The organism is Pseudotamlana agarivorans (genome assembly GCF_018860245.1).
In the GTDB taxonomy this organism is placed as follows: Bacteria; Bacteroidota; Bacteroidia; order Flavobacteriales; family Flavobacteriaceae; genus Pseudotamlana; species Pseudotamlana agarivorans_A.
The window spans coordinates 1-57671 of record NZ_JAHKPD010000023.1; the positions used below are offsets into that span (position 1 = coordinate 1).

Here is a 57671-nt window from a genome sequence, read left to right on the forward strand (position 1 = left end):
ATCCAAAATCTAATCTGTTTTTTTTGCAAAGATAAGATTCTCCCCAAGTTTTATGGTTGAGCCGTTTTTTCTCTGTGTATCTCTGCGAAATCCTCTGTGGTACTCTGTGTAATAACCTACTCATAGTGAAATCTGTGTCTTAAAATTGGTTGTTGGTTGTTAGTTTTTGGTTGTTGGACTCTTACTCTTACGCATATTTTTTTCTCTGTGTATCTCTTCGAAATTCTCGGTGGAACTTTGTGTAATAACCTCCCTCCTCATTGGGAAATCTGTGTTAATCTGTGAAATCTGTGTCTTAAAATTGGTTGTTAGTTTTTGGTTGTTGGACTCTTACTCTTACGCATATTTTTTTCTCTGTGCATCTCCGTGAAATCCTTGGTGGAACTCTGTGTAATAACCTCTCTCCTCATAGTGAAATCTGTGTCTTAAAATTGGTTGTTGGTTGTTAGTTTTTGGTTGTTGGACTCTTACTCTTACTTTTTCTCTGTGTATCTCTGCGAAATTATCGGTGGAACTTTGTGTAATAACCTCCCTCCTCATTGGGAAATCTGTGTTAATCTGTGAAATCTGTGTCTTAAAATTGGTTGTTAGTTTTGAGTTGTTGGACTCTTATGTATATTTTTTCTCTGTGTATCTAAAACACTTGGTGGAACTCTGTGTAATTAAGTTAGTGTAATAATCGAATATTGTATTTATTGATGTCTGCGTAACGAACTCGAACTCACCTCTAACTTCACGATGTATTATATTAAAAAATATCTGAGCTAAAAAACTAGATTTTTCGTGTTTTCTTAACTAAATCTTCAGAAAGGTTTAATAACCATTTTACCTGTTCTGAAACCAATTGTGTCTCGTGTAGTTGTCGCCTCATTTCTTTGGTAATAGGCAATCCTTCCTCAATTTCTTTATCCCTCACCGCCTCTAATTTGTTGAAATAACTTTCATATAGATGTGTAGCTTTAGCTATTTCGTCACTTTCTAAGGTATGACCTGATTCTACATTATTCAATATTGAAACAGATTTAAGTAAATAAAAATTAATATGTTTTACATAAACTTCAAAATGATTTGTGGCCTTACTGGTTTCATTGGTTCTTATAAACATAGCTAAAGATGAAAGTGAAGAAAGGAATGTATTCAGTATAGTCGTTATTGCATAAACTGTGGAGGCGTTTTCTTGCTTAGATTTTGGTTCTTGAGCAAACCTTTGGTAGGCTGCATTTAAATTTCCTATTTGCAAAAAGGCTTCCTTTCTGGCTAGACTTAAACTGGTAGGGGCTTGCCCTTTCTTATGGTATAGTTGATCTACTTCTTTTAAGTATTGAGATAATGCCTCAATGGTATGCGTAAACACCTCTTTAATGTTTTTAGCTTCCCAAGCAGGCCATAAAATGTGATTAGCAATATAGGCTAGGCCTGCACCGATTAAAGTATCTAAAACCCTAAACTTTATGACGTCTAAAATATTCGGATTGATTAAGGCATACATGAATATGACATATAGGGTAATAAAAGCTGCGCCATTTCTATAGTTTTGCTTAACTAAGGAGAATCCTATAATTAAAGATAAACCAGCTATAATAGCATAAATAATGGTGTTCTGTGTGATGAAAACGATGCACACACCAACAATCGCGCCAATTAAAGTACCAATAACCCTATGCTTAGTTCTTTCTTTGGTTAAACTATAACTGGGCCTCATGATTACCACTATGGTTAGTAAGATCCAATAGGGTTGCTGCATTTCAATCATATTTCCTATGATAAAACCTATGAGCATTGTAACTGTTAAACGTAAGGAATGTTTAAATATGGGGGACTTAAAACTAAAATTTGCTTTTAGTTTTTTCAAATCATAATCTTGAGGTGTTATGAATTTTTCTGCATCTTTAATACCTCTTAGCTTATCATTCTTTGCGTAGTTATTTAAAATTCTAGTAATATCATTCAAATTACTTATTTGCTTTTCTTGATATGATTTAAAATTCAATAAGAAAATGGTGCCTTCGCGAGATTCAGGTAGGCCGACTTTGGTTTTATAATCCTCAATCTTGTTTTCAATATTTTTAACTAAGCTTTTGAAATTATTAACAAAAGAGAGTTTCTCTTCCTTGAGGATTACTTTCGAGATATGATTTAACTTATCTGAAATCTCAAAGATTAAATTCTGAAATTCACCAATCTTTTCTGGATGCTTTTCAAATAAAACATCAAGTTTATCATAATCAATTGTATTGGAAATAGCCAATTCGTAAATTTCCATGATTTTAGAGAAAAATAATTGCCGGCGACGTGATCTATTACTAAAACCAGAACTTCTTCTTTTTACTAAAATAAGCTCCCTTATGGTTTCATGAATCTCATTAATCTCAGTTTGCAGTTTGAATATTTGTTCCAACAGCTTAACTCTATGCTTCTTTTCAACGAGAAGTTTCCCTCTTATTTTTATGAATTCTGAGGTTTTCTCTAAGAGTTGAATAAAAATATAATCAATTTCTACTCGAGGAAAAATAATTTGACTGAGAATGGTTAGTATTAAAAACCACGTACCGCCTAAAGCGATATATAAAGAATGTTCTATTGAAGATGTTTCAGTACTGTGATGAGCAAAAGCTAATACTAATGATAATAAGCCTGATAAGGAAACTAGAGATGCTCGAAATCCAAATACTGAAATATAGGACACAGAAAAAACTAAAATGAGTAATAGCGGGATAACTATGAATAGATAGCTACTAAAACAACCTACTAAAAACGTAATGGTAAAGGTTAGAATAATCGAAACTAAGATGCCATAAAACTTATGTTTTAAGCTTCCTGGAACATCTGAAGGTGCACATAAAATGGCCCCTAACGCGATACTGAATCCTACATCCAATCTATCAAAAAAGTATATTGAAATTAATACGGGAATGGATACAGCGAATGCTACTAAAAATGCTTTTGCAAAATGTATGCTTTTAAAGTATCGTAGTAAAGTATGAAACATAGTTAGAATTATGTATCAAATTTAAGAAGGAAAATGTAGATTTCACCTTTATAGCGTATAAAATTATAAGCGTTTAGGATATGGTTATGGGCTTATTACACTTGATAAATTAAAACTTTTTAAAATATAAGGTATATCCTAAAAGTAGTCCAAGAGAACCATAAGAGGCTTTTGTAATGGTTGTAGTTCCTTTAATTAAATCATTTTCGTTAGGGTTGTTTAAACTTCCCTTTTGCTCGTAGTCATCAGTGTTTCCAGTACTAAATAAAAGGCCAAGACTTAGGTTGCTTTGATTTTTTTTAATGGTAATACCCGATGAAATATGGTAGATATCCCAGCTGCTTATTGTGGTTTTTATGCCACGGTCATCATTTAGAGATTTATCAAAATAAGACATGTCGTTTCTTGCGCTTAAAAATAGAGAAAGGCTTTCTTTTAATAAATATTCATAACCTATGGCAACATTAAAAACTGATTTTGCAGCCGCACGAACGCGCATAAAATCATCTGTTCCTAATTCGGGAGCGGTGTTAGCGGGTCTTACAAAAGTGTTAGAAGCGATGTCCATGATGTCGTATTGATCAGTACTTCCATAATATTGGCAAGAAATACCGATGTGGGATTTATCACCAAAATAATTTAAACCAGCTGAAACCGATAGCGGTGATTTAAAAGTTGTTTTTAGTTCGCTTTGTCTACCAGTTGCAACTGCAGATATACGATTATCATCAATTAATTTGAAGTTGTTTGCTTGAATGTTAGCAGCAACACTACCAATGCCCATAATGTTTATAGCAGGTGTTGTAAATGTTAAACCAGCTTTCCAACGTTCTTTTTGGTATGAAACACCCAGCTTAGCACTATAACGAACATTGTAATAATCTACATTTTCGTTTAGGTTAGCTGCAACTAATGTACGTTCTGTATCATTCATAAAAACGTAAGTAGACAGGCTTCTGCTATAGGATTGTGAGCGTACTGTGAACAGGTTGGTAAGCCCAACCGACCAATTTTCGTTCAATCGTCTGGCGGCGCCAAATGCAATTAAAATCTCATTGAGTCTATCGCTAATTGCAGATTCTGCGACGGTTTCTTCAAGTCCTGTACTTTCACTTTCATCAATAATATCAAAAAAACCTTCTTTTCTAGCAACACCTTTAAAATTGAAGCTTGTTGGTGCCATGAACCCGTAGCCTACTTTCCAGTTATTATTCTTAACCCTTATCATACCACCAGCTAAAAGTGGAACAGAGCCTAACTGCCTACTGTTAAAACTTGCTTTCTGACCGATGGCATTAGAAATTGTGATATTTTCAGCTCGGTAAGCAGTGGCGTTAACAGATATTGAAGAATTATCTAAAAAACCAAGTGCTCCTGGGTTGTAATAAAGCATCGTGTTATCATCACTACCACCAACTACAGCGCCAGACATAAGAACCGAGTTTGAACCATATTGTTGTGTCCAGTAATTGGTGTCTTGAGCCTTGACATTCAGTACAAAACAGATTGACATTAGGATTATACCATTGAATGATTGATTAAATTTCATTTTTTTAGTTTTAAGTTTTCAACTAAAGTTAAATAAATTAGCTCAACAAATGTCTTTAAAACTAATTAAAGAACTGTAATTCATGGTGTTGTGTTTTTTTTAAAGTGGTAGTAATGATTTTAAAGGTATATTCACACTACCGAAGCCTTTATAAGTAACCAATTATTTTTTAATATTAGGCTGTTGTTTTAGACTTGTTATCACCTAAAACATTACGCGTAATATATCTAGTAAGTGCTTCACATGCTACCATAGTCATGATAACAACAATGAATGCGAAAATACCATGATGTGCGCCATGAAATTGTATTTTATCACTGAATAAATACTCCAACACCCAAAGGATAATGAATTTGGATACGAATAGTATTGCCCAAGCTGAAAGTATACGTAGCACTTTTCTCCCTTTCTTTTTAAGATGTGTACCTATGCCGTGTTCTACTTTAAATGTAAGTTGAAGCATTAACTGCAAAACGATTGCTGCCAGAAGTGAAATTGTAAAAGAATTCACTTCAACTTTTGCCCAATATTCATCAAAAAGGTTTAAAACCGTGAGGTCTATTAAAATGAATGAGAAATAGCGAATAAATAGTATTTGACGTTGTAATATAGATTCCATTTTTATTGAGTTGGTTAAATTTAAAATATGAAAACGGAGTTAACTTGCAATAATTATATCTTCTTTACTGGTTATCCAGGCCATATACAAGCGGTGTAAAACAGATAACAATACAGTTCCGATAAAAATTCCGATAATACCATGTAGAAGCATACCACCAAGAGCCCCCAGAATAATTAAAATCATTGGTGTTTCCAGACCTTTTGATAAGAGAATAGGTTTTAAAAAATTATCTAATAACGAAATGATGATGATATAAACTGTAAATAGCGTTGCGGCCAATTGACTGTCTGAAGTGGAATAAGCAATTAATATGGTTGGGATAACGACAAGGGTAACAGGTAATTGTACAATAGCAGCTAACATCACTATAAAAGCAAAAATGGCAGGTGCAGGAATACCCATGAGTTTAAATCCTATAAAGCATAGAAAAGCTTGGATTATTGCAACAAATAAAATACCCTTAACCACATTTCTAAGGGTATCTCTACCAATGAGTAACATTTCTGTACCTTTTATACCGCCAACTAGTTTATTGGTGAAATCTGAAGCCGATTGAAAAGCACCTTTAGCATTGGACATGAACATGACCGCAATGATGAAAGAAATTAAAAAGGACAATATCGTTCCTATAAATCCAGTAAATTTTTTTATTGTGGCGCCTCCTTTTTCCAAAATAAAATCCTTATGCTCGATGGCATATTTTTGTGAATTTTTTGAAAGTGCTTGCCAATTTTGATACACACGTTCACCTATAACCGGCCACTCTTTTACTTTTTCTGTTGGCGGGGTGATTTTTAATTCGTTGTTTTGGATTAGAGAAAGGTTGTTTTTTAAATTACTAAACAAAGAGCTGGTCATCATAATGGTAGGGGCCAAGACTAAAGCCAGAAAGATTAAAGTAAATACAAAAGTGGCTACCTTTTTATTATTTTCTCCAAAAATTTTCCGAAACTTGTTAAATAGAGGAAACAGTGCTACAGCAAGAATCACACCCCATGTAAATACACCAATAAAGGGCTTGATAAGAAAAAATCCCCATAGCATTAATAAGGAAATTACGATAAGTCTGATGAATTCTGTAATTGAAAATGATTTCATAGTATTATAGTTTGATTAGTTTATTTGATTCCAACCGCCTCCTAAAGCTAAGTATAATTTTACAACCGATTGTAATTGAGATTTGTAACTGTTAGAAGCTGTTAATTGTACATTAAAAAAAGTAGTTTGAACGTTTAGAAATTCTATAAATGAAGTAGCACCTTCATTATAACGCACCCAAGCCAGGTCGTAAGCTTCTTTAGCTAACTTTAATTGTTTCTTACGAATTTCAAATTCTTTTTTATAAGTTTCTATAGCTATAAGTGCATCTTCAATTTCTTGAAAAGCTAATAAATAGGCCTGCCTGTAATCCAACTCCGCTCTTTTGTATTGGGCTTCTTCAATAGCAATAGTATTGTTAATTCTATTGGCATTAAAAAGTGGTCCTAACATATTTCCAGTTAAGTTTCCGAAAATGGATGAAGGGTTTAGTAATTGTGCGCCTAAATTAAAATTTATTTGAAAATTAGGGTACTTAAAAGTTTCTGTAGCGCCGAGTTTAGCTAATTGTGATTTAAGAAGTAATTCAGACCTTAAAATTGATGGGCGTCGTCTTAAGAGATCTGCAGGAACCCCGGCAGGTAAATTTGAAGAAAATATTTGTTCTTCTAATTTATTGCCTCTAGGTATTGATTTGGGTAAACTGCCTAATAAGGTGCTAATAGCGTTTTCGACCTGTTTCCTAGCTCTGTACAAAGCCTGCATGGTTACTTGTACATCTTTTAAACTGATACTAATTTGATTAACATCTACTTTCGAAATAAAGCCGCCGTCATAACGCGCATCAATGATCGCTTTATATTTCTCCATAGACGTTTCCATTTGTTCAGAAACATAAATACGGTTATCGATATCACGAAGGGTGAAATAGAGTTCGGCTATCTGTGAAACCAAGGTAGCTTTTACTTCAAAAACAGCCATTTCTGTAGCTAAATATGCCTGTAGAGCGGCTTCATTTTGATTTGCAATGCGCCCCCAAACATCTAAGGTGTATGATACTTGGCCTACGGCATTAATGGTATTCTGAAAATCTGGAGAAAGTGAAGACTTAGACGTTTCGGCTGTTAAGCCATAATTGATTTCTGGGTATAATTGTGCTTTGGTAATGGCTAATTGTAATTGCGACTGTTTGATGCCAAAAATGATATTTTTAAGTGGTAAGTTGTTCTCTAAACTTTCACTAATTAAATCTGTGAGCACAGGGTCATTGAAAAAATTCCACCACTGGGTATCTGCAACACTCAAAGAATCTGTGTCTAGAGTTGAAAACGAATTAGTGGTTTCTATTTCTGGAGCGACATAGTCGTTCTGTACTTTACAGCCAAAGAACGCTATGGAAAGCGCGAAAAGGAATATGTAATGTATGCTATACCGTTTCATTTTCATAGGTTATTGGGTCATTAAAATAAGTCACAATTTTATAAGCTATGATCACATAGAGCACTGCTAATGCGATTCCAAACAAACGCAGAGTCACAGTGTCTCCAGCAGAATTACTCGAATTGGAAATAACGCCCATAACTAGAAAAAAAGTTCTAAATGCAATAGAGTATATGGGCACATTTTTAGTTGCAGAAAAAATATGATAACTAAAAAATAAACCGATAGCGCACATTAAAAATACATAAAAAAAGAATGTGGGGGTTATGGTAAGTAAAAAGTACGCTATAATACCTGCCACACCTCCAATTAAATTGGCTATTATAAGTCCGTAGCCTTTTTTAGACTTGTAAATAAAGGGGTCTAAGGCTAAAAACGAAATAAAAACAAAGGTTAGTACAAAGGCGTTAGTTCCGAAAAAGTAAAAATATAAAACAGCAGGCATGATAACGTATACGCCATTTAGGGCTATTTTATCTATGCTATATGTGGTTTCGTTATTCTTTTTTTTCTGTGGTGTTTTTTGCAGGTCTATTGATGTTTCAGGTAGTATCAAAAAAGCAAACTGAGTAATGGCCAGGGCAATTACTAGGTTTATAATCATATCTCCCAAAATAAGATCGGCTAAAGGTTCTGCTGTTAAACTTAAAAAAGGAAATAGTAGGGTGAGTACTAAAAATAAAAGTCGGATTGCTTCGGGAATTTTAATTAGTCTAAAAGACCAGTAAATGACTAGGCCTAAAATTAATAGGGTTTCGATGATGTAATTTTGAACAAAACCACCCAAAAATAACCCGAACCAACCTAAAGCATATAAAGCCATAATAGCAATTAGTGATTTCTTTATACCTAGAGCGTTTTTGCCTTTATCAAGTAGCATTAGAGTGAAAATTGCAGCAATTTGAGGCAACAGAATACCGTTAAGTGTTGAAATTAACAAAGCCGTTATGGCGCCTAATAAGTAGCGTAAAATCGCCTTTTTATGTTGAGATATTTTGATATGTAATCCAAGCTTATCTAACATAAGAGAATTTTGAAATGAACCAAATTTTAAGTCTAGCTAAAGTGTTTAAAATAAAACTATTTCCTGTAAACACTACTACATTTGCTTGGCTGCCTTGTCGCAATTTTTTATAAACCGCTTTATTTTCTAAAGCAATAATAACCGGGAAGCGTTGCTGTTCGCGTAACCAACCTTGTTGACTTCTAACCGTTGGTAAATCTCCGGCATTGGTGTTTTGGGTTTTTACCCCATAAGCGATACTGGAGACTTTAGCTTTGTAAACTTCGCCAGCATCAATATCAAAAGTAATGCTTGCAATGTCATTCGGTTTTAAATGGGTTAAATTGTTTTCAGTAAAATTAGCTTGAATCCAAATGGTATTGTTAGAAATAAGGGAAGCGATAGGGTGCCCTGCCGAAGCAAAAAAGCCTTTTTCAACATTAAAACTTTCTATGACACCGCTTGACGGGGCAATAATCACGGTTTGTTCCAAATCCCAGTTGGCTTTTTCTAATTGATTTAAAGCGGCCTTTATAACTGGATTATTGGAATCGCCTGGGCCTAAAGCTATCTTTTGTTTCTCTAAATTAGCTTCGGCCGTAGATACATTCTCAATCGCTGTTAAATAGGAGCTTTCAGATCGGTCTCTATCTGCTTCAGATAAGGCGCCTTTGTTTTGCGACATCACCCGTTGTGTACGATCCCAGTTTTTTTTAGCACGCTCGAACCTAACGCGGGCACTATTTAATTGTGCCGTAGCAGCTTTTAGGCCTGAAACCCCAGCGGTTAAATCTTGAGTTACATTTTCCAAATTAATTTCAGCTTGTTTAACGGCAAGTTCATACGGCTTTCTGTCGAGTATAAATAAGGTGTCTCCTTCTTTAACTTCAGAATGTAAACTCACATTAATGTCTGTAACATAACCACTAACCATTGGTGCTAAAGATAAATTTAAGCCCTGTACACGAACTTGATTCGTGGTAGGGGCAAACCGACTAGATAAAATATTAAACAGCATAATTACCAGTGCTAAGGCCACTACGATAATGCTAGTTTTTTTTGCTGAACCTTTTTTTGCTCCCATTAATTTGAATATAAATTCTTAAAAATTTGCTGTATTAATGAATACATCATGGCTGTAGACCAACCAATTAACATAATGCCATTAATGGCTTCTATACCAGAAATTAAATGCCAAGTAGGAGGTAGGGTTAAATCACCATATCCTAATGAAGTAAAAGTTATCATTGAAAAGTACCAGGCTTCTGTAAAACCTGCAAAAACATTATTTATTTCAGGAATAAGCATGTAGGTTAGTGCCCAAAGCAATGATTGTATAAAATGTAAAAAAGAAAAGAATAAAAAAGAAGAGACCAATAGGGTTAGAGCAAATTTCGAGGTGTAATGTTTATTTTTCTTTTTAATTTTTTTAAGCCAATAAACATTACCAATAGCTTGAACGACTACAGATATGATGATAATAATACTTCCTATTAAAAGTGAATAAATCATGAATGTAATTTTTTCTTCATTGTTTCATTTTTACAACAGGTAAATCTAGATGTGAATAGCTTAAAAATGAGCTTCATTTCTCTAGGAAACTAAAGGTGTTAGGGTTTTATGCATACAAGGTAAGAAATTTATTAAAATAGATGTTTTTTTTATATCATGTTCTCTTAACTTTTTTCTGTTGGGGTTTAGGTATTTGTAGTATATAGTTTAGATTAACTACAATTTTTGCATAAACACAACAATTGCGAATGATCCGTGATACCAAGGGCTGCAAGGTGGGAAATAAAAAACCCATCAACTATTTCTAGTGATGGGTCTTGCTTAGTAGCGGGAACTGGACTCGAACCAGTGACCTTCGGGTTATGAGCCCGACGAGCTACCTACTGCTCTATCCCGCGATATGTAATCTAAAACAACATAACTTAGCTTTTAACTTTCGGTTCATAATGCCGACCTTGTTGTTTCGGACTGCAAATATACAATCATTTTTAGGTTCTGCAAGCTTTATTTTTAAAAAAAATCACTGCTCAATGCTAAGTGCTTGGAAATCTAATAATTCGGTGTTTTTTATTTTTAAAGAAACTTGAAAAGGGTTACAGCAAACCTCACAATCTTCAATATAACGTTGGCTTTCAATTGAGGTGTCTATCAATACGGTAATGGTTTCCCAGCAATACGGACAAGTAAAGGAATGTTCTTTCATATTCTAAAAATAAAAAAAGCCATTAAATGAATAATGGCTTTTACTAATTTAAATTAAGAAATAGACTACTGGTCATTTACAGGATTCATGCTCGCAGTAGAATTTTGTGACTGTAAATCCATTAATGCCTCTGGTTTTTTTCCAGAAATACTTATGTATTCTTGACTAAGTTTATTACCACTCACCATAATGGTGTTTAAGTTTTTTAAATTAATGAATTCTAGAGGTAAATTTCCCGTGAATTGGTTTGAAGAAAGCAATAATTCTTCTAAGGCTGTTAATTGCGCAAGTTCTACTGGGATTTCACCTACCATTTGGTTATTCATCAAACTTAATTTTTTCAGTTTCGTTAGTGCGCCTATTTCTACAGGAATCGTTCCAGAAAAGTTATTACTTCCTAGTAAAAGTTCTTTAAGGTTGGTTAGTTCCATTAACTCTACGGGAAGTTCTCCAGATAAATTATTACTATAAATCTTTAATGTTTCAAGTTGTTTTAAAGCGCCAATTTGAGTTGGAATCGGGCCTTCAAATTCATTCATGAATAACTCTAAAGATTTTAGTTCTGTTAATTTTTCAATAGTGGTTGGTATAGATTCACTGAGTTTATTAAAACCTAAATTTATTTTTTTTAGATGAATTAGATTTCCAATATCGTCGGGTAATCTGCCTTTTAAATTGTTAAATTCTAAATTAATCTCAACAACCTTATTATCTTCTATTTTTACGCCGTACCAGTTTTTAGCTGTATCGTTCATATTCCATGAGGCGTTCCAATTGTCTCCATTAGTGGCTTGGTAGATGGCTACTAATGCTTCTTTTTCTTCTGGTGTAATTTGAGAAAAAGCATAGGGAGTTATAAAAAAACAGAGTAATAGTAGTTTTAGGGAATTCATAAATTTCTTTTTGGATTAGTTTTAGTTTTAGTCCGTCCAAAATAGTATTTATTCGGATGAAAAACTATTTTAATCGCTAAAGCGGGTGTTTTTTTAACAATTGTAAGTTTTTACTGTTTTTTTTACTAAGATTTATGTTTAGTCAAATTTCCACCCTATGCCAGTTGTAACAACATAATCGGTGTCATTACCTTCAATCGCTGGTTGGTTATCGTAGTTAACAGTAAAACCTCCTTTTATGTAAAAATCGGAAGGTAAATCATATTTTATAGTTAGATTAATATCCGATCTAATTCTGCCTTTCTGAGATAAACTAGGAAGGAGTTTAGCCTCTGCACTTAAACTTAGGTCGTCGAAGTTAAACAGGTTTATATTACTCGAAACAAATACCTCAGAAGATGTTTTGTTTAACGTACTGTCAATATAGTTTTCTATATTGTACAATAAACCTAGGCCTATACCCCAATAGAGCTTGTTGTTGTTTTTTATGAATTTTCCTGCACCTAAACTCGGGCTTAAACGTCCTTTTAGTGCTTGCTCTGTATTGGAAAGAAAAGAGGTGCTAGCCACTATGAACCACTTACCATCAACTATAATTCTTAGTACGTCTATTTTGGCATCTGTTCTTTTTGTATCATCAATATCGTCCTGATAAGAATTTAAAATGTTAACCGAACCATCCATTACCCAAGATTTATCAATGTAATGTAATGCGCCACCTACTGTGAATTGCCTTAAATGATTGGCTTTCGATAAGTTAAAGCCTAAATCGATAGACCCTGTGAAACGTTCCAGAAATTTATCGTTTATTTCACTTAAAGCCACCATTTCATTCATGCTAAAAATTTCTACTTTTCCTTCATCTGTAGTGACTTGTAACTTACCTTCTTTATTAGTGGTTAAGTGCCCAAAACTGCGCCTGCCTTTTGATAAAATTATAAGCGTTTTTTTGATGATATGAATGTGTGCCACTTTATCGAATTCTACCTTAAAGTCGCTATCGCTGTAATCTGTTTCAATGGTTATTACGCCCTGAGAAAGGCGTTTTACTTCTCCCGTTAAAATCACTTTGTTTTTAAGTTTTAAGGTGTCTACCTGTGAAAAACATGAACAAGAGATGGCGACTAGAAAAAGCCAGTTTAAATTATTTTGCAGTAAAGATTTAATCATATCGAGGGTTTAAAATATGTCAATTTTTTAATGATTTGAGCCTTTAATTAATAACTTCTAAAACCATATTTTGTTTATTAGGTTTTGAAGTTGTCGCAATTTAATAATAATATAAAATATGTTTGATTTTTAACCGAAATTATTCAAAAACAGAATCGCATTTGGTTCGTTTTAATTAAGTTTGTTGTCAATTATACTAGCTTATGAGTCGTTTTAAATTTTTTGGGAGTTTCGTCATTTTATTAGTTGTTTTTTTCTCATGTAAGGAAGATAAGTATAAAGATAAAATTAATGAAAAACAATATGTGCATAGTAATGAAGCTTCATACATTGGATCTAAAACATGTGTTGAGTGTCATAATAATGCATATAAAAAATGGCAAGGTTCACATCATGATTTAGCTATGCAAGTTGCTAATGATTCATCTGTTTTAGGTGATTTTAATGATAAAAAAGTGAAAATTGACGGGGTTTCATATCATTTTTTTAAGGGAGAAAATAAATTTTTAGTCCATGTAACAGAAATTGACAAATCTGAAAAAGAATATGAAATAAGTTATGCTTTTGGTTTTACGCCTTTACAGCAATATTTAGTTGATTTTGATAATGGCAGAAAACAAGTGTTACGCGTTACATGGGATTCTGTTGAAAATAAATGGTATCATCAATATCCTGGAGACACTATTGTTTCGAACGATTGGTTGCACTGGACACAGGGCGCACAGAATTGGAACACGATGTGTGCGGAATGTCATTCAACAAATTTACAGAAGAATTACAACGCAGATACAGATGCATTTCATACCACTTATGATGAAATTAATGTCACTTGCGAAAGTTGTCACGGACCAGGAAGCAACCACGTGAAATGGGCGTCAGATAAAAGTGGTGATTATCCAGATCAGATTATAAAAGGTAAAACTCAAGAAGAGCAGTTAATGCTTTGTGCACCTTGCCATGCCAGGCGAGCTAAGTTAACACCCGATTTAGTACCTGGTATTCCTTTCGAAGATCAATATTTAATTCAAAAATTGTCTACTAATTTTTATCATGGTGATGGTCAAATAGATGATGAAGATTATGTGTACGCGTCTTTTCTTCAAAGTAAAATGTATATGAATGGTGTAAAATGTACAGATTGCCATGATCCTCATTCTATGGAATTGAAATTTGACGGAAACCAATTGTGTTTGCAGTGCCATGTTCCAGCCAAATACGATACAGAAAAACATCATTACCACAAGAAGGGTACGCAATCAGCTCAATGTATTAACTGCCACATGACAGGTAAGTTGTATATGGGAAATGATTTTAGAAGAGATCATAGTTTTCGAGTGCCACGTCCAGACCAATCGGTTGAACATGGTACACCTAATGCTTGTACAGGCTGTCATACCGAGCAAACTGATGCATGGGCAGCTAGCCAAATTGTAGAATGGTATGGAGAAGAGCGATTAGATCACTTCTCCGATGCGTTATTGTTGAGTACTGAAAATGGTATTACTGCCTCAGAAACTGCTAAACTAGAATCTTTTATTAATGACTTATCCTATCCTGAAATTGCAAGAGCTACTGTGATTGACAATCTGCCATTTATAGCACAATCGCAATACAACGCCTTTTATACAGCACTAGATGATGAGTTTCCGTTAGTACGTTATAGTGCGGTGCAAAAATTTAGACCATTATCACCGGAAATGCGAATTGAAATCGCTAGTAAAATGCTTCATGATCCCTCTAAATTAGTACGTATAGGAGTGGCTCAACTATTAAATGATATTGATGATCAAAGTTTAGCCCAAGTTGATCAAAAAGGATTAAACAAAGCAAAAGAAGAATACAAAATCATGTTATCTAGTAGTGCTGATTTTTCTAACGGTCGCATGCAGTTGGGTGATTATTATATGCAGAAGAATGATTATTCTAACGCCATTGAACATTATAACATGGCTTTGAAAAAAGATAGTTTATTCACGCCTGTATACTCAAATTTAGCGACAGCATATTCCTTAGTGAAAGATTATGATAAAGCCTTAAATACTTTAGAGACCTGGAGCAAAATAGAGCCGAAGACAAGCAGAGTACATTACTTAAAAGCGCTGTTGTTTTTTGAAATATCTAAAAATGAAGAAGCTATTTCTGAGTTAAAAACGGCGATTAAATTAGATCCTAAAGATGCTAGGTCTATGTACAATTTATCGACTTACTATTATCAAGATGATAAAGATTTAGCTTCTGCAAGGCAATACATTAATGCCGCGTTAAAAGTGGAGCCAGGAAATCCTAATTATGAATATTTACTGGCTTTAATTTATCAGAAAACGGGTGAGGCTGACAAAGCACAGCGTATCATGTCTAAACTGCAGGCTAATCAGCAGCAGTAGGGTTTAACCATTTTTTGTTTTTCGTAGCAGTGTTTACCTTTGTTTTTTGATACTTTAAAAAGGCTATTCTATCGGAAATTAAATGCTGTTTTAATTGGCTGTAATTTAAATGTGTGGCCTGATCATTAAAGGTTTTATTATTGATTTCACGAATGGTTTCCTTTGTTTTTTTAAAAGCTGGGTGTTGCGTTAAGTCTTGAAGCGATTCAAAATTGGAATCGAGTTTTTTAATCCAAACATGACTTGTTGAAATAAAGGCGTAATAGTTATTATGTCTCAATGCTTTTTTTACTTGGCTGAACGCATATGGTTCAGATTTTAAATAGACCGTATGTTTACGACGATAAACAGCTAAAGTGTATTTTGTTAATTTGAAAAGCACAAAGAGTAAAAGTAGCCCTGAGATCAGGTATTCAACAAACACCTTAGGGGTTAAGCCAAGAATTAAAAATGGTTTGTCTTCCGCTTCAGTTTCTTCAATAACTTCCTCCTGCAAAGATTTTTTTATACTTGCCAGCATGTTTAAATCGGCATTTGGTTTTACTGAAACCATAATTGAATCCAATTGCTTTCTATAAAATCGCTTGCTGCTTGGGTTCCAATACACATATTCTATGGATGGAATCGTAACATCACCCTCTTTTTCAAAAAGATAATTAACCGTTTCCGAGCGTGTAGCCGAAACTGCTGTTTTAGATTTATGTGTGTTTACCGATGGGCGTTTTGGATAAATACTAACCCCAGGAATACTGTCCCATGTCGTAGCTGGAATAAATTCAGAAACGGTACCACTTGCCGATCGGCTAATGGTGCGTTGTACCACATCACCAACTTTAATGTTTTTCACAGGGATGGACCATTTTTGGCTTACGCCTAGCGAATTTGACACCAACCAGTTGTTTAAACTGTAGCCCAGAGGCACATCATTAACATGTAATGTTTTTGGTTTAGTTTTTGCGATCCGCTTAATGCCTTTATAGCCTCCAGGCTTTGGCGATTCTACATGTATGGAGAAGCTAGGAATGGTAATTTCCCCCTGTTTGGTAGGGAAGACGTTGTAATAAAAATTAACCCCAGCATATTTTTTGCCGCTAAAAGACCTGGAGTTGCTTACCGATCTAAAATAAACGGTTAGCGCGCCATCAATTTGAATGTTACCTAAGTCAATTCCGGAGGTAAACCAAGTTTCACTATAAACAGAAACGGTTAAATGAATGGGTTCACCAATATAAGCTTCATTGGTGTTTGTAGTGACATAGCATATGATGTTCTGGCTAAAACAAGCTACAGATAATAAACAAAAAACGATATGTAAACCGACTTTCCTTACCATGAGTTGTTTGTTTTTTTAGTTTCTACCATGCCTTTTTTTATTTGATAACGGAACTTCTTACTTAAAAAGAGTGCTGGGTCATCATCAACTTTTCGCATCAAAATATTTTTAGGCAGTTCACCTTTGCCAGATTTGAAATTATCGGGAAGTTCATCCAACTCTTTACCTTTGCGTTTTCCTGTTTCGGCCGTTTCTTCAAGCCTTTTTTTCTGCATGTCTTTTTTGGTAGCCTTTTGCCCGCCACCACTTAAATCTTCAGGAGATTTATTTTGCTCGTTTTTGGCAATTGGCTTGTCGTTCACGTTAACGTCTTCAGGTTTTAACGCTTCCATTTCGGTTATGGCCTGCTTCACATGGGTTAGGTTAGACTTTGCGTTTGTATTCGACGGGTCTTTTTCAAGGACCTTTTCAAAAACAGCTTCAGACTCTGCTAAACGTCCTAGTTTTGCATAAGTTAAACCTAAATTATATAAGCTACTAACTGTGTTGTCTTGTTTAAAAGCAGTTTCTGCACTTAAATAATCGCCAGCTTTATAGTAAGCTACACCTTTATGCATGGGGGCTTTAAAAGCTACTGCAGCTTTGGTGTAATTTTTAGCATCGTATTCTTGTTGTGCCTGGTATTCTTTTGTATACCATAAATCCTTAAACTTAAAATCTTCTTTTTTAGGTTTATTTCCATCTGAGCATGAACTAAAACAAAGCAAGATAATGATGAGGTTTAAAGCCCAACCTTTACGGAAGCTAAAAAGGAAAATGAAAGCGAGCGGAAAAACGAGCCAGTAGCCTTGGTCTTCCCAGTTTTCATCTTGTTGATCTGTTTTGTCTTCAAATACAATGTGAGCGCTTATAGCTTTAGCTAAATCTTCAACATCACTGTTATCTAAGGTGATTTCTAAAACTTCCACTTGATCGAGTTCGTCAAGGCTATTAAGTTTAGATAAGTCGAGTGCAGATTTTTGTTTGTGAACAGGAATGGTTCCGCCACTTTGAGTAGCAAAAGGGTAGAGGTATAATTTCACATTGTTTTGTTGTAAAAAGGAACTCACCATTTCAATAGATAAGTTGTCTAAATCGTCGGTGATTAAAAGTATTTTGCCTTCAGCTTTATTATTGGTGAAAAGCGTGTCTAATTTTTTAAATAATAAGCTAAATTCTGTACCACTTTGCGGCATCATTCTAGGTTGTAAACCATCCAATTGATCTCCAATAATTTTATAATCGGTGGTAAATGGAATAGCCACGTGTGTAGAACCAGAAAATAAAACTAGGTTGGTTGCTGCCTTTGGGTTGGCGTCTAGTAAATCGTGAATTTTGAACTTCGCACGCTCTAGTCGGTTAGGAGAAACATCAGTAGTTAACATACTTTGAGACATATCTAAAGCAATCGCAAATTGTGATGTTACTTTTTTCGCAGGTGCTTTAAATTGGCTCCAAGTAGGGCCTAAAAATGCAACTAGACCTATGGCAAACATGATAAGGATTGAAAGGCGAATTAAAATCATTTTCCACGAGTTTCCTTTTTGAATCACATAAGGCCTAAGGTGTTTGGTAATTTGTTTTTTCCAAGCATAATTTTCCTTATAAAACAGAAAGCCGATGGCTAATATAAGGATAGCACCTACACCAAACCACAAATAGTCGGTTCGTAAAAAATGGAATTTTTCCCAATCGATATGTTTGAGTTTTTCTAACATCAGGATGCTGTAAGGCGTTTAAAAATGACAATTAAATTGTTAATAAAAACGAGGACAAAACCTAAAGCTAAAGCAGCCCCTAAAGGGTAATAGTACAATAGTGTTTTTGGTGTGAAGCTTTCTTCTTCGTATTCTACAGGTTCGAGTTTTTCTAATTCGGTGTATATTTTTTCAAGTTCTTTAGTGTCTTTCGCTCTAAAATACTTTCCATTGGTTAATTCTGAAATTTCTGTTAATGTACGCTCATCTAAATCTGACCCGCTATCGCCAGGATCTCCAATACCAATGGTGTAAATGATGGTAGAATCCTTTTTGGCCATGTTTGCTCCATCAAGCGGTAGGATGTCCATGCCACTATCAACACCATCGGTTAAAAGTAACATGACTTTATTTTGTATGGTATCGCGTTCAAACATATCCATACCTTTTACAATGGCTTTTCCTATGTTGGTCATTTGTCCAGCCATGCCAACATCTGCTTCGTCAAGCATCGTTTGTACGGTAGGTAAATCTGAGGTGAATGGTGCTTGAATATAGGCGTTACTTGCAAAAAAAATGAGCCCCATTTTATCGCTTTCACGCTTCACAATAAAGTCTTGCATTATGTTTTTAACAGCTTCCCAGCGGGTTACGGGCTTGTTGTTAATATGCCAATCTTTATTTGCCATACTGAAGGACAAATCGGCTAAAATTAAAAAATTACGTGAGGTTTTTATCTTTTTTTCAGGTTTACCCACCAATTCTGGTGAAGCCATTGCTATAATTAATAGAAGCCAAATAATGAACATAAAAAAAGAAGCAAACCAAGACCGTTTTTTTATGTGTGATGCTTTCTTAGGTTTTTGTTTGGATGCTTTCGAACTTGCTTTAAAATAAGGATAAATTAAAGCAGTGCTCCTGTTTTTTATGGCAGGCAAAAGCCAATACACCAAAAATGGTAGTACAACCAAGAAGGCCATGTATGGATATGCAAATTGAAAATTATCAGGCATGTTTTTTAATCCAAGTTATACTCGTTTCGGCAAATTCATTAAAATTGAATGAACCGGTATTATTAAATTCATTTTTATAAATGGCAGAAGCAATAACTTCTTGATGTTTTAAATAGTAGGGTTTATGTAATTTTTTATCTAAAAAGGCTAGCCAGTTTTCTCCTTGCAAAGCAGCGACTTCTTTTCTATTATAAGTTTGCAATGCGGTTTGTTTAATTAAAAACATGACTTGTGAGATTAGCGAACTTGTAGTTTCTTTATCTTGGGTTTTTAATACCATAATTTGAGAAACAGCGTCTCGACGGTAGGCGTTATGCTTATATTTTATATATAACTTATAGGCGATATATGAAATGAGGATAAATAGGAGGGAAAACACAATTTTCCAACCCAAGGTATCCATGGTAAATGGAATAGGAGCGGGCTCCATAATCGGACTTAGTTCTATGTTTTTGTCTTGCAGCATTTATCTATTATAATTACTAAACACGTCTATAAGTTGATCTTCAACCGGGTCTGTGGTGTTGACTTTAAAAATATTGATTTGGTATTTTTCCAATTCAGCTTTAAAATTTTTATAATCCGTTTTAAACGTATCCTTAAGTTCCTTATTCAGTTTTTTATTTTTTCCGTTAAGGTTAATTTGATGTGTTGTATTGGTTATGGTGAATTTTTCATCAGGAAATTGTTCTTCCATGTCATCATAGACCTTAATAAGCACCAAATCATTATGCAGCGCTAGCTGACTTAAATATTGTACAACAGAAGCACTATATCTTCGGAAATCACTAATAATGAAAACCACGTAATCATGGGTTACAATATTGTTGATTTTTGTAATGATTTCAGTTAAAGATTCTTCAAATTCGAAAGGTTCTGGTGTGTAAATCTTTTGATTGGCTTCAATTATTTTCTGTAGAAAATAAATAATATTTCTTGGATCTCTTTTAGGTGTAACCACCTCGTAAGTTTTTCCAGAATTTACCATGCCTCCAACACGATCGCCACCTTTTTTTATTTTATGGGCTAGAATAGAGGCGAGCTCTCCGGCAACAACCGATTTTGTTTTTTTCTGAGAACCAAATCCCATACTAGCAGTTTGATCTACATAAATAAAGGCTGGTTTTTCTTTTTCTTCGGTGAATATTTTAGTGTGTGTACCGCCTGTTTTTGCAGTAACCTTCCAGTCAATTTTTCTAATATCATCACCTAAAACATATGGGCGAGACTCTTCAAAATCTAACCCACGACCTCGTAGCTTGGAGGCGTAACGACCAGATAATACACTATTCGATTTTTGTTTTCCAGAGCCAAAATTAACGATAGAACTTATTAACTCGAACTTCAAAAGATGTTCAAGAGTAAGAAATATATTCGTGTTTTTAATAGGCTTGGGAGATTTCATAGGAAAAGGATTTAAGCCACTACAGCCACAACTTCAATAAGTTTATCTATAATTTGATCGGGTGTTGTACCTTCAGCTCTTCCTTTGTAGCTTATCGCGATACGGTGACGTAAAACATCTTTTATAACCCCATGAATATCTTCTGGAGTTACAAAATCACGACCTTGCATCCAAGCATGGACGCGGCTGCAACGATCTAAAGCGATGGTTCCTCTAGGACTTGCACCAAAATCTATAAGTTTATCGAGCTCGGCATCATATTTTTCAGGGTAACGACTGGCAGAAATTAGGCTCACCATATATTTTTCCATGTCTTCGGAAACTTTGATTTTCGAAATTTCTTTTCTAGCATCAAATATGGCTTGCTGCGGAATGGTTTTTAAAATTTCTTTAGCTGTATCTGGAGCTGCTTCTCTTTTATTTAGGCGCATGATTTCTAGTTCGGCGTCATCATCAGGATAACCTATAATAGTATGTACTAAAAAACGATCCATTTGAGCTTCGGGTAGCGGATAGGTCCCTTCTTGTTCAATAGGGTTTTGAGTCGCCATGACCATAAATAAGTATTCCATTTTATAGGTTTTACCGGAAACGGTAACTTGGCGTTCTTCCATGGCTTCCAGTAATGCTGATTGTACTTTCGCTGGCGCTCTATTTATTTCATCGGCTAGGATGAGGTTGCTGAAGATTGGTCCTTGTTGAAACATGAATTTCTCGGTTTCATTGGGTAAGTAAATTTCGGTCCCTGTAATATCCGAGGGTAATAAGTCTGGTGTAAATTGTATACGACTTAGGCCACAATCTAAGTTTTTAGATAAGGCATTTATCGCTCTTGTTTTTGCCAATCCTGGCAAGCCTTCAAGTAACATATTGCCATCAGCAAGTAAAACAAGCACGATAGTGTCTATCAGTTTTTCTTGTCCGATTATGGATTTCGACATTTGCGCTTTTAAAGCCGAAACGGATTCAAATGGTGTCATAATGTTTAGTTTTTAGCTTCGTTCAGTTGAAACGGGTAAATAACTTTCCAGTCTTTTTTCATATCTGTAATCGTCCAACCGTTTTCAATGGCGTAATCTAATCCTTTATTGAGTTGCCCTATGTGAGAATCCCTATCATAGGCCCATTCTCTTTCGGCGTCAGTATGATGTAAATAAAGTTGAAAAGACTTGTGTTTATTGGAGTCTCCATATTGCATCATTTGCAAATCGCCATCTGAATTACCAGATGTAAATACTGGTTTTTTTCCGATAAATTTATTGATTCCTATAGGCTTACCAGCTTTGTCGTCTATAAAATCAATCGCTGGTAACCTTTTTATTTGCGCTTGACCGTTCTCTAGGGAAAATTCAGTTTTTATACTACTTCCAACCACTTGGTCTTTTGGAATACCATAAGCTTCTTCAACCCAAGGGCGCATAAACTCTATACCACCTCCAGAAACAATATAAGTTTTAAAATCGTTAGCTCGTAAATAGTTTAAAAGCTCTAGCATAGGTTGATATATGAGCTCGTTATAAGGTTTGCCAAAACGCGGATGTTTTGCCTTGGCCAACCAATCTTTTACAATTTTTTCAAATGCTTCAACAGTCATTCCGGCATGTGTTGTCATTACAATTTCAATCAGACCTTTTTCACCAGAAGCCATTAATGATTTCATGTCATTTTCAAGAACTGCTTTATAAGGTTGTTTGTTTTTCCACTCTGGATGTTCAGGAGCTAAAGCCTTTATGCGAGAAATAGCGAAGAATAGTTGAAAATAAGCGGGTTGCTCACTCCATAAATTCCCGTCGTTATCAAAAGTAGCAATTCGGTCTGTAATTGGAATAAAATTTGGACTGCCTTCTGTAGTCACATCCACTACATAAGATTTTATGGATTCTTTAGTTTTACCTTCCTCCCATGAAGGAAGCGGGTCTTTAGCTTCTATTGGCGTTTCGGTTTGAATGTTATTAGAGTCTTCTTTTTTTGAATTACAACTAGAAAGAGTGACAATTAAAAGTGTAAGTAGCAGTAATTTAATTTTTTTTTTTGTTTTCATATCGAGGAATAAGTTTAAAGCTTAAATGTACATAAAATTTTAGTTTTTGTTAATGTTGCAAGTTGTGAAAAAAACGACTTTGTTATTGATTTTAGTTTGGGTAATCTCTGGAGGAGGTATAAAAAAAATCCTTTGAAGACTTATAAGTATTCAAAGGATTTTTTTTTAAATATATTAAAAGGAAAGCTTTTAGTTTTGCAAGCTATTCATGATTTTTGGAATTAACTTTTTAGCGGCGTCATGTGCGTCATTAGGATCACCTAAACTTGTTGTTACAACTGCAACAAGTTGTTTGTCTGCGGGCTCATCTAAATTATAAGCTACAGTTTCTAATACATAATCTGTGCTAACCGATGTAGAGGTAGACATTGGAATATAACCACCAAAGGAACCGTAGTATCCACCGTAAGCGTATGGCGCCCTGTAATAGTCATAAAAACCACCATAATAACCAGGATATCCGAATCCCATACCCATTCCCATGTATACACCATTTGAAGACTCTGTAATGGTTTGTTTTTTATCTTTTATTACTGTAATAACAATGGCATTATAGCCTTCGCTATCTAATAAGCTTTTAATGAAAGCAACGCGTTCTTCGCTCATTTCAACTTCAGTATGGATTTTAGGCGCTCTAGTATAGCTTTCGGTGGCTTTAATGCCATTCGCTCTTAGAGCTTCGGCTATTTCTACTTCAAAAGCAATACGCCCTTGGGTATTAGCTGTTCTAGCTATAACTAGTACATTTTTAGTTTTAAAAAGATCTACAATAGCATCTTCTGCTTTCCATGAATTTACAACTTTAGCTGTTTTACATGATTGTAATGCAAAAACGGTAACCAAGATTATTATTAGCGTATTGATTTTTTTCATTAGGATAAATAAGGGTTTTTATGGTTGTTTTGAATAAGATTCTAAGTTTTTTTCTGCCAATTCATCTGTTATAAAAGGCAAACTAAGGTGTAAAGATAAATAATTAGAACGGTTATCTGCATTACTAATTTGGTCTTTTAGAATATCTGTAAATCCATAATAGTATCTTAGGTGTATGTGAATGCCCTTACCTTTGTGAGCTTTACCTAAAACGTATGCGAAATCGACCATCATACCATAATCAACATCTCTAGTATAACCATCGAAATTCTGAATAAAATGGCCTTCTGGTCTTTGAAATTCTCCTCTGGATTTTTGAAGAAATGACACTTGTGGTGCTAAGCTAAAGCGGTATTTTTTGTTGTTGGTTTGATAAGATAAGAATACCGGCACATCTATATAATTTAATGAAATTTTAGTGGGGACATCTATGAAATTGGCATCCAGAATGGAGTTGCCACTATCAAGTGAAAAATTATTAAGAAATAAATTGCGTTTAGCTAGTAAATATATATTCGGACAAATAAACCAGTTTTCGTTTAGTTTAATATTACCTCCGATACCAAAATTAATACCCATTTTTGATCTTTTGGAATCTTCTAAATTGGTGTATCCCATAAATGTTCCACCAGCCTCTAAACTTATATTAAAATTTTCAGAAGCAACTTGATCTCCAAAAAGTAACGCGAATAAAGCGGCTTGCCCTTGACTGTTGGTTGTTATTATAAAAAATGTGAGACCTAATAATAATGTTTTTTTCATGGTAGGTAATTATGTGATATATTCTATGAGTTTTTCTCTTAAAAAAGTATTAGTAATGTGTTAAAATGAATAGGTTGCTGTTATACCATATCTAAAAGAAAATAATTTTAAATCTGATTTTCTTTTAATTTGACTAAACCTAAAATCACCATCTAATAAGTCGAAAAGGCTATACTCTTCTAGCGCCTCGTTAAGGTCATCGTAAAACTCATCTGGAAGATCTTTTTTGTTTTCTATCGTGAAGTTATAAAAACCAGATCCAGGTCCTGCGATCAAAAAGTCCAGAGCAAATCTTTTTGTAATTGGGAGTTTGTAACCAACCATAAAACCAATCGAGGTTACGTTTATTTTTGAGTCAAATTCTAAATCATAGGTGATTCCTGTATCATTTATGTACTGACCACTTAAGTCGGATTTGAAACCAGAGTATTTGACATAAGCTCCCATATAAAAACCATTCATGCCGGTTTGTTGAACGTTATTTAAATAGTAGCGTATATCAGGTGTTACTTTAATTCCAGAATAAGTAATGTTGCTGGTTTTTATTTTTTCAGTGTCTAATCCTGAAAGATTAACAATACCCTCTTCACCTTTGTATCCTATACCCAGGTTAACCGAAAAATGTTTGCTAACTAAGCGTTCATATCTAAATTGTATCGCGCCATCAATTAAATCTGTGACTACAAATCCTATTTCATTTTTATGATTTGACCTATTGTCTTGAGAATATATACCTAAAGTAATAAAACTAAATACTAAAAGTGCAATGGCATGTCTCATTGGTTTAAGGTTTAGTATGAAAAACTAAAGATACATTATTAAATTTTGAATATTTAATTTTATTATGCTATTTCATTGAAAGCGACTTTTTACGGTAGATTTTGAAATAAAAAAGGTGTTGGCAACATCCTATTTTTGGTTAGTACCTGCATTATAGTTTGTGTTTAGGTATTAATTAAGCATTGAGGTGTAAAATGAGTCAAGGTTTCAATATTTTCAAGGTTATTTAGCGTGTACTTGTTTTGTGTTTTAACGTATTTTTAACAGCATTAACGGGGGTTCATGACATTTATCATAGAATCAACCTTCCATTTAACGCAACTTTGCAGTATTAATGTAAAATGGTGGTTCGTTTTTCATATAAAATGTTTGGTTAGTTTAAACTGTTCAGTCCTTAGGGGGTGAACAGTTTTTTTTTGAGATCGTATTTCGAAGTGTTAAAGCTTAGAGTATCATACAGTAAAAAGTGATGACACGAATTTTACCTATTAAAACCGATTTAGGAGTTCAACCTTCAGTCGTAAAAATTCGTGTATTCTGGGTCTAAAATATAGAAAACTCCTTACTATAAAATTTTTATGTCCTTCTATGGTAGCATCTTAGAATCTCTATATCATAATAGATGTTAAGCTATGCGCTAGTCATGGCGGTTTTAATGATCATTTAACGCATTTTTAACAACATTAACAGGGGTTTATGACATTTGTCATATAATTAGCCTTCCATATAACGCAACTTTGCAGTGTTAATGTAAAATGGTGGTTCGTTTTTCATATAAAATGTTTGGTTAGTTTAAAACTGTTCAACTTCTTCATAAAAGTTGAACAGTTTTTTTTTTGTTTAAATTCTAACCTAAGTTAATAGGTGTTTAGGTTTTACAAGGTTTTAGCGCTTTAAAAGAACGAGCTATTAAGATTGCTCAAAAACTCTGTTCAAAAAATTTATACTATAATTAAGCGTCATATCAAACCAAGGGTCCATCAACCAAAACGCTGGTGGCGTATTTGGTATCGTGCGTGTTTCTGTGTATGTGTTAAATATTTTTAAAAGGCTAGTCATATCATTTTTTCCAGCATGGGATTCCGAATTCATACTATTAATAAATAACATTGGCGGACTATTTTCACCTACATATTGCAAGGGAGATGCATCTTTCCAAGCTTTTTCGTTTTTTTCTCGAGATCCGTTTAACCAAATGCTAGCCATGCTGTTTTTTTCAGGGGAGTCACGGTGCACTAAGGATACCATACCATCCAAATTAATAACGGCTTGAATTTCATCTGATACTTCTTCTTTGGTGCTAAAAATTTCTAGGTTAGAAGTTGTTCCTGCTAACGTTGCTAAAAGCCCGCCAGAATCGGCACCTAAGACAGCTATTTTCTCCGGATTTATTTTATATTTTTTCGCGTTTTTTCTAACCCATTTAATCGCATCTTTAATGTCGAAAACGGCAGCTGGGTATGGTGCTTCTAGGCTAAGTCTATAAGACACAGAAACACCTATATACCCCTTCATAGCGAGGTGTTGGGCCATAATACGTTGGTTTTCTTTTTGGCCCATAAGCCAGCCACCTCCATGAATTAGGATTACGGCAGGTTTTAGTTTTTTAGATTTCTTTGATGGTGAATAAACATCTAATTCTAATTTCCTCTGGTTTGTTTTCTTATATACAATATTCTCGTCGTACTTAATTTCTTCGGTGCTTAATGGTGTAATCATTGAGGCAACCTCATAGTTCTGTTTTGTGGCATTGTAAATATCTACAATATTATAGGGGTTTTCCGTTGTTTGGCTTTGTGACCAACTTAGGGTAAAGCATGATAAATAAAATAGTAGGCAACTAATTTTAGAAAATGTATTCATGGCGTCAAATTTAGCTGAAGGTCTTATTCATTTCAAGGCCTATAGCAGAAGGATCCTGAATTGTTTAAATACTTCGATTGATTGATTTGGGGTTTAACCTTGTAAGATAAATCGCAGCTTATCTTTTGAGAAAGGTTAAGAATTTTTTTTTGCCTGAAATATACATTATTTCACTAAAACTCCTAATGTTATGTTAAATTTTAACACCGTAAAATTCAGGCTTTCACACAAAATTTTACATAAAGCACCTGGAAGGGTTTTTATAGATAAAATCATTTTGTTTTTTGGAGGTGTATTTATGTCGGGAATTAATTTTTAGCATAATTATAATGGTATACCCAAAAACATATTAATTTTTTTAACTTGGTTTTAACAGTGTTTTCAAGGGGTTATGACATTTGTCATATAATACAGTACTCATTTTATACATCTTTGCAGTGTTAATGTAAAACAGTGGTTCGTTTTTCATATAAAATGTTTGGTTAGATATAAACTGTTCATCTTTTTCATAAAGATGAACAGTTTTTTTATGTCTAATTTGAAATATTTAAAAGCTATTTTCCTCCTTATTATTTTCTTTTTTTTAGTCTCCATAATTTTGTTACATTTGGCTTCAAATAACAAAAAAGTTTAAAATGAAAATAATGAAATTTTTAAGTCTAGTAACTTTAGTTTTACTAGTTGCATCTTGTAATCAAACAGCTGTTTCTAAAAAACCAGTAAAAACTGAATTAGATTCTGTAAGTTATGCCATAGGTATGGATGTTGCAAAAAATGTGAAAGCGAGTTTTGATGATTTTGATGATGAACTATTCATTCAAGGTTTTATGAATGTTTTAGATTCTACAGATATTTTGTTAGATGAAACAACTGCGCAAACAGTTGTTAGAACTTACTTCCAAAAGAAGCAACAAGAAGAAGCCGCAAAACGTGCTGAAGATGGAGAGAAAAATAAAGAAGAAGGTATTGCTTTCTTAGAAGAAAATAAGGGGAAAGATGGTGTGAAAACAACGGCAAGTGGTTTACAATATATTGTTTTAAAAGAAGGGACTGGTGCTAAACCAACGTCTTCATCTAAAGTGAAAGTTCATTACCACGGAACTTTAATTGATGGAACTGTATTTGATAGTTCTGTTGATAGAGGAGAACCTGCTGAATTTGGAGTAACACAAGTTATTAAAGGATGGACAGAAGGTTTACAATTAATGTCTGAAGGGGCTAAATATAAATTCTTTATTCCGCAAGAATTAGCATACGGTGCAAACCCAAGACCAGGAGGGCCAATTAAGCCTTATGCAACTTTAATTTTTGACGTAGAGTTATTAGAAGTAAAGTAATTTACCTTTACCTATTCAATATAAAAAAAACAGGAAGCCTCGCTTCCTGTTTTTTTATGGCTATTGTTTTATAAAGAATACATTATAATGGGGCTAATCTATTTTATAGGATCTAAATGGTTCTTTACATTTGCCCGTACATCTCAATAATAATATTATGAAATTTTTAAATACAGTATTTGTCCTTGTGGTTTTCACGATTTTTAACCCAAGGATGGTGGCACAAAATAAAGTTCAAACTGAAATTGATTCTGTGAGCTATGCGATTGGAATGGATATCGCCAAAAATGTAAAGACTAGTTTTGATGCATTTAACAACGATTTATTTATTCAAGGCTTTTTGAATGTTATGGATTCAACACATGTGAAATTCACAGATGAAGAAGGTGTCAATATTATTAAAAGCTATTTTCAAAGGAAGAAAAAAAATGAAACAGCAAAGCTTGATGAGGCCGCTAAAAAAAATAATGAGTTAGGGATTGCTTTTTTAGAAAAAAATAAGATAAAAAAAGGTGTTAAAACCACCGAAAGCGGTTTGCAATACCTTGTTTTAAAAGAAGGAACCGGGGTGAAACCTGTTAAGGAATCTAAGGTAAAAGTACATTATCACGGTACCTTAATTGATGGAACCGTATTTGATAGTTCGGTAGATAGAGGCGCGCCTATAGAGTTTGTGGTCTCTCAGGTAATTAAAGGGTGGACAGAAGGTTTGCAATTAATGCCAGAAGGAGCAAAATACAGGTTTTTTATTCCTCAAGATTTAGCGTATGGCGCAAACCCAAGACCAGGAGGACCAATTAAGCCATATGAAACATTAATATTCGACGTAGAATTGTTAGCAGTAAAATAACATAATTTTACATCATTGTAAATGAAAAAAACAGGAGGTTTCCCGTCCTGTTTTTTTTGTTTCCATATTTTACAAGGAATACGCCGTGCAAGTTGTAACTTTGCAGCACAAAAAAAAACAGAGTCTTATGAACCATAAAGCAGGTTTTGTAAATATTATCGGGAATCCGAATGTTGGTAAATCAACCTTAATGAATGCCTTTGTAGGGGAAAAATTATCTATTATTACCTCAAAAGCACAAACTACCAGGCACCGTATTTTAGGTATTGTAAATGGCGACGATTTTCAGATGGTTTTAAGTGATACACCAGGAATTATCAAACCAGCTTATGAGTTGCAAGAATCTATGATGGGCTTTGTTAAGTCTGCCTTTGAAGATGCCGATGTACTAATCTATATGGTTGAAATAGGAGAGCAAGCTTTAAAAGATGAAGCCTTTTTCAATAAAATTAAAGCCTCTAAAATTCCTGTTTTATTATTATTGAATAAGATTGACAAATCCGATCAATTACAATTGGAAACTCAAGTTCAAGAGTGGACTACTAAAGTCCCTAATGCCGAGATTTATCCTATTTCTGCTTTGGAAGGTTTCAATGTCAAGGAAGTTTTTAATCGTATTATTGACCTGCTTCCAGAGTCGCCACCTTTCTATCCGAAAGATCAATTAACAGATAAGCCTGAGCGTTTTTTTATAAATGAAACGATCAGAGAAAAAATATTGATGCATTACAAAAAGGAAATTCCTTATGCTGTTGAGGTTGATACCGAAGAGTTTTTTGAAGAAGAAAATATTATTCGCGTGCGATCGGTTATTATGGTAGAACGCGAAACTCAAAAAGGAATCATTATTGGGCATAAAGGAAGCGCTTTAAAACGCGTTGGTGTGGAAGCTAGAAAGGATTTAGAGACTTTTTTCGGTAAACAAATTCATATAGAATTATACGTTAAGGTTAATAAAAACTGGCGTAGTAATGCCAACCAATTAAAACGTTTTGGTTATAATAATTAGAAAATTAAATACTAACTTATTGTTTAGGTAACACTTAAGTAATGTTGTAGTGCCATATTTGCACTAGAGTTCTATTTGGTTAATAGAGTTTTGAGTTAGTTGGTTAAAAAGCTTTGGTTGTTCCTGCAATTAAGGCTTTTCTTTTTTTAGTACACTATACATAAAATCATTTAGCAAATGCATTTCTTTTATACTTGAGGCTTTTCCAATGCTTCCTGCAAAGTACAGCGCAATCCAAATAATTACCATTAAAAGCAGGACACTAAATTGAATAGCATAATCCTGCTCAAGGGACCAATTGGTATACGCCCAAATGCTAAACCCTAAAAAGAATCCAGCAACTAAAAAATGCAAAAACATAAATAGCGTCCATACCGTGGGGTTTGGGCCAAATAGGCCATAAATCAAACTGTTATTATCGTCAATCGCATTTATTTCTAGATGCAATTGAGGCGACCAATAGGTTTGTTTTTCCTTCGGAAATTTAATAAACACATGGTCATCTATCACTGAAACTTTAAAGTCCGATTGCATCGTTTTTGCGTTTTTAAAATCACTTAAAATAGCTTCGTTGTATTGAGGCAATTCAATTTTAAATCTCGGGCGCAAAACAATGTCATTGGATAATTCCATATATGCTGTGTTTAGGAAGGAGTAAAATACTATTTTTTTTGATACCGTATAAATTTTATTCTTTTCATAAAAAAGATGTGGCATAGAGTATATTTCCTATTTTTGCAAAAGTTTTCAGGGAACCATAACTAAAACGGTTTTAACCTGTTAACCTTAAATTGAGATTATGAGTAATATAGTAGCCATTGTAGGAAGACCAAATGTTGGAAAGTCAACGTTTTTTAATAGATTGATTCAAAGACGTGAAGCCATCGTAGATGCGGTAAGTGGGGTTACAAGAGACCGTCATTACGGGAAGAGTGATTGGAATGGAAAAGAGTTTTCTTTAATCGATACTGGAGGGTATGTTTTAGGAAGTGACGACGTTTTTGAAGCCGAAATCGATAAACAAGTGGAGTTAGCTATTGATGAAGCCGATGCCATTATTTTTATGGTTGATGTTGAATCTGGTGTTACAGGTATGGATGAAGACGTAGCTAAGTTACTTAGACGCGTAAATAAACCCGTTTTTCTTGTTGTAAACAAAGTAGATAATGGTAAGCGCGCTGAAGATGCAGTGGAGTTTTATTCATTAGGTCTAGGTGAATACTATACCATAGCTAGTATAAATGGTAGTGGCACTGGTGAATTATTAGATGATCTTATTAAAGCTTTACCGGAAAAAGAAGATGTTATTGAAGATGAATTACCACGTTTCGCTGTCGTTGGGCGTCCAAATGCAGGGAAGTCTTCTTTCATTAATGCTTTAATTGGAGAAGATCGTTATATCGTTACCGACATCGCAGGAACAACAAGAGATTCTATAGATACTAAATATAATCGTTTCGGATTTGAATTCAACTTAGTGGATACTGCCGGGATTAGAAGAAAATCTAAAGTAAAGGAAGATTTAGAATTCTATTCGGTAATGCGTAGTGTTCGTGCTATTGAACATGCCGATGTATGTATCCTTGTTTTAGATGCCAATCGCGGTTTTGACGGGCAAGTGCAAAATATTTTCTGGCTTGCAGAACGCAACAGAAAAGGTATTGTCGTTTTAGTTAATAAATGGGATTTAGTAGAAAAGGATCATAAATCAGTTAAAGAATACGAAAAAGCCATTCGATTACAGATGCAGCCTTTTACAGATGTGCCTATTGTATTCATTTCAGCCTTAACAAAGCAACGTATTTACAAAGCCATTGAAACGGCCGTTGAGGTATACCAAAACCGTACAAAAAAGATTAAAACAAGTCAACTTAACGAGGTGATGTTACCTATTATTGAGAATTACCCACCACCGGCATACAAAGCAAAATTCGTTAAGATAAAATACATCATGCAGCTACCTACACCGCAGCCTCAATTTGCGTTTTTCTGTAATTTACCACAGTATATTAAAGATCCGTATAAGCGTTTTTTAGAGAATAAACTGCGTGAGCATTTTGGATTTAATGGTGTGCCAATTAGTGTGTACATGCGAAAAAAATAACGCACTATCATTTTCATTATTTTTATGGAAATTTCGATTTTGTTTTGAAATATAAAATTGGTTGACCAATTGCTCAGAATATCATAATTTTTTCCAATAAAGCATTTTATATCATTCGTTATGGTTAAATTTATGCTGCAAAAATAATTTTATGAGTCAGATTATAACATTCGGTGAGGTTCTAATGCGTTTATCTCCTTTCGGAAATAAAAAATTTATTCAAGCCAACACATTAGAATTCTACTTTGGTGGTACCGAATTAAACGTAGGACTTTCAATTGCTAATTTTGGAGGAAATGTTAAGCATATTACCTGTATTTCAGATGATTTTATTGGAGATACAGCGATTTCATACTTGAATAAATTCGATTTAGATACTACGGCAATTGTACGTTCCGGAAGACCTTTAGGGGTTTACTTTCTTGAAGTTGGAGCCGTGATGCGCCCAAGTTCAATTTCATACAACAGATCACATTCGGCATTTTCAAGTATACAACCAGAAATGGTTGATTGGGAATCTGCTTTAGAGACAGGTAGTTGGTTTCACTGGACTGGAATTACGCCTGGTTTAACGCAAGGGAGTTTTGATACCTTGAAAGAAGGATTAAAACTAGCTAAGAAAAAGGGGATGCAAGTTTCTGCCGATCCAACTTACAGAAGTGGGTTATGGAAATATGGTGTTAACGCTAAAGATGCTTTAATCGAATTATTACATTGTTCTACCATTTTTATTGGCGGAATTAATGAAATGAATGAAGTCTTAGGTACCGAATACGGTTATTCTAACGAAGAGTTTATTGAAGCAAGTAAGTTGCTAATGGAAAATTTCCCTTCCATAGAGAAAGTGTTCGATAAAATACGAACGTCTATAAATGCTTCTTGGCATAAGATTAGAGCCAGAATGTGGAATGGTGAAGAGTTTAGAGAAACTCAAGATTTTGATATTACACATATTGTTGACCGTATTGGTACAGGAGATGCCTTTGCGGCTGGTTTAATTTATGGTTTACAGCATTACGATGACTATAAGTCTATGGACTACGCAAGTGCAGCATGTGCCTTAAAACACACTTACGAAGGTGATGTGAACTACGCCACAATAGATGAGGTTACTGGGATTTTAGAAGGTAACGTCTCAGGTAGATTTAATAGATAACTCCTGATTTTAGAATACGACATTATACAATTAAATTGGTATAACAAAAAAGCGACCTTTTTATAAGTGTCGCTTTTTTTTATGCTTATATTTTCTCAGTCTCAAATTCAGTTTCCAGTCTTAAGTCACTTGTCATTGGTCATCTGTCTTCCGTCCTAGTTTTAATAAATAAGGATAACTAAATTTGTTTCCAAAGCTTAGTTTTCCAACCTTTTTAACTTTTAACTTTTAACTTTTAACTTTTAACTTTTAACTTTTAACTTTTAACTTTCTACCAGCCTCCAGAAGCGCCACCGCCTCCAAAGCCGCCGCCGCCGAAGCCACCACCAAAACCGCCTCCGCCAAAGCCACCACCAGAACTGCCGCCCCAGCCACTAGAGCCACGATTGTAATTTCCACGTCCCATATTACTTAAGATAATAGCATCCCAGATATCAAATCCTCCAGCTCTGTTTCCGCCGTTACGACCACCGCCGCCACCGCGTTTATTTTTTATAAAAGACATGATGAAAACAAGCGCAATAAATCCGAATATCAAGAAGGGCATAAAAGAGTCATCGTTTTGTCTTGATGACTTGCGAGAACCGCTGTATTCGCCTTGCATGACTTCAAAAATAGCATCGGCACCACGGTTTAATCCACCCGGATAATCGCCTTGTCTAAAATAAGGAATGATATCACGTTCAATAATACGTTTCGACATGGCATCAGTTAAAAGATGCTCCACGCCATAACCGGTATTAATAGCTATTTTTTTATCGTCTCTGGCTAATAGTATTAAAATCCCATTGTCTTCTTTAGCTTGGCCAATGCCCCAAGCGTCTCCCCATTGAGCGCCTAGAAAGTTAATGTTCTCACCCTCTGTAGAGCCAATAATAGCCACTACAATTTGTGTGGAAGTGGTATCGGAATACTTAACAAGTTTTTGCTCTAAATTACTTTTTTGAGCATCAGAAAGTAAGTTGATATAGTCGTAAACACTAGTTTGAAATTTTGGCTTTTCAGGAATTTTAAACTGCCCGAAAGTAAGACTACAAGCAAAAAGTGTAAAGACTAAAAATAGACTAAGACTTTTAATATTGGAATAAAAGGAAGTTTGCATTTCTTTTTTATACATCATAAAGCTTAGCCTTTTGAAATTTCGTCTGAAAGTTCATTAATATCATCCGATTGATAAGGGAAATATTTTTTAAGGCGGTCACCAGACCTTAAAATGCCATCAATCAAACCTTGCTTAAAGTCTCCTTTTTTAAAGTGCGCTTGCATAATATCTTTGGTGCAATCCCAAAAATCATTTTCAACAGCTTTGTTTATGCCTTCATCACCATAAATGACAAAAGATTTATCTTCAACAGCAACATAAATAAGTACGGCATTTTGAAGCTTTGTGTTGTCCATCTTTAAATGATGAAAAACTTCCAAGGCACGATTTGTGGCATCACCCTTAGCGGTTTTTTCTAAATGAACACGTAGTTCTCCAGAAGTGTTTAATTCCGCTTCTTGAATCGCTTCAACAATTTCTTGTTCTTCCTGTGCTGTTAAAAAATCTTCAGTTTTAGACATATTAAAATTCTACTTTAGGTGCGTTTTCACTACCAGGTGCACTTTTGTAGCGTGCCATTTCTTCAAAACCAAATAAGCCAGCTAATAATTTTCCTGGAAATTTAGAAGTGAATTTATCGTAGATATTTACTTTTTCATTAAAACGATCTCTAGTTACGTTTATTCTATTTTCTGTACCTTCCAGTTGTGATTGTAGTTCTAAGAAACCTTTGTCAGCTTTCAATTCTGGATAGCGCTCTACGGTAACCAATAACTTGGATAAAGCACCACTTAAACCTTGCTGCGCTTGTTGGAATTGTGCCATTTTTTCAGGTGTTAAATCTCCTGCATCAATCGTTGTTTTAGTTGCTTCAGAACGCGCTTTAATGACCCCTTCTAAGGTCTCTTTTTCATGAGCAGCGTATCCCTTCACGGTCGATACTAAATTAGGAATTAAATCTGCACGACGTTGGTAAGCACTTTCCACATTAGACCAAGCTGTTTTTGCATCGGCTTCATATTCTACGGCAGTGTTGTTAAAGTTTTTGCCCCAAGAATATATTCCAAATACAACGAGGGCTACGATAATCCATGGTAAAAATTTCTTCATGATGGTTTAATTTTAAAGGTGTTGTTTTATTTTATTAAGTTGATTTTTAATGTCTTCAAGTTTACTAACAATTTCAAAAGTATTTAAAGCTTGTTTTTTTTCTTCTTTAAGGTGTGTTTTGGCGCCTTCTAAAGTGAATCCGCGTTCTTTCACCAAATGGTAGATAAACTTCAGGTTTTTGATGTCTTCGGGGGTGAATTTTCTATTGCCTTTAGCATTTTTTTTAGGCTTTAATACATCAAATTCTTTTTCCCAAAAACGAATCAATGAGGTGTTCACATTAAAAGCTTTGGCAACTTCACCAATGGCATAATAACGTTTTTCGGGCAGGTTTATATGCATTAATCTAAAGATTGATTTTCTAATGAAGCACGCTCCAATAGTTTATTAAATTCTTCAGCAGTTAAACTGCCGTAATAAAAATTAATAGGGTTAATACGCTCACCGTCCTTAAATATTTCATAATGTAGGTGGGGCCCTTGAGAACGTCCTGTACTACCTACAAAACCAATTAAATCACCACGTTTTATTTTTTGGTTTTTTCTAACATTATATTTATACAGGTGGGCATATAAGCTCACATAACCATAACCATGGTCTATACGAATGTGTTTTCCATAACCTGTAGATCTGGAATCGGCACGGGTAATCACACCATCACCAGAAGCATAAATAGGTGTGCCTCTTGGCGCCGAAAAGTCCATGCCGCGGTGCATTTTTCTAACTTTAGTAAACGGGTCGGTTCGCATGCCATAACCAGAGGCCATACGTGTTAAATCCTTGTTGTTTACTGGTTGAATAGCGGGGATAGCAGCGAGAAGCTTTTCTTTGTCTTCAGCTAATTTTGTAATTTCATCAAGCGATTTCGATTGTACAACTATTTGCTTTTGAAGAATGTCAATACGTTTATTACTTTCTATAATTAATTTAGAATTATCGAAACCTTCCAAATTCTTGTAGCGATTTACACCACCAAACCCGGCACGACGTTGTTCTTCAGGAATTGGATTGGCTTCAAAATATACACGGTAAATGTTATTGTCTCTATCGGCAACATTGGCTAAAACAGTTTCAGCATGCTCCATTTTTTTGTTCAGCAGTTCAAATTGTAATTGCGCATTGTGTAATTCGCGCTTTAAAGCACGCTCTTTAGGCGATTCTACATATTGGCTCCCTATAAAAACAAATATAAAAGAGAAAAAAGCGGTGCCAAGAACAAAGAAGAACGCATACTTAAAAGTGGTGCGTTTTTTACGCTGGATCTTCTTATAGGAAAGCGTTTCAGGATCGTAATAGTATTTTACCTTACTCATTTCTTAAATTATGCTATTTTTGCAGCGCATTGAAGGTGATTATAATCTTCAATTAAGCAGTAAACAAACAAACCTACAAAAAATATATTATAAAAATTTTTAATAATAATGGCTTTGAAGTTTAATGCTGAACCAAATTTAAAATAAATTTGTAGCATAAATATAAAAATTGTTTCCCATTAAATCTAATGGATTAGAAACAAGGTGTTTAAAAATATTACATGAAATCACAAGACATTCGCGCTAAGTTTTTAAGTTTTTTTGAAGAAAAACAACACAGTATCGTACCATCGGCTCCAATGGTTTTAAAAGATGACCCAACCTTAATGTTTGTAAATGCAGGAATGGCGCCTTTTAAAGAATATTTTTTAGGGAATGCAAAGCCTAAAAATAATAGGATCACAGATTCTCAAAAATGTTTACGTGTTTCTGGTAAGCACAACGACTTGGAAGAGGTTGGTTATGATACCTATCACCACACCTTGTTTGAAATGCTTGGAAACTGGAGTTTTGGTGATTACTTTAAAGAGGAAGCAATTGCTTGGGCTTGGGAATTATTAACCGAAGTTTTTAAAATCGATAAAGATATTTTATATGTATCGGTTTTTGAAGGGAGCGAAGAAGATGGTCTTGGTCTAGATACTGAAGCCTTAGAAATTTGGAAAAAATATATTTCTGAAGACCGTATCATCACAGGTGATAAGAAAGATAATTTCTGGGAAATGGGCGATCAAGGACCTTGCGGACCTTGTAGTGAAATTCATGTTGATATTCGTTCTGCCGAAGAAAAAGCAAAAATCCCTGGAAAGGATTTAGTAAATAAAGACCACCCTCAAGTTGTAGAAATCTGGAACCTGGTTTTCATGCAATACAATAGAAAAGCTAATGGTTCATTAGAGGCATTGCCAAATAAACATATCGATACCGGTATGGGCTTTGAGCGTTTATGTATGGTTTTACAAGGTGTTCAGTCTAATTATGATACCGATGTGTTTACACCTATAATTAAAGAGGTTGAAGCCATTACTAATAAAACTTACGGTAAAGATGAAAAGGTAGATGTCGCTATTCGTGTTATTTGCGATCATGTGCGTGCGGTTGCTTTTTCTATTGCTGACGGACAATTACCGAGTAACACCGGTGCCGGTTACGTGATTCGTAGAATTTTACGTCGTGCCGTGCGTTACGGATTTACTTTCCTCGATAAAAAAGAACCGTTTATTTATAGATTGGTTGAAGTTTTAGATAAAAAAATGGGGAAAGCTTTCCCTGAATTAAAAATTCAAAAACAACTTGTTGAAAATGTGATTAAAGAAGAAGAGCAGTCTTTTTTAAGAACTTTAGACCAAGGTTTGGTGTTATTAAATCGTGTTGTTGAAGAAACAAAAGAAGGTACCGTTTCTGGAACTAAAGCTTTCGAATTATATGACACTTACGGATTTCCAATCGATTTAACAGCCTTAATTCTTTCTGAAAAAGGGTTGAAGCTGGATGAAAAAGGTTTCGAGGAAGAACTTCAGAAACAAAAAAGGCGTTCGCGTGCCGCTAGTGAAATGTCCACTGATGATTGGACGGTTTTAATTGAAGATGATGTTGAAGAATTTATCGGTTATGATGCGCTTGAAGCTAAGGTGAAGCTTACACGCTACAGAAAAGTGACCTCTAAAAAAGATGGCGACATGTATCAATTGGTGTTTAATTTAACACCATTTTACCCAGAAGGAGGCGGACAAGTAGGTGATAAGGGGTATATTGAAGATGCTTATGGTGATGTGGTTTATATCCTGAATACTAAAAAGGAAAACAACGTTATCATTCACTTTACTGAAACTTTACCAAAACATTTAAACGAGTCTCTAAAAGTGGTGGTTGACGAAAAACAACGCCACAGAACAGAATGTAATCATACGGCAACACACCTGTTGCATCAAGCCCTTCGTTCCATTTTAGGAACCCACGTAGAGCAAAAAGGAAGTGCGGTACACTCTAAATATTTACGTTTTGATTTCTCTCATTTTTCTAAGCTTACGGAAGATGAATTACACGATATTGAAAGTTTTGTAAATGCGCGAATTAGCGGAAAAATACCATTAGTTGAAAAACGAAATGTCCCTAAGGAAGAAGCCATTGCCGATGGTGCCATGAGTTTATTTGGCGAAAAATACGGCGATACCGTACGTTCTATTCAATTCGGACAATCTATTGAGCTTTGTGGTGGGACACACGTTAAAAATACCGCTGATATTTGGCACTTTAAAATTGTATCTGAAGGCGCTGTTGCAGCAGGAATTAGACGTATTGAAGCCATTACCAATGATGGGGTTAAAGGGTATTATACAGAAAACAACCGCTCTTTTCAAGAGATGAAAGGCTTGCTTAATAATGCTAAAGAGCCTGTAAAGGCACTTCAGAATTTACAAGAAGAAAATGCGAATCTTAAAAAGCAAATTGAAAGCTTATTAAAAGACAAAGCAAAAAATGTAAAAGGTGAACTTAAAAGTGAATTAACCGAAATAAACGGCATTCAATTTTTAGCTAAGAAATTAGATTTAGATGCTGGCGGATTAAAAGATGTGGCTTTTGAACTAGGGAGTCAGTTTGATAACTTATTCTTATTATTTGCTACCGAAAAAGACGGTAAAGCTTTATTGTCATGCTATATTTCTAAGGAATTGGTGGCAAGTAAAGGCTTAAATGCTGGTCAGGTGGTGCGCGAACTAGGTAAATTCATCCAAGGTGGTGGTGGCGGACAACCATTCTTCGCGACTGCAGGTGGTAAAAATCCAGGTGGTATCGAACAAGCTTTAGCGGAAGCTAAAAATTATATCGTATAAGAAAGTTTCATAGAAGTAAAGTGATAAAGTTTTAATGGTTTCTAAAACCTAGCTTTATCACTTTATATCTATTTGACTTTACAATTTTAAACAAGTGGACCTTCAAACTAAAATAGCATTAAGGAAGCAGTCGGAGCATCTCATAGACTATAATTCCAATTTGTTGATGATAGGTTCCTGTTTTTCTGAAAACATAGGGGAGAGGCTAGCTTACTTTAAATTCCAAAGCACCCAAAATCCGTTTGGTATACTTTTTCACCCTTTGGCTATTGAAACGCTAATAACCAACGCCGTTGAAAAAAAGATCTATACCAATGACGATGTTTTTTTTCACAACGAACAATGGCATTCTTTCGATGCACATTCAAAGTTAAGCCATACTTCAAAAGAAACTTTAATTAGTAGGCTGAACCAAAATGTAGCCGCAACTCAAGAATCATTAAATAAAGCCTCGCATGTTATTATCACTTTCGGTACGGCCTGGGTTTATCGTTTTATTGAAACTCAAAAAGTAGTTGCCAACTGCCATAAAATTCCACAAAAGCAATTTTTAAAAACCTTATTGTCTGTTCAGGAAATATATGAGACTTTAGAGTCCATAACAAAATCGATAAGAAGTATAAATTCAAATACTGCTGTTGTTTTCACGGTTTCACCCGTACGACATTTAAAGGATGGTTTTATCGAAAACACCCAAAGCAAAGCACATTTGATTTCTGCGATACATGAGTTCTTAAATCAGAATAAAATAGCTAAAGATGTAGAAGCGTTTTATTTTCCATCGTACGAAATCATGATGGATGAACTTCGTGATTATCGCTTTTATGTCGAAGATATGGTACATCCGAATACATTGGCCATTCAATACATTTGGGAGATGTTTAAAACGGTCTGGATTTCAGATGAAATTTCAAAAACTATGGATACCGTTGATGGTATTCAAAAAGGGCTTCAGCATAAGGCATTCAATGAAAACTCTAAAGCGCATCAAAAATTTCTTCATAATCTAAATGAAAAGATTGGCGCGTTGCAAACCACTTTTCCGCAGATAAAATTTTGAATTATTAACGGACACCCATTTTTAAGGAATTCAATTCACAAAATTCATTTCGACTCTTTTTAATAGCACTTAATCGAAAAACAGAGTGCATCTACTTCTATTAATTGTACTTTTATAAATGCTATTAATCAGTTTATCATAAAAAGCATCATAGTCCAAATCTAAAAGGGTGGTCGTTGGTGCTTTTTTTATGCTTTTATTTTACAGCAAGGGAATTAGGTGAATTGTTAACTTAAAATAAGATTAACTTAACAATGCCCTAATATGAATTAATCAGATCTCCTTTATCTTTGAACTGTTTAGTTTAAACAACTTAATTACATTGGTAGGCTTCATATGTCGAAGGAACCGATGTTTTTTTGTTTTATAACCTCTCGTGTTTAGTTTGTAATAGGTGTTCGATTGTAATGAACGCATCAAAAATTTTTCTAAATTAGTACATGCGAAAAATTATTTTAGGTATCGTTATTACTATAGTGGTGCTTTATGGTTTTAAAACCTGTGAAGCTAAAAAGGAAGAAAAAACTATTCTTTATGAAAATTCGGCCCTCATACAAAAACAAATAAATAATGTAGGTAAGCTTATTGTTACAGAAGGGCACTTTAGTCAGGTTTTTAATTATCAGAACTCTAAGGAAATACTAAGTAATTATTTAACAGTAGAGAAGAAAGCATTAGTCATTGTTAATGCTGATGTTACTGTGGCTTACGATTTAAGTAAAATTGAATTTGAAGTGGATGAAGCCTCTAAAACACTCAAGATTTTAAGTATTCCTGAAGAAGAAATTAGTATTAATCCCGATTTTGAATATTACGATGTACAAGCCGATTTTTTAAATCCGTTTGAAGCTAAAGATTATAATAAAATCAAGAAGACGGTAAATGCTTCTTTAAAGAAGAAAATTGATAAATCAGCGTTAAAAAGTAACGCCAAAAACCGATTGATTAGTGAACTTTCAAAATTCTATATTCTTACCAATTCTATGGGGTGGACACTGCAATACAACGAAACACCCATTTCTGAAGCAGATGATTTTAAAGGTTTAAAGCTCTAATTTCTTATACAAACTCATAAACCCACCACCGTTTAAAGTTTCAATCCCATTCGATTTTAGTAAGGCAGCAGCACTTCCAGAACGCACGCCGCTTGCACAACAAGTAATAACAGGTTTGTTAAGTTTTTTAATGTTTTCTATGTTAGCGTTCAGGGTTTGTAAAGGCATGTTTTTTGATCCAGGAATCGCACTTTGACTGTATTCCGAAACTGTTCTAACATCTATAATAATGGCGCCTCTAGATTGAAAATCTTTAATTTTAACGCTTTTGTTTCCAAAAAGTGAATTTAATATACCCATAATACTTTAAGTTTTATACAAAGATATCTTTCATTTATTAAAATGAAGGTAACAAGTGTTACTAATTATTTTGTGTATATTCAGCCCGTTAAACTTAAGAGATCATGGAAGCTTACGTCAATTTAAATATAGAAAATAGTGTTGGGTATATCGAATTTTTTCATCCCAACAGAAACGCTATGCCTAGTGATGTTTTAAAAGATTTAACAGAAACCATTAAACACGCAGGGAACAATCCTGAAATTAAAGTGATTGTTTTAAAAAGTGGTGGCGATCGTACGTTTTGTGCAGGCGCCAGTTTTAATGAACTTATAGAAATCGAAGATGCCGAAACTGGAAAACAATTTTTTTCTGGTTTTGCTAACGTGATTAATGCCATGCGTACTTGTCCGAAATTAATCATTGGCCGTGTACAAGGAAAGGCTGTTGGTGGCGGTGTTGGTATTGCTGCAGCGACCGATTATTGCTTGGCTTCACAATATGCAGCAATAAAACTTAGTGAATTAAGTATTGGTATTGGTCCGTTTGTAATAGAACCGGCAGTTTCTAGAAAAATGGGTAAAATGACGATGTCTCAAATGACGATCAACGCAGAGGAATTTTATTCAGCAGAATTCGCCAAGGAAAAAGGTTTATACGGTGACCTTTTTGATAGCGTTGAAGTATTAGATAAAGCGGTTTCTGATCTTGCCGAAAAGCTTATAACTTATAATCCTGAAGCCCTAAAAGCTATGAAAAGCGTTATTTGGGAAGGTACCGCACATTGGGATACGCTTTTAGCAGAACGCGCGGAAATAAGCGGGCGCTTGGTTTTGAGTGATTTTACAAAAGAAACGTTGAAGCGTTTTAAGTAAGGTGTTGGTTTTTTTGTATAATTATTTATTTCACCTAAGATTATTTTAGGAGTATTGCTTACTACAAGCATTAATTTGATGTTATCAAGATAATAGAATTTATTGATATTCATCAAACCAATTAAAGTGGCTTTTCATAATATGATCTTTGTTTTCGTTGATATTCTCAATGAAACCTTTTGCTATAGAAGATAGATTTTTCGATTTCAACCATATTAAATTCCAGTCCGTTTTCATTGGGAGTTTTTTAAATGGAATAACTTGGAGGTCTCCATTTTTAAGTTCATTTTTAATTCCAATTAAAGGCATTATCGAATAGCCTAATCCTGCAACTATAGCTTGTTTTAGCGCTTCGTTGGATTTTAATTCCATTTTCTTATAAATTGAAATTTTATTAGATACTAAAAAGTGCTCCATTTTTTTACGTGTTGCAGAGCCTTGTTCTCTGAATATGAGCGGGAGCTGTTCTAGTTCTTTGTTTGAAATGTATTTTCCGGTTGATTTGTATTGTTTACCACCAACAAGGTAAAGCTTGTTATCCATCAATTGAATACGGTTTATTTTCAAATGCTTAGGAATAGTAGATACTAAGGCAAAATCTATTTCATTGTTCTCTAAGGATCTTACAACTTCTGTTTTATTGGTTACATCCATAGAGAGATCGACACCTTTATGCTGATTGATAAAATCAGTTAAGAAATAGGGCATAACATATTTTGCTGTAGATACTATGGCAATTTTAAGTTTTCCTGCCAATTCTCCTTGAAAAGACAAGGCTTTATAATTTATAGCATGAACCTCATTTAAAATTTTCTCAGCAGCTAATGCGATTTCTTCTCCAAATTCTGTGATGTAAATTTTTCTACCAACAACCTCAAATAAGGGTATTTGAAATTGATCTTGAAAATTTTTTAACTGAATAGATACGGCAGGTTGTGTTAAGAATAATTCATCAGAGGCTTTTGTAACACTTTGAAGTTTACTCACTCTATGGAATATTTCTAATTGGTGTAAAGTGAATTTCATAAATATATTTTATATATAACATAATAAAAATAAATAAAAATTTATGAATAATACGTATAATATTTGCATAAATAATTAAAATATAAAACAATGAGTGAATTTGTAGTGAGAGAAAAAGAGCCGATAAGGTTTAGAGTTAAATCATTTTTAGTTAAGAACGCGTCTAAAAACAAGTGGAGCATTATTTTAAAAACAGTGGTTCTTATAGTTGGTTTTTCTCAGCTTATCTATATGTCACTTAGTAATAATCGTCTTATGTTATCTGAAATACTAACGGTAACAGGATTGTTGTCGTTGCTGTTTTTTGTTCACGTATTATCTAGCAAATAAGAATTAATAGAAATTTTATAAACCATCGAATAACAAATGGATTTACATTTACTGATTGACAATTTAACCAATCCTGCTTTATTATTTTTCTTTTTAGGAATTATTGCCGTTCAATTGAAGAGCGATCTTAGTATACCTGAAAATTCATCTAAGTTTATTTCTCTGTATCTATTGTTAGCTATCGGCTTTAAGGGTGGTCAAGAGTTGGCGCATAGCGATTTTTCAATGGAAATATTATGGGCTTTACTCTTTGGGCTTGTCTTAGCTATAGTGGTTCCATTGTATACTTATTTTATTCTTCGAAGAAAATTTAATGTGCAAAATGCAGGAGCCATTGCAGCTGCTTATGGTTCTGTAAGTGCTGTAACTTTCGTGACTACTATTTCGTTTTTAGAGTTGAAACAAATTCCTTTTAGTGGTCATATGGTTGCCGTTATGGCGCTTATGGAAGCGCCATCAATTATGATAGGTTTACTGCTTATGACTTTCTTTAAGAAGAGTAAAAAAGGGGAGGCTGTTATACCTATGAAAAAAGTGATTCATCATGCACTTACTAATGGAAGTGTACTGATAATCATTGGAAGTTTATTTATAGGTTTTATGGCAAGTGAAGAGCAAGCGGAAGGTATTAAGCCTTTTACTACGGATATATTTAAAGGTTTTCTAGCAGTGTTTTTACTCGATATGGGTATTACAAGTGGCCGGAAATTATCTGACTTTGTCAAGAAAGGCTGGTTTGCCGTGCTGTTTGCTATCATAATACCTGTAGTTAATGGTAGTTTGGTTGCGGTTATAAGTGCGGTTTTAAGTGAGAGTATAGGGAATAGATTGCTCTTTGCTATTCTAGCGGCAAGCGCCTCGTACATTGCTGTTCCCGCAGCAATGAAAATAGCTGCGCCAAAAGCAAGTCCTAGTTTATACATACCAATGGCGTTGGCTATTACTTTTCCTTTCAATATTACTTTAGGTATGCCACTGTACTTATGTATCATAAATATTACATAAATTATGTTAATGAAAATCATAAAAAATATAAATAAAATATAATCAACTAGTAACTTAAATAATTATTATAATATGGAAACATTAGTTAAGAAAAAAGTGCAAAAAATAAATTCGATCGATGGTGTTTTTACCGTTTCAGAAGCATCAGATATTATCAATGCTGTTTTAAATGTGAAAATTAATTTTCATAAATTAAATCGTTTATCTATCACCGAAGGGAACGATAAGGATGATTGTGTCTTTGATTCTGGCAGAATTGCAGAGCTTATGAACGAACAACAAAAAGCTAAAGAGTTTTTGTCTCTAGCTCGAGTAAATGGAAAAAAGTTAAAAATTAAGAGTGTTATTCAAATAGAAACAGAAGATTAATTTGAGAGTGTAAGTTTCTAAATAAAAAAAGGCCACTTTAAAATTAAGCGGCCTTTTTAGTGTTATTTATTTTGTTCTGATTCTGGAGGATATTTTTCCATGATTTTAGATACAAATTCTTGAATTCGAGCTTCTTTTTGTTCCATGTTTTGCGTTAAATAACCGGTTCCCATGCCTTGCCAAACCAATTCTTTCTTATCAGCATCAATTAGGTCTATATAAAGTTGACCTTCGGTACTTGTTGATACATCAGGCTGCATGTTCCAACCCCAGCCCCAACCAGGGCCCATGCCGTAACCGCCCCAACCCCAAGCGCCGTAGCCCCATGAGTTGTTGTAAACGTCAACACGCTGATTTGATTTTGTGAATAAGCTGATAAGTAAATCGGGATCTTCAGATTTTGTGAATCCTTTTTTTAATAATTCCGATTCTATCGCTCTTAAAATTCGACGTTTATCTAAATCGCTAATTTCGGCTTTATCAATACCGTTTTTAAAAAACGCGAAAGTTTTGTAGTTGTCAAAATTTACGGCTTTATCGTAATCTGCAGCCACTTTTACAGAGCTACAAGACGCCATTACTGCAACCAATAGCAATAGGGATAATACTTTTGTTATATGTTTCATAGGACAATTGTTTAAAATGATATTTTTTGTTTAAATCATCAAGAATCGTACCAGTTACAGGTTTTATGGACTTGTAAATGTGTTACTTATTAATAGAATTTGTTTTCTTGTTGTAACCATATGGGCAATGTCTACAACCACTTTGGCAGCAGTAACCCCGTCTTAAATGATATTTTTCAGTAAAACAACGATAGCCCTCTGGTGTAAGGTAGTAATCGCCTTCTTCAATAGGTATTATTTTTTTCATTATCGACAAAGATAGGGTAAATTGAGATAATTACTTATTTTGTAACGTCTATTAACGAAGGTTGTAGGGATGATTCATTTTAAATATTTCAGATAAATAAGTATGGTTTTTATTTCTAATTACCTTATTCCAAAAGGCTACATGGGATTAACTTTATTCCCTTTTATCATTTTAAAGAAGCGACAACTTTTGGATGATGAGGTTTTAATGAATCATGAACGTATTCATTTAAAACAACAGCTTGAAATGTTAGTTGTCCCTTTTTATATCTGTTACGTTTTTGAGTTTATAATGCGGTTAATGTGGTATTTCAATTGGAAAAAAGCCTACAGAAATATTTCATTTGAACGCGAGGCATATTCAAATTAATCGCATTTAGAATATTTAAAACAACGTCCGTTTTGGGCATTTTTAAAGTATCTTCGCAAGTATGATATTTAAGCTTGAAAATAGCATCAATCAGCATATTAAACTTCAAAATAAAGATGTAGAATTACACATCAAGCGTGACGATGCGATTCACCCATTTGTGTCTGGGAATAAATACCGTAAATTAAAGTATAATCTTCAAGAAGCGGAAGAAAATGGCTTTAATACGCTCCTTACTTTTGGCGGCGCTTTTTCCAATCATATTGCAGCGGTGGCTGCGGCCGGCCAGTTATTTGGATTTAAAACGATCGGCGTTATTCGTGGTGAAGAGTTAGAATGCGCTACAGAGAATAATTCCACTTTGAGTTTCGCTAAACAATATGGCATGACATTCAAATTTGTGTCAAGAAGTGATTATAGAAACAAAACCTCAGAAGCTTTTATTAAGGCTTTAAAAAATGAATTTGGTAAATTTTACCTCGTTCCAGAAGGGGGTACCAATACCTTAGCCGTGAAAGGTTGTGAAGAAATTTTAACGGAAGCCGATAAGCGTTTCGATTTTGTTTGTTCGGCAGTTGGAACAGGTGGCACGATTTCAGGACTTATTAATTGTTCAAAACCTAGTCAACAAGTTTTAGGTTTTCCTGCTTTAAAAGGAGACTTTTTACAGCTGGATATTAGTAAATTTGCAAAACAATCTAATTGGGAATTAATTACCGACTATCATTTTGGAGGTTATGCCAAAATAAATGAAGAATTAATCACGTTTATCAATCAGTTTAAAGCCGATTATAACATCCCTTTAGATCCTGTTTATACTGGTAAAATGCTGTTTGGGGTTTTTAATTTAATTGAAAAAGGATATTTTCCTAAAGGATCAAGAATTTTGACCATTCACACAGGAGGCTTACAGGGCATTTCGGGAATGAACACCTTATTGAAAAAGAAAAATTTACCATTAATTGTTTAATGTAATGAAGAGAGTCTTATTAGTTTTAATTTTAGGATGCGTGTTGTTTAGTTGTAAATCAAAAAAACATGTTGTTACTAAAAAACCACATAAACGTACCGAGCGCGTTATTAAAAACCGTAAGCCAATTGAGAATACATCCAAATCTGAAAAAGTAGTATCGAAGCCAACGCCTAAAGTTTTTGCAAGCAATACAGAGGCGTATATTTACGCGCACCATGAAACGGCGCAACAAGAAATGGCGCTCTATAATATTCCAGCAAGTATAACTTTAGCACAAGGCATTTTGGAATCTGGATCTGGGAAAGGCAGGCTTTCTGTTGAAGCTAATAACCATTTCGGGATAAAATGTCACGGATGGAAAGGTGCCAAAATCTATCACGATGATGATGAGGACCAGGAGTGTTTCAGAAAATATAAGGATGCTAAATATTCGTTTAGGGACCATTCGTTATTTTTAAGTGAAAGAACACGTTACTCTAAACTTTTTAAATTAAAAAAAGAAGATTATAAGGGTTGGGCAAAAGGCCTGAAAGCTGCAGGATATGCTACCGATAGAAAATACCCCGACAAACTTATTAGTTTAATAGAACGCTATAAGTTGTATGAGTATGACAAGGCTGTATTAGGAAAGGATTATGTGAAATATGAATTTCCAACTGCGAAAACCCAAGGCACATACACCGTTGAAAAAGGAGATACGCTTTACGGAATATCTAAACGCTATAATTTATCGGTGAAACAACTTCAAAAATTAAATGGTTTGCGAGGAACTACTTTGGATATCGGACAAGTACTCGTGGTAAAACCATAAATAATAAACAGTAATAGTTATGATTTATAAAAGAAGCAGCGCATTATTTGCTGAAGCAGAAAAAGTAATTCCAGGAGGTGTTAACTCTCCAGTTAGAGCTTTTGGAGGTGTTGGTGGGACGCCAATATTTGTAAAGGAAGCTAAAGGAGCATATTTATATGATGAAGACGGAAACCGTTTAGTAGATTATATCAATTCTTGGGGGCCAATGATTTTAGGGCATGCACACCAACCGGTTGTTAAGGCTGTTGTTGAAAAAGCAAAAAAAGGAACTTCATTTGGCATGCCAACTGAGATTGAAACCAAAATTGCAGAACTTGCCGTTTCTATGGTGCCTAATATTGACAAAATACGATTTGTAAATTCAGGAACTGAAGCTTGTATGAGTGCTGTGCGTTTGGCGCGCGGTTACACCGGTAAAGATAAAATTATCAAGTTTGCAGGTTGTTATCACGGGCATTCCGATTCGTTTCTAATTCAAGCGGGTAGTGGAGCAAGTACCTTTGGTACTCCAAACAGTCCTGGGGTAACGAAAGGCACAGCAAAGGACACGCTATTAGCAAAATATAATGATATTGAAAATGTTCAGGCTTTGGTTGGCGCCAATAAGGATGAAATTTCATGTGTAATTATCGAGCCCGTTGCAGGAAACATGGGTTGTGTACCTCCAAAAAATGATTTTCTAAAAAAGCTTCGTGCCTTATGTGATGCCAATAATATCTTATTAATTTTTGATGAGGTCATGACTGGGTTTCGTCTAGCAAAAGGGGGTGCGCAAGAACTTTACAATGTTAATGCGGATATTGTTTGCTTCGGTAAAGTAATTGGAGGTGGTTTACCTGTAGGAGCTTTTGCTGCTAGAGAAGAAATTATGAACTTTTTAGCTCCTCTAGGTCCTGTTTATCAAGCAGGAACTTTAAGCGGGAACCCGTTAGCTATGGCGGCAGGTTTAGCCATGCTTCAAGAGCTGAATCAAGATGCTGAAGTATTTTCAAGGTTAGAAGAAAAAACGAAATACTTACACGAAGGTATCACCAAAGTTCTAGCTCAAAACAACGTGACTCATACTATTAATAGAGTGGGTTCTATGATCTCGGTGCATTTTGATGAAGCTGAAGTTATAGATTTCGATACAGCAGCTAAGGGAAATAATGAATCGTTTAAAAAATTCTTTCACGGACTTCTAAACGCTGGAGTTTATATTGCGCCAAGTGCTTTTGAAACTTGGTTTATTACCGATGCGCTGTCTTACGAAGATCTTGATTTTACTATTGAAGCGGTAAATCAAGTGGCAAAAACCTTGTAATAGGAAAAAGCTAGCATTCTATTTTAAATAAAAAGCCGCATTTTCAATTCGAAAAATGCGGCTTTTATCACTAACTAAACTAAACTAATACTTATCGGTTTCGGTGTTCACCTTTTCTTTTGTTTTGCATCTGGCGTTTACCTTGTTTTTTTATGTTTTTTTTCATTTTTTCAAATTTCTCAAACTGATCCTTGTTTAAAATTTTCTGCATTTTAGCTTTTTCAGCAATTTGTGAATCTAATCTTGCGAGAAGTTTGTCGTAACGTTCTTCGCTAGTTAGCTTTTTAGGTTTTTCATTATTTTTGTTTGCCTTACGTTCTGCCATCATCGCTTTGCGTTTTGTCGATTTTTCAAGATTTAAGGCTTGAATTTGAGATTGCTGAGAGGCCGTTAAGTCTAAAGCCAAAGTCATCTTTTTGGTTTTAAGCGTTGCCATTTGTTCAGCAGTTAAATCCATTTTTTGGTGATGCTTGTTGTGTTGTCTTTTTCCTTCTTTTCCTTTTTCCTGAGCTATACCTTGTAATCCGATAAGTGCAATAGCAATTATTAATATTTTTTTCATCTTCTTTATTTTTTAAAATTATACCCTTAGGACTTGGCCTTTTTAGAAAGGTTTAATGGGGTCACCGATTTTAACGAAGTCTTAACGGTTTTTAAAGGGTTGATTAAAAATGGTTTAATGCTATTAAATCATACATCTAAAAATAACCTTGTTGGTTAGATGGTTTAAAAATGGGGGACTAGGAGGACTATTATACCCATATCCTTATTGTGAAGAAAGAAGCATTATTAAAAGTGTTCTTCGTAATTGAAAAAAATATATTTAATAAATCCTTGTGACTAGCCGTTGCGGTTTTTCGTTAGGATCTGTGATGATTTCAAAGTCAATAACTCCCAAAACGAGTTCTTCTTGGGTAATTACTTCAACCCGCCAAAGCCCTGGTTTAACATTATTCTTATAGGTGTATCCACGATAACCTTCATTTCGACCACCTTTAATTTTAAAGCTAATATTGTCAAAAGTTTGCCATTCATCTCTATTAGCGTCATACCATTGCCACCTGTGAATAATTGATTTCTCTAAAGCTGTTGGAGCAAAAACGGAAGAAAATATATAAACCGGTTTATTTGGCGTTCGAACAAATTTAGAGCGGTAATCTCTCCAGAAGATGAATTGTTTTTTCTGCTCGAAAGTTACTGTGTATTCATTGTTTTTAACCTCTATATCATGTGCAACAATACCTGTTTGTAACGCCAGTGGAACTGGGGGGATTAGTTTGAAATGATAAAACACATTAATTGTAACATAAATAGCAAGTATTAATGATATCAGTTTTCCTAAATGCACTTCTGCTCTTGTGCTTGGGCTCTTTCTGTAAATAATGGTGATTAAACTAAGCGTGGCTCCGAGGCTTATAAGTCCTGAACATATAAAAATAAGATGTCCCATGTCTCTTAGAAAAACGGGAATCATAAAAGCAAAAAAGGTAAAGCTGATAAAGTAATAAATACTAAACTGTAGATACTTATTAGAAATTCGCTTTTTTAGAAATTCGTTAGCCAGAAAAAGGGCCACCAGAATGACAAAAAAAGAGGCTGTTTTGGATAATGAAACACTTCTGGAAAAGTAAATCACGTAGGCGCTTGAAAGTCCTCCAAAAAAAAATTGAATCGCTAAAGGGAAGTATGCCTCAAAGCGACCTAAAAACGTATTTTTCCATTTGCCATCATCAGCTAAGTTGAACAAGTATAGGGTAATAGTTAATGCAGACATGTGTAAACACAATACAGTAAGGTCATATAACCTATCGATACGGCCAAGCGTTAAGGAGTCAAAAATAAAACCACCTATAAAGAATAGGATAGGCGCATATTTCTTGTTTTTTTGAAGAAATCTAGGCAAGGCACTATTTCGAATTTTTACAATGTGGCGTTTCATATCCAAACTTAGGTCGAAGCAAAAATAGTTTTTATACCAATGTAACTGTATAATGTCGTATTTTTAATTTGAATTATTTTTTGTTCAGATGAAATATAAAATTCAAGCACCTGCCTACCGGCAGGCAGGTAGCCTTAGCTACTGTTTTATTTTATATTGAAATATGGGCGAAAAAGAAACAAATTATATGCAACATTATATGGTTAAAATGGTATTGTAGTTGAAATGTATGTGCTTTAAAAATAAAAAGGACTTCAAGCAAAAACTTGAAGCCCTTTAATAAATAAAATAAACACTGTATTTACTGTTTAACTAATTTAACAGTATGATTTTGCCCTGAGGCATTAGTAATTCTAACAAAGTAGATGTTGGCAGGTACATCAGAAACATCATAGTTTTGGGTTTTACTAAAGTCACCTGTAAATTGTTTAACCAATTGTCCTGTAACACTGTAAAGTGATACTTGTGAAGCCGCTTTATTAATTTTAAAGCTATTTTGGGTAGGGTTAGGGTAAACGGTGAAGTTGTTTTTCCAAACATTATCATTAACACTTAAAGTATTAGCAGGCATGTTGCCGTAAATTTTAAATGTTCCGGGTTGTAATGTCACTGCATTTGTGGCTTGAACCGTTGTGTTACCAGAAGCGTCCATTAGGTCGTGCCATGTACCATTTGTTGTGAAATTTGGGTCTACAGTAATTGCTGTCGTGTCAAAATTTGAAATGATAATAACGTCATTTAACTGCGAGCTTGGTAAGTTTGTATCAAAAACACGGATTCTAGGGTTTAGATCTCCCGAAGTAATTTCATAATCCCCTTCAAAAACTGCTTCGTTAATTTTTAATGCGTTGATACGTGACCAGGTGTCGTAAATCGATTTTCTATTAGTATCTCCTAACCAATTGTCAGTCCATTGTGGCTGTGGTTTAGTATCTAATTTACAAGAATCATCAGCAGAAACAGTGCCGTCATTACATGTAAATATTGAGTTGTCCATACCTAAGGCTCCAAAATGCCAAATCATTTTAGGTCCAGGAATTGTTAATGAAACGGCGCCCATAGCCTCCATTCTGCTTAGGGATGTCATTAAGTCTTTAACATCGTAAGCGCCATTGCTTGCGCCGTACTGAAGGTTTTTATACATCAAACGCTCTTCATCATGACTTTCTGCATAACCTACCAGTCGTGGAGATTTAAAACCTCTGTCTTTGTAGCCCATGCGGCTAATATCAGAGTTTGGAGCAAACCCCATAGTTAATTGGTTGTACGGGTTCGTCATTTTTCCCCAAAGCATGATGCCTTTATCTTCAGCTTCCCTATAGTTAGCCCAACTTTGTTCTTCCAAGTCGCCCCCTAAGTGTTCGAATATCACATAATGAGTAGCGTCTAAACTCCAGGAATAATCTGCATATTGTTTTAAAATAGCTACACGATCTGTTCTGTAGCCATTGGTACAGGCTTCATCGTTTGAAGTACATTGTTGAGTGAATCCTTTAGTTAAATCCCAACGGAAACCATCAATATTGAATTCGGAAACCCAATGGTTTACTACGCGTTCAACGTAGTATTGTGTTCTTGGCTGTTGGTGGTTAAAATCCATACCAACATTATAAGTATGTTTGGCTTCTTCGTTAAAATACGGGCTTTCAGAACTTGGGGCACCCCAACCATCTCCATCACCATCTTTCATCCACATACGTACCATTGGGTTTCTACCGTAGGCGTGATTTAAAGCGATGTCTAATATGACTGCAATACCATTTTGATGGCATAAATCGATAAACTCTTTGAATTTATCCTCAGTACCATAAAATTTATCTAGAGCCATATGAAAAGAGGTGTTGTATCCCCAGCTTTCGTTGCCTTCAAATTCCATAATAGGCATCAGTTGAATAGCATTAATATTCAGGTTCTTAAAATAATCTATACGATCTATTAAATCCTGAACGTTTCTATCACTATCGAAATCACGAATTAATACTTCGTAAATAACTAAATCTTCTTTTTTAGGTTTATTGAAATTTGTCACTTGCCAACTATAAGGTGTTTTTCCTGTTTGTAACACCGTAACTTCTCGTTCTTGTCCGCTAGGGTAGGCTGGAAGGTTAGGATAGGTGTTTGCTGAAATATAAGGATCGTCAAAAGGAGATAAAACTAATGTAGAAAACGGATCGGCCGTTTTAACCATGACAGGTGAATCTGTAATAGGTGTTTCGTCAACCACCCAATATTGATAGGTCTCAATTTTTTGAGAAGTTAATCCTGTGAGTTCCAACCAGAATTTACCAGAACTCGGATCTTTTTTCATGGCATACGCCGAAGAAGGAGACCAATCATTAAAACTTCCCGCTACATAAACAAAATCTTTAAGAGGCGCGTCTAGCACCAGCGTAGCTTTCGTGGCATCTGATGGATTATAATTAATACCATTTTCTAAGCCGCTCGGCATGGCTTGAGAAGCTGTACCAGGGTTTAATAAGGCTGAAAAGGATTTTGTTCTCGTATTTTGTCCTTGTGTTACTGTTAAAATATAATCTTGATTTGTAGTAATGTTACTATGTGTGAAAGTATATGAGCTGATTCCTGATTTTGAGTCTATAGTGCTTCCGTTAGCGGAAAGGCTATAGTTTGCATTACCACTGGTGTTTGATGCAGAGATATTTAAACTGCTGCCAGAAGCTAAAATAGACGTGCTGTTTTCGGAAGGTGCATTTAGAGCGACTTGAAAGCTTCCAACGCCGATTTTGAAATCGGAACAGCCAGTCGCTTTTAATTCTTGATTCCCTGATGCATTTCTAAAAACCATGCCCATTTTTGTAGCCGAATTCGCTTGAGCATCGCTTAAACTATAATAAGATTTTGGAGTAATTGTGATACTCCATTTTCCATTACCATTGTTGGTCATTTCACCAACGCCATCATCTTGTCCCCAATTACCAACAGCTCCATATCCCCATGGGTCGCTATCTGTTCCAATGCCGGAATGCATATAGACTTTTACAGGGTTGCTTAAACCGTTACAATTAGAGGCAGAGCTTGTGATGTCTACAGTAATAGTTACTGTTTCTGTCGTGTTAAACGTTACTGGATTAGTTGTAATTTGGGCATAACTAAAATAAGTAGCGGTTAAGAGTAGAAAAGAAAGTAAAGTTTTTTTCATCATTTAATTCGTTTTGTCTATTAACAAAAAAGACTATGAGAATTCATAGCCTTTTTTATTTAAGAGTGTTTTAATTATTGAACAGGGATTAAAACATATCCACCATCTAAGTCGTTAAACCAAATGTTGTAAGTTCCTGCCATTACCGGAACATTAGTGCCATCTTGAACTCCAAATCCACTAAAAGCGGTGTCAGATCCCCAGTTTGAAGCCCAATCGTCTTCAGCTCTAAATTTTAACTCACCATCTTTTAAAGTGACATCATTGATGAACCAAATATGTGGATCAAAATTAGATTGTGTCATATCTGTATCGCTATTCCATTCATCGGGAGTAGAATCACCAATAATACCAATAGTATTGAAAATAGGTGCTGCAGAAGCATCGTAATCTACAAGCGTGTATGTCATATCCGTGATGTTCATATTGAATTGGTAATAACCACTAGTTGGGATTTTGAAGGCGTCAGGATCACTTCCCGTGCCATCATTTACACCTAATGTTCCTGCAGATCCTCCCCATTGTGGAGACCAATCAGCAACTTCCAAAAGTTTAAATCCTTCAACAGAACTTCCGCCATTAAAATAACCAACGTATGAATAGATGTTTTCATCCAAAGGGTCTCTTGTAATAACAGGGTTGTTATTATCAGGGTTCCATCCTGGAGCTGTAGCATCACCTACTAAAAACAAGTTTCTAAAAGTTGGTAGAGCAGGTGCTCCTGTGTCCTCTAACATGACTAAGGTTAAAGATTCACCAGTAGAAATCAATTCAGTATCAGAGTCTGTACCAGCAAAGGCTCTAACTCTAAAGACTACAGTACCTGTGTTGGGCATATCGTCTGTAGAAGGATCGCTATCTAAACCTGCTTCTTCAGCAATTGTAATTAGCTCACCAATAGTAACGACATAGTTGTTCTCACTTGTTGTGCCTACAACTTCTACATCGGTAAAATCACCTAAGATAGAGCGTTGTATTTCATATGAAATATTTGTAGGTGTTCCAAAATCTGCACTTTCCCAGGTAAATCGTTCACCAATGTTGCTTGATGCAGCTGGTGATAATAAATATTCTGGTAAGAAGGAGTTTGTGAACTCTAAATCACCTTCAGGTTGAGCGATGTAAGTTAAATGGTCATCTTCAGTACAAGCACTTAGCGCTAACATGCTCACTATAAATAGTGTTATTAATTTTATATTTTTCATTGTCTTAAAAGTTTTTAGTTAGTAACCTGGATTTTGTATTAAGTTAGGATTAGTTGAAATGGTATTATTTGGAATTGGAAAAATGTTTCTAAACGGATCTGTTGATGTACCGTTTTTTTGATTGGCTTTAAAAGGCCATAAATAATTTGCTGTTGTAAAGAAATTGTAACGTACTAAATCGGTACGTCTTTGGCCTTCCCAATACAATTCTCTAGAGCGTTCGTCTAGTACAAATTGTAAATCGAGGTCTGCCGCAGAAATATTTCCTGAAGCATCACCATAAGCACGTTCTCTTAATTGGTTAATTAAAGTTACAGCAGTGTTCATGTCGCCACCGCCACCTCTTAATGAGGCTTCAGCATAGTTTAAAAAGATTTCTGGAAGGCGAATAAGAGCCAAATCGACATCTGTAAACTCACCTGTTTTATCGTTTCCTTGCTCACCATTCGAGTCGATGTTTTTAAACTTAGTACATGCGTAACCTTCACTAAATTGAGGGATGCTTTCAATTTCTAAATTTTGACCATCAGTATAGAACATACCACGTTGATCTCCAGTTTCAAATTTGTTTACTAGGTTTTTAGTAACACGGTTACCACCCCAGCCTCCGTTTACTCCAAATTCTGTTGGATCCATAGTTCCGCCAATGGCAGCATGGATTAAGAAAGTAGAACCACCGTAGGTTGTCGATTGTTTTCCATCAAAATTTACTAAGAAAATAAATTCGTTTTGTGCACCGTTAGAGTTGTTGTCGGCTAAGAATAATTCATCATATGCCGTTCCGTTTCCGTTCGCATCAACTGTATTAATAGCGTACGATGAGTTGATAACATCGTTTGAGTAAGCCACACAATCACTATATCTATCTGTTCCTGTCCATACATCTGCATTTAAGTATAATTTAGACAGTAATGCCCAAGCAGCAACCTTATCGACACGTCCGTATTCGTTACCTTTTGCATCTGGAAGTAAATCTTTAACTTCTAGTAATTCTGTTTCAACAAAATTAAAAAGTTCTGTTCTGCTTGCCTGCGAAGGAAGGTCTGTAGTAATTTTTGTTACTAAAGGCACGCTTCCGTAGAAATCTATGAGATTATAATAGGCGAATGCTCTTAAAAAACGAGCCTCAGCAATAAAAGTTTGTGCTTCAGCATCAGATAGACCTTCCGCATTTGTGATAAAAGAGTTGCAAAATGATACTTGTTGTGCTAAACGTAGGTACATAGCACCTG

At 34.6% G+C, this 57671-nt stretch carries 53 protein-coding genes and 1 tRNA gene (1 of these 54 running past the window's edge); 16 read left to right on the forward strand and 38 right to left on the reverse strand.

Annotated elements, in window-relative coordinates; translation table 11 throughout:
- Positions 1 to 772: 772 nt before the first annotated feature.
- From KO493_RS14215 to KO493_RS14270, 12 genes are all read right to left on the reverse strand, one after another.
- Positions 773 to 2989, reverse strand: coding sequence for an FUSC family protein (locus KO493_RS14215; protein WP_216068650.1), 2217 nt, complete (start codon positions 2987 to 2989; stop codon positions 773 to 775).
- A 109-nt stretch (positions 2990 to 3098) separates the two neighbouring features.
- Positions 3099 to 4538, reverse strand: a complete 1440-nt coding sequence (locus KO493_RS14220; protein WP_216068651.1) for a hypothetical protein — start codon at positions 4536 to 4538, stop codon at positions 3099 to 3101.
- Positions 4539 to 4713: 175 nt separating this feature from the next.
- Positions 4714 to 5157, reverse strand: coding sequence for a hypothetical protein (locus tag KO493_RS14225; protein WP_216068652.1), 444 nt, complete (start codon positions 5155 to 5157; stop codon positions 4714 to 4716).
- A 39-nt stretch (positions 5158 to 5196) separates the two neighbouring features.
- Positions 5197 to 6258, reverse strand: coding sequence for an AI-2E family transporter (locus KO493_RS14230; protein WP_216068653.1), 1062 nt, complete (start codon positions 6256 to 6258; stop codon positions 5197 to 5199).
- Between the two features lie 15 nt (positions 6259 to 6273).
- Positions 6274 to 7638, reverse strand: a complete 1365-nt coding sequence (locus KO493_RS14235) for an efflux transporter outer membrane subunit (RefSeq protein WP_216068654.1) — start codon at positions 7636 to 7638, stop codon at positions 6274 to 6276.
- Complete coding sequence (locus KO493_RS14240; RefSeq protein WP_216068655.1) at positions 7625 to 8662, reverse strand: hypothetical protein; 1038 nt, start codon at positions 8660 to 8662, stop codon at positions 7625 to 7627. The genes KO493_RS14235 and KO493_RS14240 overlap by 14 nt, the downstream gene beginning before the upstream one ends.
- Positions 8652 to 9725 carry an HlyD family secretion protein gene (locus tag KO493_RS14245; RefSeq protein WP_216068656.1) on the reverse strand — a complete coding sequence of 358 codons (1074 nt, stop codon included), beginning with the start codon at positions 9723 to 9725 and terminating at the stop codon, positions 8652 to 8654. The genes KO493_RS14240 and KO493_RS14245 overlap by 11 nt, the downstream gene beginning before the upstream one ends.
- Positions 9725 to 10153, reverse strand: coding sequence for an ion channel (locus KO493_RS14250; protein WP_216068657.1), 429 nt, complete (start codon positions 10151 to 10153; stop codon positions 9725 to 9727). Before KO493_RS14250 ends, KO493_RS14245 begins: the two co-directional genes overlap by 1 nt.
- A 325-nt stretch (positions 10154 to 10478) precedes the next feature.
- A tRNA-Met gene (locus KO493_RS14255) sits at positions 10479 to 10551 on the reverse strand.
- A gap of 122 nt (positions 10552 to 10673) precedes the next feature.
- Entirely contained in the window at positions 10674 to 10856 is a 183-nt protein-coding gene (locus tag KO493_RS14260) for a CPXCG motif-containing cysteine-rich protein (RefSeq protein WP_216068658.1), read from the reverse strand.
- 65 nt (positions 10857 to 10921) lie between these two features.
- Positions 10922 to 11749: a leucine-rich repeat domain-containing protein gene (locus KO493_RS14265; protein WP_216068659.1), complete on the reverse strand. Its 828-nt coding sequence runs from the start codon at positions 11747 to 11749 to the stop codon at positions 10922 to 10924.
- A gap of 138 nt (positions 11750 to 11887) precedes the next feature.
- Complete coding sequence (locus tag KO493_RS14270; RefSeq protein ID WP_216068660.1) at positions 11888 to 12919, reverse strand: DUF481 domain-containing protein; 1032 nt, start codon at positions 12917 to 12919, stop codon at positions 11888 to 11890.
- Positions 12920 to 13122: 203 nt separating this feature from the next.
- Between KO493_RS14270 and KO493_RS14275 the strand changes: the two genes are divergently transcribed.
- The gene (locus KO493_RS14275; protein ID WP_216068661.1) at positions 13123 to 15303 is read left to right on the forward strand and encodes a tetratricopeptide repeat protein; all 2181 of its coding nucleotides are present in this window, start codon (positions 13123 to 13125) and stop codon (positions 15301 to 15303) included.
- Here KO493_RS14275 and KO493_RS14280 read toward each other — a convergent pair.
- The 11 genes from KO493_RS14280 to KO493_RS14330 form a co-directional block, all read right to left on the reverse strand.
- On the reverse strand, positions 15287 to 16636 hold the full coding sequence (locus tag KO493_RS14280; RefSeq protein ID WP_216068662.1) for a BatD family protein: 1350 nt from the start codon (positions 16634 to 16636) through the stop codon (positions 15287 to 15289). The two genes, KO493_RS14275 and KO493_RS14280, sit on opposite strands and share 17 nt — an antisense overlap.
- Positions 16630 to 18333: a VWA domain-containing protein gene (locus tag KO493_RS14285; protein WP_216068663.1), complete on the reverse strand. Its 1704-nt coding sequence runs from the start codon at positions 18331 to 18333 to the stop codon at positions 16630 to 16632. Before KO493_RS14285 ends, KO493_RS14280 begins: the two co-directional genes overlap by 7 nt.
- A complete protein-coding gene (locus KO493_RS14290; protein ID WP_216068664.1) occupies positions 18333 to 19325 on the reverse strand; it encodes a VWA domain-containing protein in 993 nt (330 codons plus the stop codon). The genes KO493_RS14285 and KO493_RS14290 overlap by 1 nt, the downstream gene beginning before the upstream one ends.
- Complete coding sequence (locus tag KO493_RS14295; protein WP_216068665.1) at positions 19318 to 19791, reverse strand: DUF4381 domain-containing protein; 474 nt, start codon at positions 19789 to 19791, stop codon at positions 19318 to 19320. Before KO493_RS14295 ends, KO493_RS14290 begins: the two co-directional genes overlap by 8 nt.
- Positions 19792 to 20730: a DUF58 domain-containing protein gene (locus tag KO493_RS14300; protein WP_216068666.1), complete on the reverse strand. Its 939-nt coding sequence runs from the start codon at positions 20728 to 20730 to the stop codon at positions 19792 to 19794.
- 11 nt (positions 20731 to 20741) lie between these two features.
- Positions 20742 to 21710: an AAA family ATPase gene (locus tag KO493_RS14305; protein WP_216068667.1), complete on the reverse strand. Its 969-nt coding sequence runs from the start codon at positions 21708 to 21710 to the stop codon at positions 20742 to 20744.
- 5 nt (positions 21711 to 21715) lie between these two features.
- Positions 21716 to 22771, reverse strand: a complete 1056-nt coding sequence (locus KO493_RS14310) for an HAD family hydrolase (protein ID WP_216068668.1) — start codon at positions 22769 to 22771, stop codon at positions 21716 to 21718.
- Positions 22772 to 22960: 189 nt separating this feature from the next.
- Positions 22961 to 23644: a hypothetical protein gene (locus KO493_RS14315; RefSeq protein WP_216068669.1), complete on the reverse strand. Its 684-nt coding sequence runs from the start codon at positions 23642 to 23644 to the stop codon at positions 22961 to 22963.
- 18 nt (positions 23645 to 23662) lie between these two features.
- Positions 23663 to 24406, reverse strand: coding sequence for an outer membrane beta-barrel protein (locus KO493_RS14320; RefSeq protein ID WP_216068670.1), 744 nt, complete (start codon positions 24404 to 24406; stop codon positions 23663 to 23665).
- Positions 24407 to 24466: 60 nt separating this feature from the next.
- The gene (locus KO493_RS14325; protein WP_216068671.1) at positions 24467 to 25186 is read right to left on the reverse strand and encodes a DUF3575 domain-containing protein; all 720 of its coding nucleotides are present in this window, start codon (positions 25184 to 25186) and stop codon (positions 24467 to 24469) included.
- Between the two features lie 909 nt (positions 25187 to 26095).
- A complete protein-coding gene (locus KO493_RS14330; protein WP_216068672.1) occupies positions 26096 to 27049 on the reverse strand; it encodes an alpha/beta hydrolase in 954 nt (317 codons plus the stop codon).
- A gap of 644 nt (positions 27050 to 27693) precedes the next feature.
- On the opposite strand from KO493_RS14330, the gene KO493_RS14335 reads away from it, so the two are divergent.
- The 3 genes from KO493_RS14335 to era all read left to right on the forward strand — a co-directional run bounded on the left by KO493_RS14335 (position 27694) and on the right by era (position 30245).
- Complete coding sequence (locus KO493_RS14335) at positions 27694 to 28386, forward strand: FKBP-type peptidyl-prolyl cis-trans isomerase (protein WP_354667441.1); 693 nt, start codon at positions 27694 to 27696, stop codon at positions 28384 to 28386.
- A gap of 157 nt (positions 28387 to 28543) precedes the next feature.
- Positions 28544 to 29236, forward strand: coding sequence for an FKBP-type peptidyl-prolyl cis-trans isomerase (locus tag KO493_RS14340; RefSeq protein WP_216068674.1), 693 nt, complete (start codon positions 28544 to 28546; stop codon positions 29234 to 29236).
- A gap of 127 nt (positions 29237 to 29363) precedes the next feature.
- Entirely contained in the window at positions 29364 to 30245 is an 882-nt protein-coding gene (gene era / locus KO493_RS14345; protein ID WP_216068675.1) for a GTPase Era, read from the forward strand.
- A 129-nt stretch (positions 30246 to 30374) separates the two neighbouring features.
- On the opposite strand, the gene KO493_RS14350 is transcribed toward era, so the two are convergent.
- Positions 30375 to 30878 carry a GTP-binding protein gene (locus KO493_RS14350; protein ID WP_216068676.1) on the reverse strand — a complete coding sequence of 168 codons (504 nt, stop codon included), beginning with the start codon at positions 30876 to 30878 and terminating at the stop codon, positions 30375 to 30377.
- Between the two features lie 166 nt (positions 30879 to 31044).
- Between KO493_RS14350 and der the strand changes: the two genes are divergently transcribed.
- Entirely contained in the window at positions 31045 to 32349 is a 1305-nt protein-coding gene (gene der / locus KO493_RS14355) for a ribosome biogenesis GTPase Der (RefSeq protein WP_216068677.1), read from the forward strand.
- Between the two features lie 151 nt (positions 32350 to 32500).
- Positions 32501 to 33505 carry a sugar kinase gene (locus KO493_RS14360; protein WP_216068678.1) on the forward strand — a complete coding sequence of 335 codons (1005 nt, stop codon included), beginning with the start codon at positions 32501 to 32503 and terminating at the stop codon, positions 33503 to 33505.
- 271 nt (positions 33506 to 33776) lie between these two features.
- Here the strand turns inward: KO493_RS14360 and KO493_RS14365 are convergent, their stop codons facing one another.
- From KO493_RS14365 to KO493_RS14385, 5 genes are read right to left on the reverse strand one after another with little or no spacing between them, the layout of a single operon-like run.
- Positions 33777 to 34622, reverse strand: a complete 846-nt coding sequence (locus KO493_RS14365; protein ID WP_252723244.1) for a TPM domain-containing protein — start codon at positions 34620 to 34622, stop codon at positions 33777 to 33779.
- A gap of 8 nt (positions 34623 to 34630) precedes the next feature.
- Entirely contained in the window at positions 34631 to 35068 is a 438-nt protein-coding gene (locus KO493_RS14370) for a TPM domain-containing protein (RefSeq protein WP_216068679.1), read from the reverse strand.
- A 1-nt stretch (position 35069) separates the two neighbouring features.
- Positions 35070 to 35657, reverse strand: a complete 588-nt coding sequence (locus KO493_RS14375; protein WP_216068680.1) for a LemA family protein — start codon at positions 35655 to 35657, stop codon at positions 35070 to 35072.
- Between the two features lie 12 nt (positions 35658 to 35669).
- Complete coding sequence (locus KO493_RS14380) at positions 35670 to 35999, reverse strand: MerR family transcriptional regulator (RefSeq protein WP_216068681.1); 330 nt, start codon at positions 35997 to 35999, stop codon at positions 35670 to 35672.
- Positions 35999 to 36970 carry a M23 family metallopeptidase gene (locus KO493_RS14385; protein ID WP_216068682.1) on the reverse strand — a complete coding sequence of 324 codons (972 nt, stop codon included), beginning with the start codon at positions 36968 to 36970 and terminating at the stop codon, positions 35999 to 36001. Before KO493_RS14385 ends, KO493_RS14380 begins: the two co-directional genes overlap by 1 nt.
- 221 nt (positions 36971 to 37191) lie before the next feature.
- On the opposite strand from KO493_RS14385, the gene alaS reads away from it, so the two are divergent.
- The 3 genes from alaS (at position 37192) to KO493_RS14400 (ending at position 41919) form a co-directional block, all read left to right on the forward strand.
- On the forward strand, positions 37192 to 39804 hold the full coding sequence (gene alaS, locus KO493_RS14390; protein ID WP_216068683.1) for an alanine--tRNA ligase: 2613 nt from the start codon (positions 37192 to 37194) through the stop codon (positions 39802 to 39804).
- A 94-nt stretch (positions 39805 to 39898) separates the two neighbouring features.
- Complete coding sequence (locus KO493_RS14395; RefSeq protein WP_216068684.1) at positions 39899 to 40864, forward strand: GSCFA domain-containing protein; 966 nt, start codon at positions 39899 to 39901, stop codon at positions 40862 to 40864.
- A 440-nt stretch (positions 40865 to 41304) separates the two neighbouring features.
- The gene (locus tag KO493_RS14400; protein WP_216068685.1) at positions 41305 to 41919 is read left to right on the forward strand and encodes a DUF4230 domain-containing protein; all 615 of its coding nucleotides are present in this window, start codon (positions 41305 to 41307) and stop codon (positions 41917 to 41919) included.
- Here KO493_RS14400 and KO493_RS14405 read toward each other — a convergent pair.
- Positions 41908 to 42219, reverse strand: coding sequence for a rhodanese-like domain-containing protein (locus KO493_RS14405; protein WP_216068686.1), 312 nt, complete (start codon positions 42217 to 42219; stop codon positions 41908 to 41910). The two genes, KO493_RS14400 and KO493_RS14405, sit on opposite strands and share 12 nt — an antisense overlap.
- A gap of 104 nt (positions 42220 to 42323) precedes the next feature.
- Between KO493_RS14405 and KO493_RS14410 the strand changes: the two genes are divergently transcribed.
- Positions 42324 to 43073, forward strand: a complete 750-nt coding sequence (locus tag KO493_RS14410) for an enoyl-CoA hydratase/isomerase family protein (protein ID WP_216068687.1) — start codon at positions 42324 to 42326, stop codon at positions 43071 to 43073.
- Positions 43074 to 43172: 99 nt separating this feature from the next.
- On the opposite strand, the gene KO493_RS14415 is transcribed toward KO493_RS14410, so the two are convergent.
- A complete protein-coding gene (locus KO493_RS14415) occupies positions 43173 to 44099 on the reverse strand; it encodes a LysR substrate-binding domain-containing protein (protein WP_216068688.1) in 927 nt (308 codons plus the stop codon).
- A 366-nt stretch (positions 44100 to 44465) separates the two neighbouring features.
- Between KO493_RS14415 and KO493_RS14420 the strand changes: the two genes are divergently transcribed.
- Together KO493_RS14420 and KO493_RS14425 are read left to right on the forward strand one after the other, a co-directional pair.
- Positions 44466 to 45434 (forward strand): sodium-dependent bicarbonate transport family permease, encoded by a 969-nt coding sequence (locus tag KO493_RS14420; protein WP_216068689.1) that lies wholly within the window; start codon positions 44466 to 44468, stop codon positions 45432 to 45434.
- A gap of 72 nt (positions 45435 to 45506) precedes the next feature.
- Positions 45507 to 45803: a hypothetical protein gene (locus KO493_RS14425; protein ID WP_216068690.1), complete on the forward strand. Its 297-nt coding sequence runs from the start codon at positions 45507 to 45509 to the stop codon at positions 45801 to 45803.
- Positions 45804 to 45865: 62 nt separating this feature from the next.
- Here the strand turns inward: KO493_RS14425 and KO493_RS14430 are convergent, their stop codons facing one another.
- Both KO493_RS14430 and KO493_RS14435 read right to left on the reverse strand, forming a co-directional pair.
- Positions 45866 to 46429: a DUF4136 domain-containing protein gene (locus KO493_RS14430; protein WP_216068691.1), complete on the reverse strand. Its 564-nt coding sequence runs from the start codon at positions 46427 to 46429 to the stop codon at positions 45866 to 45868.
- An 82-nt stretch (positions 46430 to 46511) separates the two neighbouring features.
- A complete protein-coding gene (locus tag KO493_RS14435) occupies positions 46512 to 46676 on the reverse strand; it encodes a DUF5522 domain-containing protein (protein ID WP_216068692.1) in 165 nt (54 codons plus the stop codon).
- 141 nt (positions 46677 to 46817) lie between these two features.
- Here KO493_RS14435 and KO493_RS14440 point away from each other — a divergent pair, with 141 nt between their 5' ends.
- The 4 genes from KO493_RS14440 (at position 46818) to hemL (ending at position 50135) form a co-directional block, all read left to right on the forward strand.
- Positions 46818 to 47045 carry a hypothetical protein gene (locus KO493_RS14440; protein WP_354667442.1) on the forward strand — a complete coding sequence of 76 codons (228 nt, stop codon included), beginning with the start codon at positions 46818 to 46820 and terminating at the stop codon, positions 47043 to 47045.
- A 61-nt stretch (positions 47046 to 47106) separates the two neighbouring features.
- Complete coding sequence (locus KO493_RS14445; protein ID WP_216068694.1) at positions 47107 to 48015, forward strand: 1-aminocyclopropane-1-carboxylate deaminase/D-cysteine desulfhydrase; 909 nt, start codon at positions 47107 to 47109, stop codon at positions 48013 to 48015.
- A 4-nt stretch (positions 48016 to 48019) separates the two neighbouring features.
- Positions 48020 to 48829 carry a glucosaminidase domain-containing protein gene (locus tag KO493_RS14450; RefSeq protein ID WP_216068695.1) on the forward strand — a complete coding sequence of 270 codons (810 nt, stop codon included), beginning with the start codon at positions 48020 to 48022 and terminating at the stop codon, positions 48827 to 48829.
- Positions 48830 to 48848: 19 nt separating this feature from the next.
- On the forward strand, positions 48849 to 50135 hold the full coding sequence (gene hemL / locus KO493_RS14455; RefSeq protein ID WP_216068696.1) for a glutamate-1-semialdehyde 2,1-aminomutase: 1287 nt from the start codon (positions 48849 to 48851) through the stop codon (positions 50133 to 50135).
- 91 nt (positions 50136 to 50226) lie between these two features.
- Here hemL and KO493_RS14460 read toward each other — a convergent pair whose 3' ends face one another.
- From KO493_RS14460 to KO493_RS14480, 5 genes are all read right to left on the reverse strand, one after another.
- A complete protein-coding gene (locus KO493_RS14460; RefSeq protein WP_216068697.1) occupies positions 50227 to 50697 on the reverse strand; it encodes a hypothetical protein in 471 nt (156 codons plus the stop codon).
- Between the two features lie 261 nt (positions 50698 to 50958).
- On the reverse strand, positions 50959 to 52074 hold the full coding sequence (locus tag KO493_RS14465; protein ID WP_216068698.1) for a DUF2914 domain-containing protein: 1116 nt from the start codon (positions 52072 to 52074) through the stop codon (positions 50959 to 50961).
- 301 nt (positions 52075 to 52375) lie between these two features.
- A complete protein-coding gene (locus KO493_RS14470; RefSeq protein ID WP_354667443.1) occupies positions 52376 to 55237 on the reverse strand; it encodes an alpha-amylase family glycosyl hydrolase in 2862 nt (953 codons plus the stop codon).
- Positions 55238 to 55308: 71 nt separating this feature from the next.
- Positions 55309 to 56439, reverse strand: coding sequence for a SusF/SusE family outer membrane protein (locus tag KO493_RS14475; RefSeq protein ID WP_216068699.1), 1131 nt, complete (start codon positions 56437 to 56439; stop codon positions 55309 to 55311).
- Between the two features lie 18 nt (positions 56440 to 56457).
- On the reverse strand, positions 56458 to 57671 hold the 3' portion of the coding sequence (locus KO493_RS14480; protein WP_216068700.1) for a RagB/SusD family nutrient uptake outer membrane protein. The gene runs 364 nt beyond the window's last position; the window shows 1214 of its 1578 coding nt (coding positions 365–1578); the start codon falls outside the window, past its right edge; it ends in the stop codon at positions 56458 to 56460.

Excerpts from the sequence above, each read along its gene's own strand:
- KO493_RS14215 (WP_216068650.1), bottom strand. The coding sequence starts at position 2,989 with ATGTTTCATACTTTACTACGATACTTTAAAAGCATACATTTTGCAAAA.
- KO493_RS14220 (WP_216068651.1), bottom strand. The coding sequence starts at position 4,538 with ATGAAATTTAATCAATCATTCAATGGTATAATCCTAATGTCAATCTGT.
- KO493_RS14225 (WP_216068652.1), bottom strand. The coding sequence starts at position 5,157 with ATGGAATCTATATTACAACGTCAAATACTATTTATTCGCTATTTCTCA.
- KO493_RS14230 (WP_216068653.1), bottom strand. The coding sequence starts at position 6,258 with ATGAAATCATTTTCAATTACAGAATTCATCAGACTTATCGTAATTTCC.
- KO493_RS14235 (WP_216068654.1), bottom strand. The coding sequence starts at position 7,638 with ATGAAACGGTATAGCATACATTACATATTCCTTTTCGCGCTTTCCATA.
- KO493_RS14240 (WP_216068655.1), bottom strand. The coding sequence starts at position 8,662 with ATGTTAGATAAGCTTGGATTACATATCAAAATATCTCAACATAAAAAG.
- KO493_RS14245 (WP_216068656.1), bottom strand. The coding sequence starts at position 9,725 with ATGGGAGCAAAAAAAGGTTCAGCAAAAAAAACTAGCATTATCGTAGTG.
- KO493_RS14250 (WP_216068657.1), bottom strand. The coding sequence starts at position 10,153 with ATGATTTATTCACTTTTAATAGGAAGTATTATTATCATCATATCTGTA.
- KO493_RS14260 (WP_216068658.1), bottom strand. The coding sequence starts at position 10,856 with ATGAAAGAACATTCCTTTACTTGTCCGTATTGCTGGGAAACCATTACC.
- KO493_RS14265 (WP_216068659.1), bottom strand. The coding sequence starts at position 11,749 with ATGAATTCCCTAAAACTACTATTACTCTGTTTTTTTATAACTCCCTAT.
- KO493_RS14270 (WP_216068660.1), bottom strand. The coding sequence starts at position 12,919 with ATGATTAAATCTTTACTGCAAAATAATTTAAACTGGCTTTTTCTAGTC.
- KO493_RS14275 (WP_216068661.1), top strand. The coding sequence starts at position 13,123 with ATGAGTCGTTTTAAATTTTTTGGGAGTTTCGTCATTTTATTAGTTGTT.
- KO493_RS14280 (WP_216068662.1), bottom strand. The coding sequence starts at position 16,636 with ATGGTAAGGAAAGTCGGTTTACATATCGTTTTTTGTTTATTATCTGTA.
- KO493_RS14285 (WP_216068663.1), bottom strand. The coding sequence starts at position 18,333 with ATGTTAGAAAAACTCAAACATATCGATTGGGAAAAATTCCATTTTTTA.
- KO493_RS14290 (WP_216068664.1), bottom strand. The coding sequence starts at position 19,325 with ATGCCTGATAATTTTCAATTTGCATATCCATACATGGCCTTCTTGGTT.
- KO493_RS14295 (WP_216068665.1), bottom strand. The coding sequence starts at position 19,791 with ATGCTGCAAGACAAAAACATAGAACTAAGTCCGATTATGGAGCCCGCT.
- KO493_RS14300 (WP_216068666.1), bottom strand. The coding sequence starts at position 20,730 with ATGAAATCTCCCAAGCCTATTAAAAACACGAATATATTTCTTACTCTT.
- KO493_RS14305 (WP_216068667.1), bottom strand. The coding sequence starts at position 21,710 with ATGACACCATTTGAATCCGTTTCGGCTTTAAAAGCGCAAATGTCGAAA.
- KO493_RS14310 (WP_216068668.1), bottom strand. The coding sequence starts at position 22,771 with ATGAAAACAAAAAAAAAAATTAAATTACTGCTACTTACACTTTTAATT.
- KO493_RS14315 (WP_216068669.1), bottom strand. The coding sequence starts at position 23,644 with ATGAAAAAAATCAATACGCTAATAATAATCTTGGTTACCGTTTTTGCA.
- KO493_RS14320 (WP_216068670.1), bottom strand. The coding sequence starts at position 24,406 with ATGAAAAAAACATTATTATTAGGTCTCACATTTTTTATAATAACAACC.
- KO493_RS14325 (WP_216068671.1), bottom strand. The coding sequence starts at position 25,186 with ATGAGACATGCCATTGCACTTTTAGTATTTAGTTTTATTACTTTAGGT.
- KO493_RS14330 (WP_216068672.1), bottom strand. The coding sequence starts at position 27,049 with ATGAATACATTTTCTAAAATTAGTTGCCTACTATTTTATTTATCATGC.
- KO493_RS14335 (WP_354667441.1), top strand. The coding sequence starts at position 27,694 with ATGAAATTTTTAAGTCTAGTAACTTTAGTTTTACTAGTTGCATCTTGT.
- KO493_RS14340 (WP_216068674.1), top strand. The coding sequence starts at position 28,544 with ATGAAATTTTTAAATACAGTATTTGTCCTTGTGGTTTTCACGATTTTT.
- era (WP_216068675.1), top strand. The coding sequence starts at position 29,364 with ATGAACCATAAAGCAGGTTTTGTAAATATTATCGGGAATCCGAATGTT.
- KO493_RS14350 (WP_216068676.1), bottom strand. The coding sequence starts at position 30,878 with ATGGAATTATCCAATGACATTGTTTTGCGCCCGAGATTTAAAATTGAA.
- der (WP_216068677.1), top strand. The coding sequence starts at position 31,045 with ATGAGTAATATAGTAGCCATTGTAGGAAGACCAAATGTTGGAAAGTCA.
- KO493_RS14360 (WP_216068678.1), top strand. The coding sequence starts at position 32,501 with ATGAGTCAGATTATAACATTCGGTGAGGTTCTAATGCGTTTATCTCCT.
- KO493_RS14365 (WP_252723244.1), bottom strand. The coding sequence starts at position 34,622 with ATGTATAAAAAAGAAATGCAAACTTCCTTTTATTCCAATATTAAAAGT.
- KO493_RS14370 (WP_216068679.1), bottom strand. The coding sequence starts at position 35,068 with ATGTCTAAAACTGAAGATTTTTTAACAGCACAGGAAGAACAAGAAATT.
- KO493_RS14375 (WP_216068680.1), bottom strand. The coding sequence starts at position 35,657 with ATGAAGAAATTTTTACCATGGATTATCGTAGCCCTCGTTGTATTTGGA.
- KO493_RS14380 (WP_216068681.1), bottom strand. The coding sequence starts at position 35,999 with ATGCATATAAACCTGCCCGAAAAACGTTATTATGCCATTGGTGAAGTT.
- KO493_RS14385 (WP_216068682.1), bottom strand. The coding sequence starts at position 36,970 with ATGAGTAAGGTAAAATACTATTACGATCCTGAAACGCTTTCCTATAAG.
- alaS (WP_216068683.1), top strand. The coding sequence starts at position 37,192 with ATGAAATCACAAGACATTCGCGCTAAGTTTTTAAGTTTTTTTGAAGAA.
- KO493_RS14400 (WP_216068685.1), top strand. The coding sequence starts at position 41,305 with ATGCGAAAAATTATTTTAGGTATCGTTATTACTATAGTGGTGCTTTAT.
- KO493_RS14405 (WP_216068686.1), bottom strand. The coding sequence starts at position 42,219 with ATGGGTATATTAAATTCACTTTTTGGAAACAAAAGCGTTAAAATTAAA.
- KO493_RS14410 (WP_216068687.1), top strand. The coding sequence starts at position 42,324 with ATGGAAGCTTACGTCAATTTAAATATAGAAAATAGTGTTGGGTATATC.
- KO493_RS14415 (WP_216068688.1), bottom strand. The coding sequence starts at position 44,099 with ATGAAATTCACTTTACACCAATTAGAAATATTCCATAGAGTGAGTAAA.
- KO493_RS14420 (WP_216068689.1), top strand. The coding sequence starts at position 44,466 with ATGGATTTACATTTACTGATTGACAATTTAACCAATCCTGCTTTATTA.
- KO493_RS14425 (WP_216068690.1), top strand. The coding sequence starts at position 45,507 with ATGGAAACATTAGTTAAGAAAAAAGTGCAAAAAATAAATTCGATCGAT.
- KO493_RS14430 (WP_216068691.1), bottom strand. The coding sequence starts at position 46,429 with ATGAAACATATAACAAAAGTATTATCCCTATTGCTATTGGTTGCAGTA.
- KO493_RS14435 (WP_216068692.1), bottom strand. The coding sequence starts at position 46,676 with ATGAAAAAAATAATACCTATTGAAGAAGGCGATTACTACCTTACACCA.
- KO493_RS14440 (WP_354667442.1), top strand. The coding sequence starts at position 46,818 with ATGGGATTAACTTTATTCCCTTTTATCATTTTAAAGAAGCGACAACTT.
- KO493_RS14445 (WP_216068694.1), top strand. The coding sequence starts at position 47,107 with ATGATATTTAAGCTTGAAAATAGCATCAATCAGCATATTAAACTTCAA.
- KO493_RS14450 (WP_216068695.1), top strand. The coding sequence starts at position 48,020 with ATGAAGAGAGTCTTATTAGTTTTAATTTTAGGATGCGTGTTGTTTAGT.
- hemL (WP_216068696.1), top strand. The coding sequence starts at position 48,849 with ATGATTTATAAAAGAAGCAGCGCATTATTTGCTGAAGCAGAAAAAGTA.
- KO493_RS14460 (WP_216068697.1), bottom strand. The coding sequence starts at position 50,697 with ATGAAAAAAATATTAATAATTGCTATTGCACTTATCGGATTACAAGGT.
- KO493_RS14465 (WP_216068698.1), bottom strand. The coding sequence starts at position 52,074 with ATGAAACGCCACATTGTAAAAATTCGAAATAGTGCCTTGCCTAGATTT.
- KO493_RS14470 (WP_354667443.1), bottom strand. The coding sequence starts at position 55,237 with ATGATGAAAAAAACTTTACTTTCTTTTCTACTCTTAACCGCTACTTAT.
- KO493_RS14475 (WP_216068699.1), bottom strand. The coding sequence starts at position 56,439 with ATGAAAAATATAAAATTAATAACACTATTTATAGTGAGCATGTTAGCG.